This is a genomic window from Corallincola platygyrae, from assembly GCF_039544265.1.
GTDB classification, from domain to species: Bacteria; Pseudomonadota; Gammaproteobacteria; order Enterobacterales; family Neiellaceae; genus Corallincola; species Corallincola platygyrae.
Window position 1 is genome coordinate 114448 of record NZ_BAABLI010000005.1, and the last position, 57671, is coordinate 172118.

The 57671-nt window shown below is 50.7% G+C and carries 53 protein-coding genes (2 of these 53 only partly in view); 33 read left to right on the forward strand and 20 right to left on the reverse strand.

The window, feature by feature from the left end:
* Positions 1-111, reverse strand: the beginning of a protein-coding gene (locus ABEA14_RS03150) for a response regulator (protein WP_425557240.1). The gene continues 627 nt to the left of window position 1, outside the view; the window shows 111 of its 738 coding nt (coding positions 1-111); its start codon is at positions 109-111; the stop codon falls past the left edge of the window.
* Between the two features lie 73 nt (positions 112-184).
* Here ABEA14_RS03150 and ABEA14_RS03155 point away from each other — a divergent pair, with 73 nt between their 5' ends.
* From ABEA14_RS03155 to dinB, 14 genes are all read left to right on the forward strand, one after another.
* The gene (locus tag ABEA14_RS03155; RefSeq protein ID WP_345338513.1) at positions 185-787 is read left to right on the forward strand and encodes an alpha-ketoglutarate-dependent dioxygenase AlkB family protein; all 603 of its coding nucleotides are present in this window, start codon (positions 185-187) and stop codon (positions 785-787) included.
* Between the two features lie 348 nt (positions 788-1135).
* Positions 1136-1456 carry a transcriptional regulator BolA gene (gene bolA / locus ABEA14_RS03160; RefSeq protein WP_345338392.1) on the forward strand — a complete coding sequence of 107 codons (321 nt, stop codon included), beginning with the start codon at positions 1136-1138 and terminating at the stop codon, positions 1454-1456.
* A 115-nt stretch (positions 1457-1571) separates the two neighbouring features.
* Entirely contained in the window at positions 1572-2135 is a 564-nt protein-coding gene (locus ABEA14_RS03165) for a TRAP transporter small permease subunit (protein ID WP_345338393.1), read from the forward strand.
* Positions 2135-3526, forward strand: a complete 1392-nt coding sequence (locus ABEA14_RS03170) for a TRAP transporter large permease (protein WP_345338514.1) — start codon at positions 2135-2137, stop codon at positions 3524-3526. The genes ABEA14_RS03165 and ABEA14_RS03170 overlap by 1 nt, the downstream gene beginning before the upstream one ends.
* 5 nt (positions 3527-3531) lie before the next feature.
* A complete protein-coding gene (locus ABEA14_RS03175; RefSeq protein ID WP_345338394.1) occupies positions 3532-4644 on the forward strand; it encodes a TRAP transporter substrate-binding protein in 1113 nt (370 codons plus the stop codon).
* 310 nt (positions 4645-4954) lie between these two features.
* A complete protein-coding gene (locus ABEA14_RS03180; protein ID WP_345338395.1) occupies positions 4955-6298 on the forward strand; it encodes a Na(+)-translocating NADH-quinone reductase subunit A in 1344 nt (447 codons plus the stop codon).
* 4 nt (positions 6299-6302) lie between these two features.
* Entirely contained in the window at positions 6303-7523 is a 1221-nt protein-coding gene (locus tag ABEA14_RS03185; RefSeq protein ID WP_345338396.1) for an NADH:ubiquinone reductase (Na(+)-transporting) subunit B, read from the forward strand.
* Complete coding sequence (locus ABEA14_RS03190; protein WP_345338397.1) at positions 7516-8295, forward strand: Na(+)-translocating NADH-quinone reductase subunit C; 780 nt, start codon at positions 7516-7518, stop codon at positions 8293-8295. Before ABEA14_RS03185 ends, ABEA14_RS03190 begins: the two co-directional genes overlap by 8 nt.
* Positions 8288-8920 (forward strand): NADH:ubiquinone reductase (Na(+)-transporting) subunit D, encoded by a 633-nt coding sequence (locus ABEA14_RS03195; RefSeq protein ID WP_345338398.1) that lies wholly within the window; start codon positions 8288-8290, stop codon positions 8918-8920. Before ABEA14_RS03190 ends, ABEA14_RS03195 begins: the two co-directional genes overlap by 8 nt.
* 10 nt (positions 8921-8930) lie before the next feature.
* Positions 8931-9539, forward strand: coding sequence for an NADH:ubiquinone reductase (Na(+)-transporting) subunit E (gene nqrE / locus ABEA14_RS03200; protein WP_345338399.1), 609 nt, complete (start codon positions 8931-8933; stop codon positions 9537-9539).
* 34 nt (positions 9540-9573) lie between these two features.
* Complete coding sequence (gene nqrF / locus ABEA14_RS03205) at positions 9574-10797, forward strand: NADH:ubiquinone reductase (Na(+)-transporting) subunit F (RefSeq protein WP_345338400.1); 1224 nt, start codon at positions 9574-9576, stop codon at positions 10795-10797.
* Between the two features lie 6 nt (positions 10798-10803).
* A complete protein-coding gene (locus ABEA14_RS03210) occupies positions 10804-11838 on the forward strand; it encodes an FAD:protein FMN transferase (protein WP_345338401.1) in 1035 nt (344 codons plus the stop codon).
* A 4-nt stretch (positions 11839-11842) separates the two neighbouring features.
* Complete coding sequence (gene nqrM / locus ABEA14_RS03215; protein ID WP_345338402.1) at positions 11843-12067, forward strand: (Na+)-NQR maturation NqrM; 225 nt, start codon at positions 11843-11845, stop codon at positions 12065-12067.
* A gap of 118 nt (positions 12068-12185) precedes the next feature.
* Positions 12186-13277, forward strand: a complete 1092-nt coding sequence (gene dinB / locus ABEA14_RS03220) for a DNA polymerase IV (RefSeq protein WP_345338403.1) — start codon at positions 12186-12188, stop codon at positions 13275-13277.
* Positions 13278-13616: 339 nt separating this feature from the next.
* Here the strand turns inward: dinB and ABEA14_RS03225 are convergent, their stop codons facing one another.
* On the reverse strand, positions 13617-15077 hold the full coding sequence (locus ABEA14_RS03225) for an aminoacyl-histidine dipeptidase (protein ID WP_345338404.1): 1461 nt from the start codon (positions 15075-15077) through the stop codon (positions 13617-13619).
* A 373-nt stretch (positions 15078-15450) separates the two neighbouring features.
* Here ABEA14_RS03225 and ABEA14_RS03230 point away from each other — a divergent pair, with 373 nt between their 5' ends.
* From ABEA14_RS03230 to ABEA14_RS03240, 3 genes are read left to right on the forward strand one after another with little or no spacing between them, the layout of a single operon-like run.
* On the forward strand, positions 15451-16818 hold the full coding sequence (locus tag ABEA14_RS03230; protein WP_345338405.1) for an NCS2 family permease: 1368 nt from the start codon (positions 15451-15453) through the stop codon (positions 16816-16818).
* A 9-nt stretch (positions 16819-16827) separates the two neighbouring features.
* Positions 16828-17310, forward strand: a complete 483-nt coding sequence (gene gpt / locus ABEA14_RS03235) for a xanthine phosphoribosyltransferase (RefSeq protein ID WP_345338406.1) — start codon at positions 16828-16830, stop codon at positions 17308-17310.
* Positions 17311-17333: 23 nt separating this feature from the next.
* Positions 17334-18581, forward strand: coding sequence for an alpha/beta fold hydrolase (locus ABEA14_RS03240; protein WP_345338407.1), 1248 nt, complete (start codon positions 17334-17336; stop codon positions 18579-18581).
* On the opposite strand, the gene ABEA14_RS03245 is transcribed toward ABEA14_RS03240, so the two are convergent.
* Complete coding sequence (locus tag ABEA14_RS03245; protein WP_345338408.1) at positions 18562-20058, reverse strand: GGDEF domain-containing protein; 1497 nt, start codon at positions 20056-20058, stop codon at positions 18562-18564. The genes ABEA14_RS03240 and ABEA14_RS03245 overlap by 20 nt on opposite strands.
* A gap of 274 nt (positions 20059-20332) precedes the next feature.
* On the opposite strand from ABEA14_RS03245, the gene ABEA14_RS03250 reads away from it, so the two are divergent.
* The 3 genes from ABEA14_RS03250 to ABEA14_RS03260 all read left to right on the forward strand — a co-directional run bounded on the left by ABEA14_RS03250 (position 20333) and on the right by ABEA14_RS03260 (position 23473).
* On the forward strand, positions 20333-20980 hold the full coding sequence (locus ABEA14_RS03250) for a tetratricopeptide repeat protein (RefSeq protein WP_345338409.1): 648 nt from the start codon (positions 20333-20335) through the stop codon (positions 20978-20980).
* Between the two features lie 100 nt (positions 20981-21080).
* A complete protein-coding gene (proB, locus tag ABEA14_RS03255) occupies positions 21081-22199 on the forward strand; it encodes a glutamate 5-kinase (protein ID WP_345338411.1) in 1119 nt (372 codons plus the stop codon).
* Between the two features lie 14 nt (positions 22200-22213).
* Entirely contained in the window at positions 22214-23473 is a 1260-nt protein-coding gene (locus tag ABEA14_RS03260) for a glutamate-5-semialdehyde dehydrogenase (RefSeq protein WP_345338412.1), read from the forward strand.
* A 73-nt stretch (positions 23474-23546) separates the two neighbouring features.
* On the opposite strand, the gene ABEA14_RS03265 is transcribed toward ABEA14_RS03260, so the two are convergent.
* Positions 23547-24422 carry a U32 family peptidase gene (locus ABEA14_RS03265; RefSeq protein ID WP_345338413.1) on the reverse strand — a complete coding sequence of 292 codons (876 nt, stop codon included), beginning with the start codon at positions 24420-24422 and terminating at the stop codon, positions 23547-23549.
* A 13-nt stretch (positions 24423-24435) separates the two neighbouring features.
* Positions 24436-25431, reverse strand: coding sequence for a ubiquinone anaerobic biosynthesis protein UbiU (gene ubiU, locus ABEA14_RS03270; protein ID WP_345338414.1), 996 nt, complete (start codon positions 25429-25431; stop codon positions 24436-24438).
* Between the two features lie 133 nt (positions 25432-25564).
* Between ubiU and ubiT the strand changes: the two genes are divergently transcribed.
* Complete coding sequence (gene ubiT, locus ABEA14_RS03275; protein WP_345338415.1) at positions 25565-26080, forward strand: ubiquinone anaerobic biosynthesis accessory factor UbiT; 516 nt, start codon at positions 25565-25567, stop codon at positions 26078-26080.
* A gap of 194 nt (positions 26081-26274) precedes the next feature.
* The gene (locus ABEA14_RS03280; RefSeq protein WP_345338416.1) at positions 26275-28407 is read left to right on the forward strand and encodes an alpha-amylase family glycosyl hydrolase; all 2133 of its coding nucleotides are present in this window, start codon (positions 26275-26277) and stop codon (positions 28405-28407) included.
* A 100-nt stretch (positions 28408-28507) separates the two neighbouring features.
* On the opposite strand, the gene ABEA14_RS03285 is transcribed toward ABEA14_RS03280, so the two are convergent.
* Positions 28508-28765: a YfhL family 4Fe-4S dicluster ferredoxin gene (locus tag ABEA14_RS03285; RefSeq protein WP_345338417.1), complete on the reverse strand. Its 258-nt coding sequence runs from the start codon at positions 28763-28765 to the stop codon at positions 28508-28510.
* Positions 28766-28958: 193 nt separating this feature from the next.
* Here ABEA14_RS03285 and ABEA14_RS03290 point away from each other — a divergent pair, with 193 nt between their 5' ends.
* Entirely contained in the window at positions 28959-29417 is a 459-nt protein-coding gene (locus ABEA14_RS03290; protein WP_345338419.1) for a superoxide dismutase, Ni, read from the forward strand.
* A gap of 81 nt (positions 29418-29498) precedes the next feature.
* Here ABEA14_RS03290 and hypE read toward each other — a convergent pair whose 3' ends face one another.
* Genes hypE through hypF form a run of 7 tightly spaced genes read right to left on the reverse strand, consistent with a single transcriptional unit; the run spans position 29499 to position 35877 of the window.
* Positions 29499-30518 carry a hydrogenase expression/formation protein HypE gene (hypE, locus tag ABEA14_RS03295; protein ID WP_345338421.1) on the reverse strand — a complete coding sequence of 340 codons (1020 nt, stop codon included), beginning with the start codon at positions 30516-30518 and terminating at the stop codon, positions 29499-29501.
* Positions 30515-31636 carry a hydrogenase formation protein HypD gene (hypD, locus tag ABEA14_RS03300; RefSeq protein WP_345338422.1) on the reverse strand — a complete coding sequence of 374 codons (1122 nt, stop codon included), beginning with the start codon at positions 31634-31636 and terminating at the stop codon, positions 30515-30517. Before hypD ends, hypE begins: the two co-directional genes overlap by 4 nt.
* A complete protein-coding gene (locus ABEA14_RS03305) occupies positions 31633-31914 on the reverse strand; it encodes a HypC/HybG/HupF family hydrogenase formation chaperone (RefSeq protein ID WP_345338423.1) in 282 nt (93 codons plus the stop codon). Before ABEA14_RS03305 ends, hypD begins: the two co-directional genes overlap by 4 nt.
* Before the next feature lies 1 nt (position 31915).
* Positions 31916-32617: a hydrogenase nickel incorporation protein HypB gene (gene hypB, locus ABEA14_RS03310; protein WP_345338424.1), complete on the reverse strand. Its 702-nt coding sequence runs from the start codon at positions 32615-32617 to the stop codon at positions 31916-31918.
* A 16-nt stretch (positions 32618-32633) separates the two neighbouring features.
* A complete protein-coding gene (gene hypA, locus ABEA14_RS03315) occupies positions 32634-32981 on the reverse strand; it encodes a hydrogenase maturation nickel metallochaperone HypA (RefSeq protein WP_345338425.1) in 348 nt (115 codons plus the stop codon).
* Positions 32969-33496, reverse strand: a complete 528-nt coding sequence (locus ABEA14_RS03320) for a hydrogenase maturation protease (RefSeq protein WP_345338426.1) — start codon at positions 33494-33496, stop codon at positions 32969-32971. Before ABEA14_RS03320 ends, hypA begins: the two co-directional genes overlap by 13 nt.
* 2 nt (positions 33497-33498) lie before the next feature.
* Complete coding sequence (gene hypF / locus ABEA14_RS03325) at positions 33499-35877, reverse strand: carbamoyltransferase HypF (RefSeq protein ID WP_345338427.1); 2379 nt, start codon at positions 35875-35877, stop codon at positions 33499-33501.
* 94 nt (positions 35878-35971) lie between these two features.
* Here hypF and ABEA14_RS03330 point away from each other — a divergent pair, with 94 nt between their 5' ends.
* From ABEA14_RS03330 to ABEA14_RS03345, 4 genes are read left to right on the forward strand one after another with little or no spacing between them, the layout of a single operon-like run.
* Positions 35972-37132 carry a 4Fe-4S dicluster domain-containing protein gene (locus ABEA14_RS03330; protein WP_345338428.1) on the forward strand — a complete coding sequence of 387 codons (1161 nt, stop codon included), beginning with the start codon at positions 35972-35974 and terminating at the stop codon, positions 37130-37132.
* Complete coding sequence (locus tag ABEA14_RS03335; protein WP_345338429.1) at positions 37122-37955, forward strand: FAD/NAD(P)-binding protein; 834 nt, start codon at positions 37122-37124, stop codon at positions 37953-37955. The genes ABEA14_RS03330 and ABEA14_RS03335 overlap by 11 nt, the downstream gene beginning before the upstream one ends.
* A 1-nt stretch (position 37956) precedes the next feature.
* Entirely contained in the window at positions 37957-38772 is an 816-nt protein-coding gene (locus ABEA14_RS03340; RefSeq protein ID WP_345338430.1) for an NADH-quinone oxidoreductase subunit B family protein, read from the forward strand.
* A 17-nt stretch (positions 38773-38789) separates the two neighbouring features.
* Positions 38790-40106, forward strand: a complete 1317-nt coding sequence (locus tag ABEA14_RS03345) for a Ni/Fe hydrogenase subunit alpha (RefSeq protein ID WP_345338431.1) — start codon at positions 38790-38792, stop codon at positions 40104-40106.
* A gap of 18 nt (positions 40107-40124) precedes the next feature.
* Here the strand turns inward: ABEA14_RS03345 and ppsA are convergent, their stop codons facing one another.
* Positions 40125-42527, reverse strand: a complete 2403-nt coding sequence (ppsA, locus tag ABEA14_RS03350) for a phosphoenolpyruvate synthase (RefSeq protein WP_345338432.1) — start codon at positions 42525-42527, stop codon at positions 40125-40127.
* A 28-nt stretch (positions 42528-42555) separates the two neighbouring features.
* The gene (locus tag ABEA14_RS03355; protein ID WP_345338433.1) at positions 42556-45198 is read right to left on the reverse strand and encodes a cation-translocating P-type ATPase; all 2643 of its coding nucleotides are present in this window, start codon (positions 45196-45198) and stop codon (positions 42556-42558) included.
* A gap of 179 nt (positions 45199-45377) precedes the next feature.
* Between ABEA14_RS03355 and ABEA14_RS03360 the strand changes: the two genes are divergently transcribed.
* Entirely contained in the window at positions 45378-46169 is a 792-nt protein-coding gene (locus ABEA14_RS03360) for a TIGR01458 family HAD-type hydrolase (protein WP_345338434.1), read from the forward strand.
* 15 nt (positions 46170-46184) lie between these two features.
* Here ABEA14_RS03360 and trhP read toward each other — a convergent pair whose 3' ends face one another.
* Positions 46185-47606: a prephenate-dependent tRNA uridine(34) hydroxylase TrhP gene (gene trhP / locus ABEA14_RS03365; RefSeq protein WP_345338435.1), complete on the reverse strand. Its 1422-nt coding sequence runs from the start codon at positions 47604-47606 to the stop codon at positions 46185-46187.
* A 198-nt stretch (positions 47607-47804) separates the two neighbouring features.
* Here trhP and ABEA14_RS03370 point away from each other — a divergent pair, with 198 nt between their 5' ends.
* Both ABEA14_RS03370 and ABEA14_RS03375 read left to right on the forward strand, forming a co-directional pair.
* Positions 47805-48653, forward strand: a complete 849-nt coding sequence (locus tag ABEA14_RS03370; protein ID WP_345338436.1) for an HDOD domain-containing protein — start codon at positions 47805-47807, stop codon at positions 48651-48653.
* Positions 48654-48703: 50 nt separating this feature from the next.
* Positions 48704-49549 carry an HDOD domain-containing protein gene (locus ABEA14_RS03375; RefSeq protein ID WP_345338437.1) on the forward strand — a complete coding sequence of 282 codons (846 nt, stop codon included), beginning with the start codon at positions 48704-48706 and terminating at the stop codon, positions 49547-49549.
* A gap of 86 nt (positions 49550-49635) precedes the next feature.
* On the opposite strand, the gene rdgC is transcribed toward ABEA14_RS03375, so the two are convergent.
* The 3 genes from rdgC to ABEA14_RS03390 all read right to left on the reverse strand — a co-directional run bounded on the left by rdgC (position 49636) and on the right by ABEA14_RS03390 (position 51980).
* Positions 49636-50556, reverse strand: coding sequence for a recombination-associated protein RdgC (rdgC, locus tag ABEA14_RS03380; RefSeq protein WP_345338438.1), 921 nt, complete (start codon positions 50554-50556; stop codon positions 49636-49638).
* Between the two features lie 87 nt (positions 50557-50643).
* Positions 50644-51276, reverse strand: coding sequence for an MBL fold metallo-hydrolase (locus ABEA14_RS03385; protein WP_345338515.1), 633 nt, complete (start codon positions 51274-51276; stop codon positions 50644-50646).
* 59 nt (positions 51277-51335) lie between these two features.
* Entirely contained in the window at positions 51336-51980 is a 645-nt protein-coding gene (locus ABEA14_RS03390; protein ID WP_345338439.1) for an outer membrane lipoprotein, read from the reverse strand.
* A 162-nt stretch (positions 51981-52142) separates the two neighbouring features.
* Between ABEA14_RS03390 and ABEA14_RS03395 the strand changes: the two genes are divergently transcribed.
* Positions 52143-54149: a glycoside hydrolase family 31 protein gene (locus ABEA14_RS03395; RefSeq protein ID WP_345338440.1), complete on the forward strand. Its 2007-nt coding sequence runs from the start codon at positions 52143-52145 to the stop codon at positions 54147-54149.
* A 13-nt stretch (positions 54150-54162) separates the two neighbouring features.
* Here the strand turns inward: ABEA14_RS03395 and ABEA14_RS03400 are convergent, their stop codons facing one another.
* Positions 54163-55857, reverse strand: coding sequence for a sensor histidine kinase (locus tag ABEA14_RS03400; protein ID WP_345338441.1), 1695 nt, complete (start codon positions 55855-55857; stop codon positions 54163-54165).
* A gap of 542 nt (positions 55858-56399) precedes the next feature.
* On the opposite strand from ABEA14_RS03400, the gene ABEA14_RS03405 reads away from it, so the two are divergent.
* Together ABEA14_RS03405 and ABEA14_RS03410 are read left to right on the forward strand one after the other, a co-directional pair.
* Positions 56400-57401: a porin gene (locus tag ABEA14_RS03405; RefSeq protein WP_345338442.1), complete on the forward strand. Its 1002-nt coding sequence runs from the start codon at positions 56400-56402 to the stop codon at positions 57399-57401.
* Between the two features lie 239 nt (positions 57402-57640).
* On the forward strand, positions 57641-57671 hold the beginning of the coding sequence (locus ABEA14_RS03410; RefSeq protein ID WP_345338443.1) for a porin. Its footprint extends 974 nt past the window's final position; 31 of the gene's 1005 nt are visible here — the first part of the coding sequence; its start codon is at positions 57641-57643; its stop codon lies off the right edge, out of view.

A 57671-nucleotide genomic window follows, 5' to 3' on the forward strand; every position in this document is an offset into this window, starting at 1 on the left:
ACCATTTTTGTTCAGATGTGTGGCCAGTAGATCGCGGATCTCGACATCGTCATCGACGACTAGAATTTTGCCTTTGTCTGGATTGGTCATCAGTTTGTTAATATCACCCAAGTAGCGCTGGTGCTAATTTTGACCCTGCCATCGGGGCTTTTGCAACTTAACCGGAGTTTATTATTTGAAAACCATGGTTTCTGCCACAAAGGTTGGCCAGCAAATAGTGCTTCCCGGTGCATCATTGTGGTTGGTGGACCAGTGGTGTGCTGATAGCGAGTCCGTCAATATTATGAATAGACTGCAGTCAGAATTAGACTGGAATCAGCCAGAAATAACCTTGTTTGGCCGCTCAAATCCGATCCCCAGACTGCAGGCCTGGTACGGCGATGCCGGCACCCGTTATCGGTATTCAGGCATGACCATGCAGCCTGAGCCATGGCAGCCAACTCTATTGGCACTGAAACAGCAACTGGAACAGACGCTGTCATATCAGTTTAACAGTGTGCTGGCTAATCTGTATCGAGATGGTCGCGACAGTATGGGCTGGCATAGTGACAATGAGCCGGAGCTAGGATCGGCACCTGTTATTGCTTCTCTTAGTTTTGGTGCGCCACGCCGGTTTCAGATGCGACACAAATATCAGGGCTATAAGTTTGAGTTGGTATTGGGGGCCGGGAGTTTGCTGGTGATGTCGGGAGTGACGCAGCAGCACTGGCAGCATGCTGTACCCAAGCAAAGCAAGGTGCATGAACCAAGAATCAATTTAACGTTTCGCACTGTACGAGGCGTTTAATACCAATACGAGTAAAAGGATCTGATCTACCAGCGGGAATTTAAATCACTTTAGGCAAGGCAGGTGATTGCAGGCATAGTTATTCTACGCCGAGATCAGCTAACGCGGCATAAAGTGATTTACAACCCGCCCTACGGGGGAGTCTGGGCAAGCCCACTTCTACGTTGCAGACATTTACAAGGGAGCAACCATTGCTGCATGACTACGCCTTGAATTGAACTTGCTCAGACTTCCTGGTTGACCATATCTTTATTCGGATTGGTATAATTGCAGTGAAAATAGGGCACGGCACTGAAAGTGCTGTGATTGCGGCAGCCGGAGCCGTTGGCCTTTGAATAAGGAAAAGAGATGTCGGTACAAAATCAGATTGAAAATAAGTTATTAGAAGCGTTCGAGCCTTTGCACTTGGAAGTGTTGAACGAGAGTGATAACCACAATGTACCGGCTGGATCAGAATCGCACTTCAAAGTAGTCATCGTATCTTCTCGATTTGAAGGTGAGCGTTTGCTGGCCAGGCATCGCGCAGTCAACGCCACGCTGGCAGAAGAGCTCGCGGGTCCAGTACATGCGTTGGCTATGCACACATATACTGCGGGGGAATGGAAATCTAACTTCGGCGATTTTCCATCGTCGCCCCAATGTATGGGCGGCAGTAAGGCTAGAAACTGATCTCGTCTTAAATCCTTTATCCAGCGAGTTTGCCGCTCGCTGGTTAGACCTGTAATTGTTTAAAAAGTATTAAATATTTGTTATCAATGCTGCACTTTCACCATGAGATGTGGATGTGCAATTGCCAACCCTGCAAGCGAAATCCCCCCCCTGGCTCAGAGCCTTAAGTCTGGTTAGAACCGAGATTGAGCGTGTTATTCGTGCGCTAGGCCAAGCTGTAGCGTGGTTGGGTGGCGCTATGATGGCGCTGATTATGGTTATTGTCGTGCTTCGCTACCTGTTTAATTTGGGGTGGATAGCACTGCAGGAAAGCGTGATGTATCTGCATGCAGCGGCTATTACTTTTGGTGCCGCTTATACCCTGCAGAAAGACAAACACGTTCGGGTCGATATTTTTTTTCGCAACTTCAATGACAAGCAAAAAGCATGGTTGACCATTTTCGGTACCGTATTTCTGTTGATGCCAACCTGCAGCATGATCTTCAGTGTTTGTTTGCCCTACGTATTGGATAGTTGGCGCTACCAGGAAAGCTCATTGGAAACCGGTGGGTTGCCGGCCCTTTACCTGTTTAAAAGCCTGATGTTGGTATTACCCATCCTGCTTTATTTACAAGGCGTGTGTTGGATAATTACTGCTGTTGAACGCCTTTTTTCCGAAGTGCAGGAGAGCGCTGAATGATCGCTTATCTTCCTGCGTTGCTGTTTTTATTTTTATGTCTGGTATTGATGCTGGGTTTTCCTGTGGCGTTTTCGTTGGCTGGGTCCGCATTAATTTTTGCTTATATTGGCGCCTGGTTTGGCGTCATTGATGCCAGTTTCCTCTGGCTGTTCCCCAACCGACTGTTTGGGATCCTGAACAACCAGACCCTGCTCGCAGTGCCTCTCTTTGTATTAATGGGCGTGATGCTCGAGAAATCCCAGCTCGCTGAGCAGTTACTGGCTGCCATGAACCACCTTCTTAAAAGAGTGAAAGGCGGTTTGGGCATGGCCGTTGTGCTGGTGGGCATGCTATTGGCTGCCAGTACAGGCATTGTCGGGGCAACCGTAGTGACTCTCGCCGTGCTGGCTCTTCCCGGCATGTTAAAACGTGGATACTCACCCTCCCAGGCATCAGGCATTGTCGCTGCGACTGGCACGCTTGGGCAGATTTTGCCGCCCTCGATAGCACTGGTGTTGTTGGGCGATATGCTCAGTTCTGCTTATCAGCAGGCACAACTATCGCTGGGACTATTCAGTCCCAAAACCGTGTCGGTAGGTGAGCTGTTTGCGGGGGCGTTGGTGCCGGGTTTAATGCTGGTTCTGCTTTATCTTTCCTATATCTTTATCTTCAACAAACCGCAAAGCAGCGAAGTTGAAGCTAACAAGGTCGCCAGCGATCAAGCATTGGCAGATGCTGAGGGCCGAGCACTTTGGTTTATGTTGGCAAAGGCTCTGCTGCCTACCCTGTCACTCATCTTTGTTGTGCTGGGCTCGATACTGTTTGGCTATGCCACACCCACTGAAGCCGCCGCTGTGGGCGCATTTGGCGCCACGCTCCTGGCTGCGATGCAGGGGCGACTTAGCTGGAAAACGTTAAGAGAAGTCGGTGAGGCCAGTCTGCATGTGACCACCATGGTTTTCCTGATTCTGATTGGCGCAGCGATGTTTTCCCTGGTGTTTTACGGATTAGGCGGTGAATCGCTTGTTCAGCAATGGTTTGAAGCGCTGCCAGGTGGCGTCTTCGGGGCCATGGTTGTTGTCATGCTGCTGATTTTTCTACTCGGATTCATTCTCGACTTTATCGAAATCACTTTTGTGGTTGTGCCTATTGTTGGACCTGTGCTTTTGGCTATGGGAATAGACCCGATCTGGCTTGGGGTGATGATCGCCGTTAACTTGCAAACTTCGTTCTTAACCCCACCATTTGGTTTCGCGCTGTTTTATCTGCGAGGAGCGGCGCCTGCTTCGATAAAAACCGCGGAGATCTATCGTGGCGTGGTGCCGTTTATCGGATTGCAACTATTGATGTTAGTGGTATTGGCGTGTTGGCCGACCTTGGCAACCTGGTTGCCAGCCTATCTATATGGATGATTGAGATGGTAAAAGTGAGTTTGCGAATCTGGGCATTTTTAATCGCCTGCATGCTTTTGTTGAGTGGCTGCTTTCCTCCGCCCAAATCTATCGATAGCGAATATGGGCGCGAGCACTCAGAGCTACAGCAAGCCCAGTTCGAATGGAAATTGGTTACCTCATGGCCGAAGAACTTTCCTGGACTGGGAATGGCGCCAGAGAAATTTGCCGTCCTGGTGAATCAACTCAGTCAGGGCCGTTTGAAGGTAACGGTTTACGGTGCAAATCAGTTGGTGCCAGGATTTCAGGTATTTGATGCCGTCTCTTCTGGCAGTGTTGAGATGGGGCACAGCGCAGCCTATTACTGGAAGGGAAAGGTGCCTGCTGCGCAATTTTTTACCAGCATTCCTTTTGGACTGACAGCGCAGGAGATGAACGCTTATCTGCACCATGGCGGTGGGCTGGAACTTTGGCGCGAACTTTACGAGCCGTTCAACCTTATTCCCTTGGCCGGAGGAAACACGGGGGTACAGATGGGGGGCTGGTTTAAAAAAGAGATAAACAGGGTTGAAGACCTTGAAGGTTTGAAAATGCGTTTGCCGGGTATTGGTGGCGAAGTATTACAGCGCCTGGGTGGCGTTCCGGTCAGTTTACCGGGCGGCGAACTCTTTACTGCATTGCAAACCGGCGCCATTGACGCAACAGAATGGGTTGGGCCCTCTAACGACCTGGCCTTTGGCTTCAATAACGCGGCTGACTTCTACTATTACCCGGGCTGGCATGAGCCAGGCTCCAGCCTGGAGTTCTTAATCAACAAAGAAGCATATGAGACCTTGCCTGAGGACTTGCAGCAGATCGTGTTGGCGGCAGCCAGGGTGGTCAATCATGACATGCTGGATGAATATACGGTTAAAAACATTGCCGCATTGCAGGAGCTAAAGCGTCAAGGGGTCGAGATACGACGTTTTCCATCAGAGGTACTGCAGGCATTGCAGCGGGTGAGTGCTGAGGTGATGGCTGAACAAGCGGCGCAGGACCCTGCTATCGATAAGGTTTACCAACATTTTCTGGAGTTCACCTCAGGCGTTCGCGCTTATCACGAAATAAGCGAACGGGCCTACCAACAGGTTTATGAGTAGCGAAAACTCTTCCTTCTCATGGAAGAGGGTGGTTGCTGCCACCCTCGCTCTCGATGCCAAAGTACTCTTTTCTGAGTTATATCAAGGCTAATTTTTAACCAATTGTTTTCTCGTCTAAACTCTGAATTTAATCACCAAATCGCGATAGCTTGCTATGTACGAATAATGTTAAAATTCGCCGGATTTACTGTTTGCCGTGTGCAAGCCGACAGGATTCAGGAGCGCAAGCTCTATCTTGTCTGCGGTACCAACAGACAGGTGAATTATGCGCTCAGTTTTAAATCCCGTTAATTTTTAGTGTGTTAAGGCTATGATAAGTATTAAAAAAGGACTCGATGTTCCGATAGCCGGCGCTCCTTCGCAGGATATTCATGACGGCCCTAAAGTTACTAGGGTTGCCGTGCTCGGGGAGGAGTACGTCGGAATGCGTCCCACGATGCGTGTTCGCGTTGGCGATCATGTCAAGAAGGGCGACGTTCTATTTGAGGATAAAAAGAACCCTGGGGTTAAGTTTACGGCACCGGCAGCGGGTGAAGTCGTAGAGATTAATCGTGGGGCCAAGCGTGTACTGCAATCTGTAGTTGTTCGCATTGAAGGTAACGATGCCGTTTCCTTTGCGAGCTACTCGGATGCAGACATCAGCACCCTGGATCGCGAAAAGGTTGTCGAAAACCTTGTGGAATCAGGCTTGTGGACAGCGTTGCGTACGCGTCCATTCAGCAAGTCGCCCGCCATTGACAGTGCGCCCAGATCTATCTTTGTAACCGCTATTGATACCAATCCACTGTCAGCGGATCCTGCAGTCGTGATCGGTGAGGCGGCATCTGCGTTTGCTACCGGCCTTAAAGTGCTGAGCAGACTGACTGATGGCAAAGTATTCGTTTGTAAAAAATCAGGCGCTTCATTGCCAAGCGTCGAAGCAGAGCGCACGGAAACACACGAGTTTGCGGGTCCTCACCCTGCGGGATTGGTGGGCACTCATATTCATCTGCTCGACCCTGTTGGCCCAACCAAGACGGTTTGGCACATAGGTTATCAGGACGTTATTGCGTTTGGTCAACTGTTCACCACGGGTGAGCTGCCAACTGATCGTATCGTTGCTTTGGGTGGCCCTCAGGTCACTAAGCCGAGACTATTACGTACGCGTTTAGGCGCTGATTTGGCAGAGTTGACTGCAGGCGAAACCGCTGAAGGCTATAACCGTGTCATTTCTGGCTCGGTGCTGAATGGTACCCATGCTCATGGCCCTCAAGGCTTTCTTGGCCGCTTCCATTCGCAGGTGACTGTGCTATTGGAAGGCTATGAAAAAGAGTTTATTGGCTGGTTGCTACCTGGTAGTGACAAATTCTCTCTGACCCGTGCTTTCCTAGGTCATCTTTCACCGAAGAAGTTGTTTAACTTCACCACGTCTACCGGTGGTAGTGATCGTGCCATGGTGCCAATCGGTAACTATGAGAGAGTAATGCCACTGGATATCCTGCCGACGTTGTTGCTGCGCGACTTAATCGCTGGCGACACAGACAGTGCCCAGCAGTTGGGTTGTCTCGAGTTGGATGAGGAAGACCTGGCGCTTTGTACTGTGGTTTGCCCTGGTAAGTATGAGTATGGCTCTATCTTGCGTGAGTGCCTGACCACGATTGAGCGAGAGGGTTAAGAAAATGAGCCTCAATAGTTTCTTTGAAAAAATCGAGCCGCACTTTGAACAGGGCGGTAAATACGAGAAGTTTTATGCCCTTTTTGAAGCGGCATACACAATCTTCTACACCCCTGGTCTCGTAACCAAAAAGAATACACACGTTCGTGACAATATCGATTTGAAACGAATGATGATCACTGTGTATCTGGCACTATGGCCAGCGTTGTTCTACGGCATGTACAACGTGGGTCTACAGGCGACTTCTGCAGTGGCAGCTGGGTACTCACTGCCGGACGTATGGCAGGTAGGCCTGTTTGAGATGCTGGGCGGTGAGTTGACCGCTGATTCAGGTTGGGGAAGCCAAATTTGGTACGGTGCCTGTTTCTTCCTGCCCATCTATCTGACGGCATTTATTGTCGGTGGTTTCTGGGAAGTACTTTTTGCAAGTATTCGTAAGCACGAGATTAACGAGGGTTTCTTCGTTACGTCGATTCTGTTTGCGCTGATTGTTCCTCCGTCACTGCCTCTCTGGCAGGCGGCTCTGGGTATCACCTTCGGTGTGGTAATCGCTAAAGAAGTGTTTGGCGGAACCGGACGTAACTTCCTTAACCCTGCGCTTGCAGGGCGTGCATTCCTGTTCTTTGCTTATCCGGCTCAGATTTCAGGTGATGCAGTCTGGACGGCAGTAGATGGGTTCTCTGGTGCGACTGCACTCAGCCAGTGGGCTGCGGGTGGCCAGGAAGCGCTTATTCACGCCACAACCGGCGAAGCTTTGACTTGGTTGGACGCTTTCTTCGGTAATCTGCAAGGGTCTATCGGTGAAGTATCAACGCTGATGCTGTTGATCGGTGGCGCCATCATTATCTACGCACGTATTGCATCGTGGCGCATTGTTGCTGGTGTGATGGTGGGCATGGTTGCGACAGCCTACCTGTTCAATGCCATCGGCAGCGAAAGCAACCAGATGTTCAATATGCCTTGGTACTGGCACCTGGTTGTTGGTGGATTTGCTATCGGTATGTTCTTTATGGCGACAGACCCGGTATCAGCCTCGTTCACCAACCAAGGGCGTTGGGCCTACGGTATCCTCATCGGCATCATGGTTGTCATGATCCGTGTAGTGAACCCCGCCTTCCCTGAAGGAATGATGCTGGCAATCCTATTTGCCAACCTGTTCGCACCGCTATTCGACCACTTTGTGGTGCAGGCAAATATCAAACGGAGGCTTGCACGTAATGTCTAAAGGTAATGATTCGATCGGCAAAACGCTGTTTGTCGTTATCTCACTCTGCTTGGTGTGCAGCTTGGTGGTATCTACCGCCGCTGTTGGATTGAAGCCAAAGCAAGTTGAAAATCAGGCGTTGGATAAGCAGCGCAATATTTTGCGTGCAGCAGGGTTGCTGACAGCGGGTGCCAATATTGGTGATGTGTTTGCCGAATCCATTGATGCCCGTGTGATTGACCTTAATACGGGTGAGTACGTTGAAGTTGATGGCAATACCTACGATCAACGGAAAGCGGCTAAAGACCCTAAAGCCAGTCAAAAGCTTGATTCAGCTGACGATCTGGCGTCAATCCGTCGCCGTGCAGATAAGGCGAGCGTTTATCTGGCAAAAGATGCCCAGGGCAACGTGACCTCTATCATTCTGCCGGTTCACGGTTATGGCCTGTGGTCCACCATGTATGCCTTTGTTGCTATCGCACCGGATGCCAACACCGTTCAGGCATTGGTTTACTACGATCACGGCGAAACGCCGGGTCTGGGTGGTGAGATTGAAAACCCCGCCTGGGCTGGCCAGTGGCAGGGGAAAAAGCTGTTTGATGATTCTTGGCAGCCTGCCATTCAGATCGTTAAAGGTGGTGCTCAGAGAGACAGTGCGCATCAAGTTGATGGCTTGTCAGGTGCGACGCTGACAGGAAACGGTGTGCAGAACACCTTTAATTTTTGGCTCGGCAATAAAGGCTTTGGTCCATACCTGGCCAAGCTACGTCAAGGAGGCCTGAACAATGGCTAGCATCAAAGAGATGAAGCAGGTGTTGTTTGCACCTGTATTTGCCAACAACCCGATTGCACTTCAGGTACTCGGCGTATGTTCAGCGCTGGCGGTGACCAGCAAGCTGGAAACTGCATTGATCATGTCGCTGGCTCTGACTGCGGTAACAGCGTTCTCAAACCTGTTCGTATCGGTCATCCGCAACCACATTCCCTCGAGCGTTCGTATCATCGTTCAGATGACTATCATCGCGTCATTGGTAATTGTTGTTGACCAAATCCTGAAAGCGTTTGCTTACGATGTAGCCAAACAGCTGTCAGTATTTGTTGGTTTGATTATTACCAACTGTATCGTGATGGGCCGCGCTGAAGCTTATGCGATGAAGACGCCGCCTTTGATGAGCTTTATTGACGGCATCGGTAATGGCCTGGGTTACAGTTTTATCCTTATCGCTGTGGGTGGTGTTCGTGAACTGCTGGGCTCTGGGAGCCTACTGGGTTACGAAATCATGCCGCTAATCACCAACGGTGGTTGGTATCAAGCGAATGGCCTGCTGTTATTGCCTCCTTCGGCATTCTTTATCATTGGCTTGATTATCTGGGCGATCCGCGCGTTCTACCCAGAGCAAGTGGAAGCGAAGGACTGAGGTAGACAAGATGGAACATTATATTAGTTTGCTGGTTCGTGCGGTGTTCGTTGAGAACATGGCACTCGCTTTCTTCCTGGGTATGTGTACTTTCCTGGCTGTGTCCAAGAAAGTAAAAACTTCCTTAGGTTTGGGTGTCGCCGTGATTGTTGTACTGACAATTGCTGTGCCCGTGAACAACCTGATTTACAACTACGTATTGGCTGAAGGCGCGTTGGCGTGGGCTGGCTTGCCGGAAGCGGACTTGAGCTTCCTCGGCTTTATTACATACATCGGTGTGATTGCCGCGCTGGTACAGATCCTTGAGATGACTCTGGATAAGTACTTCCCGCCGCTATACAACGCACTGGGTATCTTCTTGCCACTGATTACTGTGAACTGTGCCATCTTCGGTGGCGTGATGTTCATGGTTGAGCGTGATTACAGCTTCGGAGAGTCGGTTGTGTACGGCTTCGGAAGTGGTGTTGGATGGGCGTTAGCGATTACCGCACTGGCGGGTATTCGCGAGAAGATGAAGTATTCAGATGTTCCTGACGGACTGCGTGGTTTGGGTATTACCTTTATCACCGTAGGTTTGATGGCGCTGGGCTTCATGTCTTTCTCAGGCGTTCAACTTTAATTGGCAACAGTGATAAGAGACTAAGGAAAAGACGATGGAAATTGTTCTTGGCGTAAGTATGTTCACGCTAATCGTCTTGGCGCTGGTATTTATAATCCTGTTTGCCAAGTCGAAGCTGGTGAGTAGCGGTGATGTAACCATCGCCATCAGCGAACATCCGGATAAAGATATTACCGCACCAGCCGGCGGCAAGCTGCTGAATGTGCTGGCTGATTCAGGCATCTTTATCTCCTCTGCCTGCGGTGGTGGTGGCTCTTGTGGTCAGTGCCGTGTTGATGTGTTTGAAGGCGGTGGTGATATTCTGCCTACCGAATTGGATCACATTACCAAGCGTGAAGCTAAGCATGGCTGCCGTTTGGCCTGTCAGGTTAATGTTAAGCAGGACATGAAGATTGGCCTGGAAGAGGAAGTGTTCGGCATTAAGAAGTGGGAGTGTGAGGTTATCTCCAACGATAACAAAGCTACTTTCATTAAAGAGCTGAAACTGAAGATTCCTGATGGCGAAAGCGTACCGTTCCGCGCGGGTGGTTATATCCAAATTGAAGCACCAGCACACCACGTGAAGTACAAAGACTTCGATATTGAAGAAGAGTATCGCGGTGACTGGGAGCGTTTTGGTTTCTTTAATCTAGAATCTAAAGTTGATGAAGAAACTATTCGTGCGTATTCAATGGCTAACTACCCTGAAGAGCACGGCATCATCATGCTGAACGTGCGTATCGCTACGCCGCCACCTAATAACCCAAGTGCCCCATGCGGTAAGATGTCGTCATTCATCTTTAACCTCAAGGCCGGTGACAAAGTAACTATTTCTGGTCCATTTGGTGAGTTCTTCGCTAAAGAGACAGATGCGGAAATGGTATTTGTAGGTGGTGGTGCAGGTATGGCACCTATGCGTAGCCACATCTTCGATCAGCTGCGCCGTTTGAATAGCGATCGTAAGATGAGCTTCTGGTACGGTGCTCGTTCCAAGCGTGAAATGTTCTATGTAGAAGATTTCGACATGCTGCAGGAAGAGAATGATAACTTCCAGTGGCACGTTGCGCTGTCAGATCCACAGCCAGAAGACAACTGGGATGGCTACACAGGCTTTATTCACAATGTTCTGTTCGAGAACTATCTGAGGGACCACGAAGCCCCTGAAGATTGTGAGTATTACATGTGTGGACCACCGGTGATGAACGCAGCGGTGATCAACATGCTCAAAGACTTGGGTGTTGAAGACGAAAATATCTTACTTGATGACTTCGGTGGTTAATTAAGAATGGTCTTAAGATCACTGACAAAATGGCTGGCCCTGTTCGGGCTGGCCTTTTTTATCTCTGGGTGCAACCCAGAGCCAAATGCCAAAGATGCTATCCGTCTGACGGGCAGCACCATGGGCACTTTTTATCATATTACTTTGGTATCTGAGCAGCCCGTAGATCCTGTCAGTTTGCAGGCGAAGATCGATCAGCGTTTAGAGTTGGTCAATGACCAGATGTCGACCTACCGACCAGACTCTGAAATAAGCCAGTTCAATCGCCAGGCCAGCACTGATCCTTACACTGTGTCTGTTGAAACAGCTGCAGTATTTCAGGAAGCGCTGCGATTGGGAGCGCTGACCCATGGAGCCCTGGATGTGACGGTGGGCCCATTGGTTAACCTGTGGGGGTTTGGTCCTCAGGCAAGGCCGGAAGAGATACCTACTGATAAGGAGATCGCTCAAGCCAAGTCTTTGACCGGATTTCAAAGGCTTCATGTCGTCTCTGATACTCAGGTCCAGAAAGAGCTACCAAATCTATACGTTGACCTATCTTCTATTGCCAAGGGGCATGGCGTGGATGCAGTTGCAGAGCTACTTGAGGTTGAAGGGATAAACAATTATTTGGTTGAGATTGGCGGCGAGCTCAGAACGCGAGGCGTCAATGCTCACGGTATGCCCTGGCGTATTGCTGTGGAGAAACCCGATACGCAGGAGCGAGCAGTGCAGCGTATCATTCAGCCGGGCGCCCATGCGGTGGCTACTTCGGGCGATTATCGCAACTACTTTGAAGACAACGGTGTCCGCTATTCACATACCATAGACCCGCAGACCGGTGCGCCGATAAACCACCGACTGGTATCTGTGACCGTGGTTGCTGAAAGCTGCATGACCGCTGATGGTCTGGCAACAGCATTGATGGTAATGGGCCCTGAAGAGAGCCGCGACTTTGCTGAGTTGCACAAGTTGCCTGTGCTGATGATAGTAAAGACGGATGAGGGCTTTATGGAGTACACTAGCCCGCAGTTTGAACAGTATTTAGCATCACAGGGGTGAAGCAATGCAGGTATTTCTACTCACTTTTGGCATGTTGATGCTGGTTGTTGCGGCAATGGCGATTGGCTATCTGGTGCAACGTAAGAAGATTTCAGGCAGCTGTGGCGGTATCGCATCGCTGGGCATAGACAAAGTCTGTGACTGCCCGGAGCCTTGTGAAAAACGCCGTAAACGCGAAGCCAAGGAAGCACGTCGACAAGAGATGCTGGAGAAGCATCGCATCATTTAAACGTCCACTATCTGGATTAAACAATAAAAGCACCGAAAGGTGCTTTTATTGTTTATGGGGCGCGACACTTTATGAAAATCTTTCTAGGCAAATTCATATCCTCTTAAGTATACTGTTTATGTATACAGTGTTTGGGTGGGGTATGTCGGATAAAGCGAGAAAGATTATCCATGTCGATATGGATTGCTTCTACGCAGCGGTAGAAGTCCGTGACAATCCCACCTTAGTTGGTAAACCGGTTGCTGTGGGGGGAGAATCTGATCGGCGAGGGGTGATTGCCACTTGCAACTATGAAGCGAGAAAGTTTGGTGTACGCTCAGCAATGGCCACAGCAACGGCAGTCAGGCAGTGCCCACAACTTATATTGGTAAAGCCCAGGTTTCAGGTTTACAAGGCTGTATCCAGGCAAATCCACGCCATCTTCCACCGCTATACAGAGTTGATTGAGCCGCTATCTCTGGATGAAGCCTATCTGGATGTATCTGATTGTGAGAGCTACCGTGGCAGCGCCACCTTGATTGCCGAAGCGATCCGCAGAGAGATTTTTGAAGAAACCGGTCTGACAGCGTCAGCCGGTGTTGCGCCGAATAAATTCATTGCCAAGGTCGCCAGCGACCAAAACAAACCCAATGGCATTTGTGTCGTCGCGCCCGACGATGTCCCGGCGTTTGTGGAAGCCTTGCCTCTCCGAAAAATCCCTGGTGTGGGGCCGGTCACTGAACAGAAGCTGGCAGAATTGGGACTTAAGACCACGGCTGACGTACGTATGCAAACACCCAAGGTGCTACAAAAGTGGCTGGGGCGTTACGGTGATGTGCTTTGGAAGCGAAGCTTTGGTATCGACGAACGGCCCGTTGAAACCAGCAGGCTTCGACGTTCAGTGGGCGTCGAAACTACGCTAAGCGAAGATATTGGTTCGCTGCAGCAGTGTAAGTCAGTGCTTTCAGACTTATTACCTGAGTTAATTCAACGGTTGGACAAACATGACCCAAAGCGCAGGATCCATAAACAGGGCGTAAAGCTAAAATTTGCTGATTTCCAGCAAACCACTGTCGAGCAAACAACCACTGAGCTGAGACAAAGCCTGTTTCTGGCGTTAATGGATAAGGCGTTTGAAAGAGCTGATGGTCGAAAGATACGTTTGGTTGGGCTGAATGTTGGACTGCCAGAAGAAGAGGGGGAGGCGATACAGCTTCAGTTCGAGTGGTAGTTTGCATAGGGTCTGTTGACCTTTGCTGTTTGTTTTTGCAGCAATGTGTTGGCGATTTAGGCGAGGCAGAGGCTGTGAAGTTGAGTGGCCCTCAACAAATAGCCGATAACGAAGCATAAATCGCCAACAAATGCTGCCCCTTCTTTTGAAGGAAATGGGGTTCGTTGAAACACGCTTTGAGCTGCGTCACTCACTACTTTCTTAGATCGCTAAGTTACGTAGCTCATTTCTTGCTCAAAGCGTGTTTCATTCGAACAAAATCCATACATGAAAGGTCAACAGACCCTAATAAAAATCGGAGCCCTTAGGCTCCGATTTTTTGGTTATTAAGTTTGGCGATTAAGCCGCTTTAGGGATCGCTTTTAACACGCCCTGCAGCAGTGTCCAGTAATCATCGACACTGGCGATTTCTACCTTCTCATCAGGTGAGTGTGGGAACTTAATGGTTGGCCCAATAGAGACCATGTCCCAGTCAGGGTAGGCTGCTTTGAACAAACCGCACTCCAGGCCCGCGTGGATAACCATGATGTTTGGCGTGCTGCCAAACAGAGATTGGTAAGTCTCTCTGACCGTCGTCATTGCGACGGAGTCGGTGTTTGGTGCCCAGCCTGGATATGCGCCGTCAAACGACACGGTGGCACCAGCCAAGGCTGCGATAGCGGCATGTTGGTCAGCCACTTGCTGGCGGCCTGTGTCATCCAGCGAGCGGATAAGGCACTGAATGGAGACATTCGATTCTTCAGTTGTCACAACACCCAGGTTGGTCGATGTTTCAACGACGCCCTCGATGCTGTCACTCATACGAATCACACCATGGGGCAGGGCACAGACAAGGTTAAGCAGCTGAGTTGCTGAGCTTTCAGTGAAAGGCAATGCCGTTGTTTCGGTCTGCTCGACAGTGAGCGCCATGCTTGGCTCTTGCACTGCTAACAGCTTTGAATGTTGTGCGAAAAAGCGTTGAGCCGCTTCTGACAGCTCGGTTTGCTTGTCGGCATCGATTCGCAGTGTGGCGTCGGCCTCACGGGCTATCGCGTTGCGAAGACTGCCACCAGAAACAGTCACCAACTCGATATCGAATTGCTGGGACAGATGGCGGATCAATTGGCCCATCAGTTGATTGGCGCTGCCGCGGCCCAGGTGAATGTCGCAACCAGAGTGGCCACCTTTGAGGCCGCGAATGCTGAGTGCCAATGCCGCCTCTTTGCTAGTTACGGCTTTGCGCTCAATTGGCAGGTTTAAGTTGGCATCAACTCCGCCAGCACAGCCCATATACACTTCGCCGTTTTGTTCCGAGTCTGTATTGATCAGGATCTTGCCTTCAAACCAATCGGGTTTGAGGTTAAATGCGCCCGTCATGCCGGCTTCTTCATCAATCGTCAGCAGCACTTCCAGTGGGCCGTGAGCTATATCATCGCTATCAAGAACCGCCAGTGCAGAAGCCATACCGATGCCGTTGTCTGCACCCAGTGTTGTCCCTTCGGCTGTGACCCATTCACCATCTACGTAAGGACGGATCGGGTCAGTGGTAAAGTCATGGACAGTGTCGCTATTCTTTTGTGGCACCATATCGAGGTGCGCCTGCATGATTACCCCCTGACGATTTTCCATGCCTGAAGTCGCAGGCTTGCTTATTTTAAGGTTACCCGTGGCGTCCTCTTCAATTGCGAGGCCTTTTTCGTTAGCCCAGTGCTGGATCCAGCTGGAAAGCGCCTGTTCGTGTTTTGAAGGGTGAGGAATAGCGCAGATTTGACTGAAGAAATGCCAGATTGGGCTGGCTTTGGTTGCTGCTAGTTGATTCACTGAGTTCTCCTTATCGGCATCGCTCTGCCGTTAGGGCAATACTACGAGAGTGGAAAATCCAGCACCAGAGACTTGGGTCAACTCAGCGGCGGAATAAATAGCAATAATGTAAAGCTGTGATCACATAGGTTGGCATGGGTGACGCATGTTTGGTTATTTGTTGACTGATATCAACCGTGACAGTTGCACCCTTGCGTTAGATCGCGATAATGGCGCTCCATCAGCGGTGCATGATTTAACGCTCGCGAAACATTCAATCCTCATCTATATCTAGATTGGCCTTGGATTGAAGATAAATAAGAATAATCGAGACCTGACAGCCTCTGGCTGCCAGGCTTTTTTGATAACTGCGTGAAAGAACAGGAAGCAGAAGATGCTTGAGAAGTTGTTTAAGTTAGCAGAGCACAAAACCGATGTGAGGACCGAGGTAATTGCCGGTTTGACCACGTTTTTGACCATGGCTTACATCATTTTTGTAAACCCAACCATTTTGTCTATTGCAGGCATGGACCATGGTTCGGTTTTCGTCGCTACCTGTTTGGCTGCTGCCGTTGGCTGTTTTGTCATGGGGCTAGTTGCTAACTACCCCATCGCGCTCGCGCCGGGTATGGGGTTGAATGCATTCTTCACCTTCTCTGTCGTTATCGGTATGGGCCACACGTGGAATGTTGCATTAGGCGCCGTCTTCCTGTCAGGTGTCTTGTTCGTGTTGCTGAGCCTGTTCAAAGTGCGCGAATGGATTATCAATTCCATACCCAAGACGCTAAGAATGGGCATTGGTGCTGGTATCGGTTTGTTTCTTGGCCTCATTGCGCTTAAAAACGCAGGTGTCATTGTTGCGAGTGATGCAACCCTGGTGACTTTGGTTCTGTCTTTAACGCCTGAACAATTGGTAGATATGACGGCCAAATTGCGCGAGGTGAACCCTTTCCAATCTGACCTATTGCTATCTGCGAGCCTGGCGGCGCTTGGTTTCTTTATCATCATTGGCCTTGAATCCCGCAAGATTAAAGGCGGGGTGATGATTGGTATTCTGGTTGTGACGCTACTCGGGGTTATTTTCGACGATATGATCTCTTACCAAGGGATCGTAAGTGCACCGCCAAGCATGGCACCGACTTTCTTACAGCTTGATATTACAGGCGCCTTTGAAGTTGCCATGATATCTGTGATTTTTACTCTGCTATTTGTTGACCTGTTTGACACTGCCGGTACGCTGACCGCGGTTGCTCAACGCGGTAACCTCACAGATGAAAAAGGTAATCTGCCAAGGCTGAACCGGGCGCTACTCGCTGACTCGACTGCGACAGTGGCGGGTTCATTACTGGGTACTTCCAGCACAACCAGCTACATTGAAAGTGGTGCAGGTGTGGAAGAGGGTGGTCGTACAGGTCTTACTGCGGTTGTTGTCGGTGTCTTATTCTTATTGGCGCTGTTTTTTGCGCCGTTAGCCGGCATGGTGCCTGCATATGCAACTGCCGCGGCTTTGTTCTACGTTGCTGTTCTGATGTTGTCTGGTCTGAGAGATGTTGAGTGGAAGGATATCACTGAAGCTGCTCCGGCGGCCGTCATTGCTATCATTATGCCGCTTTCATTCTCTATTGCTCACGGTATTGCCGTGGGTTTTGTTTCGTACGCAGCGATAAAAGTGCTCGCAGGCCGTTACAGAGACATTAACGTTGCTGTTTGGGTCCTAGCGGCACTATCAGCAATCAAGCTGGTTCACACTCACTTATTTTAAGAGAACTGTATGAGTTTCAAAACCAACAAAGAGTTTTTCGTCTCATGGGAAGAGTTTCACCGAGCCACTAGGGAGTTGGCACACCGCCAGCTTCCAGCTAATCAGTGGAAAGGTATTATCGCAGTGACGCGTGGTGGATTGGTGCCTGCGGGCATTTTGGCCAGAGAGTTGAATATTCGTTATATCGATACCGTGTGTATCTCCAGCTATGACCATGACTCTCAACGTGAACTGAAAGTACTGAAAGGTGCAGAGACTCCAGACGGCGAAGGCTTCTTGGTGGTGGATGATCTGGTGGATACCGGTGAAACCGCAAAAGCAATTCGTGAGATGTTCCCTAAAGCCAAATTTGTCACTGTATACGCTAAACCACAGGGACGCCCTTTGGTCGATGAGTATGTTGCAGATGTGGAGCAGGAAACCTGGATCCAGTTCCCTTGGGATATGCAGCTGAACTACATCGCTCCTATCGCAGAGTCCGAGGGCAAGTAAAAAAAGCGGAGGTAGTACCCGATATGGTCCATAGGCCGGCAATGGATATGAAAGAAGACTCGGTGGGTGCTCGCGCAGGTGTGCAGCGCAGCCGAGAAGCTGAAACATCCACGGTAAGTGGTAACCGAGATAAGGATTGGGTACCTCCAAAAGACCTGCACTGGTATAGAGAACACCGCTTTTTGCGTTGGATTCTTGCTGGTGCAGATCCCATCACCGTCCAAGAAGTTCTGGCCCGTATCGCGGCCTCAGATAACCCCAGAAGCTACGAACAGCTGCTTGATACCGTTGAAGGCTACCGCTCAGGTAACTGGGTCTATGAATGGAGCCAGGAAGCGGCCAAGTGCAGGGCTGAAGCAAAAGAACTTGAAGATGTCAGCCATCAGGATGCACGTGATGCACTGTTGCGGGCCTCGCTCTACTACACGATTGCCAGCTATCCCCACCTCCGTGATGACCACCTTGCTCTGGAAGCAAGAGTAAAAGCGAATCAAACCTACCGCTCAGCAGGCCGCTGGTTTGCATGCCCATTGCGCATACTCGAAGTGCCGTATAAAGGCCATAAAATCATAGGTAGCCTGCATCTGCCTCACGATGACTTTCCGCCGCCCGTGGTGATGGTATGTGGTGGGGGAGATGTCTTACAGAGTGGCTTCTTCCACCTGTTCGACAAAGTACTGCGACCGGCGGGTTTTGCCATGCTGACGGTCGATATGCCTGGGGTTGGTCACAGCGAGCGCTGGCCTATTAATGAAGATGTGTCCCGCTTGCACCAGGAAGTGTTGGAGTATCTGCCTAATTGCCCTTGGGTAGACGATAAACGTGTCGCCATGATCGGTATGCGTATGGGGGGCAATATTGCTACCCGGCTGGGATACCTCAGGCCTAACCTATTGCGTGCCGTCGTAAACATCGGTGGTCCCTTGCATCAGGTCTTCGTTAATGGTGACTTCACGTCAAAGATATCACCCATGCTCAAAGATCAGATTGCTTCACGGCTCTACTCTGATGCCACTGAGATGAAGAACTTTGCCGTGAAAGCGCAAACGTTTTCCTTGGTTCGGCAGGGGATTTTGTCGCGCAGGAGTCGCATCCCAATGTTAGCTGTTGGGATGGAAGGTGATGAGCAGTTTCCTGAGTCTGATATCAAACTGATGGTTCACGCTTCGCCAAATGGTGAACGCATTCGCGTCGAACGTGCCGATATGATCCATAGTATGGAGAATGCATTCTCGCAGAGCGTGGACTGGCTTAAGGCTCATATGAAGTAACGGAGACTCGATTGCCACCCTGCTTCTTGGCTTTTTGAAGGGTGGTGTTTGCCTGAGACAGCAGTTTCTCAATCACACACGGGCCCTGTGGAACTGCGGGTACGCAGCCAACGCTGATGGTTAATACCTTGTGTTCAGAATCAACATTAGCAATTTGCAGCTGGATGATCGCTTGAATCAGTTTTTCACCGACCACCTGAGCCCCAGGCTTGTCTGTATCGGTTAAAACAATGGCGAAAGTTGCACCACTGAGCCTGGCAACTAAGTCTGTCGCTCGATGCAAATTTCCTTCCAAGGTTCTTGCTACCTCTTTGAGTGCAGTATCGCCCATGGCAACACCATAGCGCTCGTTGAAACTCTTAAACATGTCTAAGTCGCACACACCAAAACAAAGGTTGGTGCCAAGCTGACTGGCTCTTGCCCACTCCTGGGCCAAAAACTCTTCTAACCTTTGTCGATTGGCCAAGCCGGTTAAGGTGTCTGTTTTGCTCAGTAACTCGACCTGGTGGGACAGCTTTAACAACTTGTTGTCTTGCAGCTGAATATGAGCCAAAAACTGGTTGCACTCCCTGACCAGCCCAAAGCTGTTGCCATTGAGTGTGACTGGGTGGTGATAGTCCGATTCCAGGTTACGCTGCTGCAGTGCCTGCTTGAGGGACTTCACTGGCGTAATAAACTGGCGGTGTACTAACACGGCCAGCAGAGTCAGGGCTAACACCCAACCAACTAGAAGCATAAGCTGAGCATTACCCAACCCCAGAGGGGGACTGGTTTCTGCTTTTACCTCCCAAAGCATAAGTGGGTTGCCATCAATATCATTAATCACCCAGCGCAACATACCAGAGGCTCGGACGGGTGAGCGTTGTTGATAAGGCTCCAGTGCCGCTGCGGCTCTGCGTAAGTTGGCTTGTGTATTTTTGTCGTGAAGCCAGATGACACGGGCGTTCTCCCCCTGCTCAGATTCCCACACGTCTATTCTTGTTGCAGTCCAGAGTTGTAGAGCAATCGCGCGGTAACCTGTCGCTGTGTGGGTATCGACGATCATCGCCGGGCCCGAAGGAGTATTAAACCAGCTTAGAGCGCTGTTTTTTTCACTATCTAAGCCATTCAGTAGCTGGCTTAGCAATAGCGTTAATCTGTCCTCTGTGATCCTGTTTCCCGAGTTTGGATCTATGCCCCAGGCCGCCACCAGCTTCTGGTCGGCATCCAATAACCAAGCAACGTTGTACCAGCGTGAGGCGTTATTATTTGGGGCTGACAAATCATCTGGGGTTAGGCGCTTGGCTTTTTCTGTAAGCAGAGAATGTTCTGCATTGAGTAATAGCCGATAGCGCTCGAGCTGGGCGCGGTCCAACTGGTCTGTTGCACTGATTTGAGCGGGCTGAAACCAGAGCACTCTCACTGACAAGAGAGTCAGTAATCCTAGTGAGAATGCCAGTACAAACAGGCCGATTAGCCTAACGGTTATCTTGGTCATGGATTAAATCCAATTAGGTTACTGCTTAACTATAGCGTCTTAATTAATTTCTTGAACTAAAACGTGCACTTAGCGACTTTCAATCGCGCTGGTTTGATGCGCATGCCTCGTTTTTGGGCGCAAACAGTGTGCGGTTCGCACAGATTCAAGTCAGGTCGTTAGGATTTTCGTTAGTGTCATACCAGTGTCATCCGGCTTTTTTAGCCTTGGCTCGTTTATTGCTGTCAGTAAATTTTACACTTCTGTTTGGAAAGGACAAATAAGCGAGGATTGCATGAAGTATTGTCTTAGTATTCGTCACGTTAGTGTTTTCTTAGTATCTCTATTTTTTCTATCAATTACGGCGGTGAATGCTGCCGATCATCAAGCCCTTGATGGGTACCAGCTGCCGGATCTATCTAACTGGTGTAGCTTGCGCCAAAAGGAGTTGAGCTGTGCTTCGATCCATGAACAGCTTGCTCTGCAGGGGATCTCGGGTTCGGCTTTTTGGATGGGTAAAGTCAGCGCCGAAGGGGCTTTTGGCGAAGGCGACTTCAAAACGGCTGCACATTGGTACAGCGTCGCAGCAGAAGATGATCACCCTAAAGCGATCGGAGAGTTGGCGCTGCTCTATTACCACGGTGCTGGGGTAGAAAAAGATTATCAGCTGGCGGCAGAGTTGCTGCGAAGAAGTGCGGATCGTGGCGAAGTAGAGGCATTGTGGCACTTGGGGCGTATGTACCATTTTGGTCGGGGTGTGCCGCAAGACCATGCTCAGGCGTTTGACTATTTTAAGCAGGCCGCTGAGAAGGGATCTGCCGCGGCAGCACATACACTTAGCTTCTATTATCAAAACGGCATCGGCATCGAAGTCGATAAAAAGTCAGCCATGTACTGGCGGTATCGCGCCATGTTTACTCAGCAAAATCCAACCTTTGGTTAAAACTTCCTCCGTTCCTGCTATTGCCAGCCAAGGGTGACTCGCAGTATCCTGCGGAGTCCCTCTTCGGTAAAGAAGGCTTTACAGTTAATAGCAGGAACGGATGGTCGAAATCTCCTCAAAATACCCTAGGGTAGTTGTCAAGCTCGGCACCAGTGTGTTAACGGGCGGCAGTCTGGCGTTAGACCGTGCGCACATGGTCGAATTAGTCAGGCAGATCGCTCACCTGCACAAATCTGGGTGTGATGTAGTGCTGGTCTCATCGGGAGCCATCGCCGCCGGGCGTGAGCACCTGGGGTTCCCAACCTTAGGCAATAACGTTGCTGCTAAACAGATGCTTGCAGCTGTGGGTCAAAGTCAGCTAATTCAGTCGTGGGAGCAGTTGTTCAACATCTATGGCTTGCATGTCGGCCAGATCCTGCTGACCCGCGCTGATCTTGAGGATCGAGAGCGATTCCTAAACGCTCAGGACACACTAAAGACCCTGCTTAAACATCGCATTGTTCCAGTTATCAATGAAAACGATGCGGTGGCGACGGCTGAAATAAAGGTTGGGGACAACGATAACCTTTCCGCTTTAGCTGCGATTCTAGCAGACGCCGACCTTTTACTCTTGCTAACGGATCAGCCAGGCCTGTTTACGGCAGATCCCAGAAGTAACCCTGATGCCAAGTTGATTCGCGAGGTCGAGACGATCGATGAGACGCTGCGAAGCATTGCGGGCGATAGTGTGTCGGGTTTAGGGACTGGAGGCATGGCCACGAAACTGCAAGCCGCGGATGTCGCCAGACGTGCCGGAATCGAAGTGGTGATCGCTGCTGGGCATCATCCAGAAGTTATTGTGGGGGCAAGCCAGGGCGAGTCAGTTGGTACGCGCTTTTTAGCTCACCCAACACCGCTTGAGGCACGTAAACAATGGCTATTTGCTGGTCCCAAGAGCAGTGGGCGTTTAACGCTGGATGCCGGTGCGGTAAAAGCGATATGTGAAAAAGGCTCTAGTTTGCTGCCAGCAGGCATTATGTCGCTGGACGGCAAATTTGCACGGGGCACCTTGGTCACCATGTGTGATGAGCAGGGGGCTGAGGTCGCTCGTGGAATTAGCCGTTACGGTGAGGGCGATCTTCGCCAGATTATCGGCTGCCACTCAGAACAAATTTGTGAACGATTACAGGTACATTACGGCCCAGTTATTGTCCATCGTGACGATCTGGTGCTGGTTTAATTGCAGAGGATGCGATGAGCGAATTGCAACAATTGGGTCAGCAGGCAAAAGTCGCCAGCTACCAACTGGCTACGGCCAAAACTGAATCTAAAAACAAGGCGCTGTTGGCTATTGCCGATGGCCTGAAGACTCGTCAGGAAGAGATCCTGGCTGCAAACAAACAAGATATTGATGCCGGCAGAGCCAATGGTCTGACCGAAGCGCTGCTGGACCGTCTGTTGTTAGACGAGTCACGTTTGGCAGCCATAGCTGCAGATGTTCGCAGTGTTGTCGAGTTGCCTGATCCAGTAGGAGAAGTTCTGGAAGGACGCTTACTGGAGAATGGTTTGCGTTTGAGCCGTCGACGCATCCCCGTAGGTGTGATGGGTGTTATTTACGAAGCGCGCCCAAATGTGACCATTGATGTCGCTGTGCTGGCATTGAAAACTGGCAATGCAGCTATCCTGCGCGGTGGTAAAGAGACCGTAAACTCGAACCTGGTTCTGACAAAGGTGATTCAGGATGCTCTGGCCGAAGTGGGTTTGCCGCAACATGCCGTGCAGTACATCGAAAATCCTGATCGCGCTTTGGTGTCTGAACTGCTGCGTCTTGACCAGTATGTCGACATGATTATTCCTCGTGGCGGCGCGGGTCTGCACCGCCTGTGCAAAGAGCAGAGTACGATTCCTGTTATCACAGGCGGGATTGGCATCTGTCACCTGTTTGTTGATGCGAGTGCAGAGTTGGATCGCGTGGTAGACGTGGTTGAAAACGCAAAAGTTCAACGTCCAAGCGTTTGTAATGCGCTTGATACCCTGTTGGTACATGAGGCGGTGGCGGCTGAACTGTTGCCGAAAGTGGCTGCACGTTTGGCTGAGTCTGGCGTTGAATTACGCGCTTGCGATAAGAGCCTGCCCGTTCTGGCAGATTGCGATGTGAATGCGGTACCGGCTGGACCTGAAGATTTTGACCAGGAATGGCTGGCGTTGATTTTGGGCGTGAAGGTGGTTTCCGGTCTTGATGAAGCTTTGATGCATATTCGTGAGCACAGCAGTGAGCACTCAGACGGTATTCTCACCAATGACATGGCGAATGCAACCGCCTTTGTAAACAGCGTGACTTCTGCCGCTGTCTATGTAAATGCGTCTACGCGCTTTACCGACGGCAGCCAGTTTGGCCTCGGTGCTGAAGTGGCTGTGAGCACGCAAAAACTGCATGCCCGAGGCCCTATGGGGCTCAAAGAATTAACCACTTATAAGTGGGTGATTGAGGGTGACTATACCGTTCGAGGCTAGTTGCTTGTTGATATAAGAAAAGGCGCCATTGAGGCGCCTTTTTTGGTTTAAAGTAATACTCCGGCCATCAGTATCAAAGCTGGTCCATACCGGCGACCTTGTGCCAGTAGCCGTTACACTCCTGCTTTGTCAGTGGTTCAAACGCTGGCGCCTCCAGCTGTTGCTTAAATGCAGTCACCACGGGAGCGATATCCAGTTGTTCAGGGCTGATGCGGGCAATGTCGACAAACTCCGCCATGGTGGGCATCTCATTCTTGAGGTTGTAGCTCAAGCCTGATTGAGTTTCCAAGCCATTGAGCGTAAACAGACGTTCACCTTCCTGACTATCGACGCCGCGGCCTTGTGGGTAGTTGATACAGCATTTCTCACACTTATCTTTAGGTCTGTCTTCAGAACGAGCGGTAAAGCAGCGCGCTGAATAAGCCAGTGGCAAGTGGCCGTGGGCCTGAACTTCCACTTCGAACTGCTCCCTGATCCCTTCCTGTTTGGCTTCATCCAGTAGGGTGCGCAGCCACTCTGATGATAACTCGACGGGCATTACCCAACGGCTCATGCCCATGCTAAGTAATCGTTTTAGTGCGGAAAGGTTGTAGCAGTTGATTTGGCTACCTACCACGAACGGCAGTTTTCGCTCGTGCATCTGTTGCACCGCCGCCATATCATTGGCTTCAACCAACAGATCGCCGTTATCACAGTATCGGCTAAGCTCTGATAACTCAGATGGCGCCGATATCAGGGCTAACGTCGACAGCACGATCTGTTTATCACTGTTATCTGCAAGTGATTTGGCCAGCTCAATCCAGTCTGGCGTTGTCAGTTCTCGGCGCTTGCTGCAGACAACTTCGCCGAGATAGATGATATCTGCATCAGAATTAATGGCATTGTCATAAAACTCAGCAATATCTTGTTTTGGCCAAAAGTAACGGACCGGTCCCAATGAAATTTTCACGTTGTTTTCCTCGTTACTGCCATGCTCTGTGATACGGCCCCAAAGTGGTTTGGTAACCCTCTGCCAACTCGCCCAGCGCTTCCATGCTGCCAGCATCTGGTTTGTAGTCTTTGCCTTTTGCTTTTGCTTCGTCGATAGCCTGGCGCCAAGCCTGCGTTACTTGAGCTACATAAGCCGGGCTGCGCTGGCGTCCTTCAATTTTTACTGCAGAGATACCAGCTTCCAGCAGGTCTGGCAATAAAGCCAAAGTATTGAGGCTGGTGGGCTCTTCCAGTACATGGTATCTCTGATTGTCGACGTCGAAGCGCCCCTTACACAGGGTCGGGTAACCCGCATGTTCATCATCACCAAAACGATCTATGAGCACGTTATTGAGGCGCACATCCAGCTGGTTTTCCTTTGGCTCCCAGCGAACAAACTTCGCGGGTGAGCAGGCTCCAACCGTGTTAGGGCTTTCACCTGTCATATAGGAGCTGAGGTAGCAGCGCCCCTCAGACATGATGCATAAACTACCAAACGCGAAGACTTCGAGTTCCAGGTCCGTAGCACTCGCCAGTTGCTTCACCTGCTTTATCGATAACACACGAGGCAATACGACCCTTGTTACTCCAAACTGCTGCTCATACATGCGAATTGCGTCAGCGCTGGTGGCTGAGGCTTGCACTGACAGGTGGAGCTCTGCATCTGGATACTTATTGCTGGCATAGTCGAGTACGCCGATATCGGCAAGTATCAGGGCGTCAACACCACTGCCAACGGCTGCATCGACGGCATACTGCCAGCGCTTCTCTGCCCCAGGATGGGCAAAGGTGTTGATGGCGATTTGTGCGCGCTTGCCATGCTGATGGGCGTATGCAATCCCTTGTTCTAATCGCTTTTCATTGAAGTTCAAGCCAGCGAAATGGCGAGCATTGGTATCATCTTTCAGCCCCAGATAAACAGCATCTGCGCCGTGATCAATTGCGGTCTTCAAAGCGGGCAGAGTGCCCGCAGGACAAAGCAGTTCCATCTTTACTTCTCTAAGCCGAACATGGAGATGGATTGTAAGGAGTGGGGGGTGACACAGGCTTGACCTGAGGCAGTTTTTGCTAGGCTAACGATGTTTATACTGCCGGACATTAATTAAAAGTAAGGGGAAATCGATGTTACCCATTCGCATCAGGCACTGGATTGTGAGCAATGGCCCGACACTCGCAAGCCGACCTTTGAACCTGACACCATTTGCACTTTATAGACCTCTCATTGATCAGCTGCTTAAGACCCTTCTGGCAGAGCCTATTACCGAGGGAGAGTTGGACTTCTTGGAAGGACGTTGGCTGCAGGTTTCGATTTCTGACTTGAACTTGTCTTTTGCCGTGTCGGTTAATCAAGGACAGTTGTGTGTTTCACGTCAACGTACCGACAGTGATGTGTGCTTTTCTGCTGAGTTTAATGATCTGCTTTTGGTTGCTGCCCGCCGACAGGACCCTGACACGCTATTTTTTCAACGAAAACTGGATATTAGCGGTGATACCGAGCTTGGATTAGAGGTAAAAAACCTTCTAGCGAGTCTGGATATGGAAGTTTTACCCGCTTGGATGCAAAAAAGCACTCAAAATGCTGCCAACTGGGTAGAACAGGCCCGCGAGCATGATAAAAAGGTAATGCAGCCTGCCTAATAAATATAAAAAACTGCACATATAATGACCGGCTACTATTGATTTTTAGGTTTGTTTTGTTCCATTGACCAAAGAAAGTGCTCTAGGTAACAGTTATTGAAGCTGGTCGATCTCTACTTTAGCTGCTTATGGTTAAATGCCTGTCAAATTTGTGACACCTGTAAAATTTTTGCGGCTAAAACAGAGGACGCAGTATGAAGTTCGAAAAGTCTTTGTTAGCGCTGGCATTGGCCGGCATTCTTACCGCTTGTGGCGGTGGCAGTAGCGGTGGCAGTGAGGATCCCGTTGACCCGCCTGTAGAGCCCCCTGTAGAGCCACCTATTGGTGAAGTTGTAGAGATATCTGTTGACCTGGCTAAGCGTCCACTGGATGAGCGCCTCTCTTGCTATAAAGCTTCTGGTGAAGAAGCCTGTAACCTGCGCATCTATCAGGTGATGGTTGAGTCTTTTATCGATGGTGACTCTAACTTTGACTACAACACTGGATATGGTAACAGTCATCACAAAGGCGACATTCAGGGCATTATTAATTCCCTTGACTACGTTCAGTCGCTGGGCATGAACGCTATCTGGTTAACGCCAGTCTTCCAATCTAATACCAGTGATGCCCGTTTGAACGCGACAGGCTACTTTGCCGGTGATTACTTCAGCATTGATAGTAACTTTGGTACTAAAGAGCAGCTACAGACACTGGTCGACGAAGCTCATGCTCGCGGCTTGTATGTATTCCTGGACGGCGTATTCGGACACCACAGCGGCAATACTGAAGGCTCACCTGAAGGTCGTTCACTAAGCACTGATGGTCCTGCTCAGGGTAGCGGTCAGGAAGCGGTTTACCCCGATGACCTGGACTTCTACATCGAGGTTGCTACCTATTGGGTTAAAGAACTGAAAATCGATGGTTGGCGTCTGGACCAAGCGTACCAGGTGCCGGTTCAGTATTGGGATAACATCCGAACTGCTGTTGAAGATGCATCTGCCACGGTAACTTACACCAATGCAGATGGTGAAGAGGTGAATCCTCTTGGCTACATGGTGGGTGAGATCTGGCGCAGTGCCAACGAGATCGCAGATCAAGGTTACGGTCCGGCTAGCTCTCCAGCGCTTTACTCTAACTTTGATTTCCCAACTCGCTACTCTATGGTTCAGACCTTTGGTGTAGAAGAGAGTGGAAATGGCGATCGCCCAGCAACTAATTTGGATTCTGGACTGCTTAACCTCTTGGCATACCCAGATCATGCTCAGCCAAACCTGATGATGGGTAACCACGACTTGGTGCGCTTTGGTGACCTGTTGGAACGTGGCGACCTTGCTTCTCCATCTGATGATGCTTATTGGGCGCGTCACAAAGCGGCCTTTGCCTTCATGGGAGCCTACTCAGGCCCAATTACTTTGTACTATAACGAAGAGATTGGTGCTGAAGTCCCAGGTTTTGCAGATCAAGTTGGCAACACTGTTTGTGCCGATCAAGGTTTGTGTGATGACCACGTTGCTCGTTCAAGTGCTCGTATTGAAGGCGTAGCCACTTTGGTTGGTGAAACACCAGTTGAGCTGAATGCACAAGAAGCGGATCTGAAAGACTTCGTTACCGATCTGATGACTGTTCGTGCGGCGAACCCAGCGCTTTATAACGGCTCTCGTACACACATCTATTCAGATGCGTATGTTTACATCGACCGTAAAGATGCTGGTGATAACAACGTGTTGGTAGTGATTAACACTAAAGACGTTGAAGCTAATATCACTCTTGCTGGCACTGCGATTGGTAGTGATGGTGACCTGATTGAACTGATCAGTGGTGGTACCGTTGCTCCGGCTGCGGGCGAATATGCGGTAACACTGCCTGCATTTGGCGTGGCGTATTATGATATTGCTTCTCCAACTGCTGAAGGTCCTCAACTGGGTACCGGTGATGATCTGACTGGTGAAGGTCCGCTGGCTGATTGTTCCGCGCCAGATGCCGGTGAAGCAGGTCCTCTGGGTGTCGATATGTTTATCCGAGGTACCTATGAAGGTGGTAACAACTTCGGTGCAACCCCAGATAGCCATAAGTTCAGCTACAAGGGTGACAGTATCTATCAGGTTGTTATCTCTGAAGAGGCCAATACAGCATTTAACTTCAAGTTCGCTTCGAGTGATTGGAGTTCAGAGTTTGCCGTTGAAAACTCTGGTGCGGTTACGATTGGTACTGAGCAGACAATGGCTGTAGCTGCTGGTGCCGGTACCGAGTCAAGCATCTTCCTCCCTGAATCAGGCGACTATGTATACAGCTTCCGTATCAATGGCGCGCTTGACGGCGGTGAGATGATGGTAAGTCTGTGTGAGTAATCACTGACGCTGACAGAAAAAAGGAGGTCATTCGACCTCCTTTTTTTATGCCTCAGCACTAGCAGATTGCATTTATTGTTAGTTTGAAGTGTTTGTTGCGCTACTTTTTGATGTCGTAGAGACGGTCGAACTTATCCCATAACTGCTCTTCGCTTTCCTTGTGTTCAGGATCAGGAATGATGCAGTTCTTAATCGGGCAAACACTGACACAGGTGGGATCATCGTAATGGCCTAGGCATTCAGTACAACGCTCGGGATCGATCTCATAAATTGATTCGCCCATCGCAATCGCGTCGTTGGGGCATTCCGGTTCGCACATGTCGCAATTGGTGCAGGTGTCGAGAATTTTCAGTGCCATGTTCTGTTAGCGCTATTAAACCAGTCGTTGGGAATTGAACTCACGCCATTATCTCAAATTAATCAATGTAAATCCTGCTCGGTTACAAAGCTCACAAATGGTGGAGTTGACAACCAGCTGCTACTTTTTAGCTCTGGAGCTAAAAATTCCAACTGACTGAAAACTACTGCATAGATATTTCAAGGAGAGAAGCATGAAAATTTTGGTTAGGAAGTGCCTAGTTATCATTGTGTTATTAACCGGCGCTATGGGTTCAAGCTATCTTTATGCACACTGCCAAATACCCTGTGGTATTTACGATGACCATGCACGGGTTAAAGCGATGTTTGAGGATGCGGCGACTGTCACCAAGGCGGTTAAATTGATGGCTGAGCTAAATACCAAAACGGACGTTCAGTCTAAAAACCAGTTAGTGCGCTGGATTAACAACAAGGAAATCCACGCTCAAAAAATCATTGAAACCATATCTGACTACTTCCTCACTCAACGTGTTAAACCAAGTCAGAAAGACTATGCGGAGCGTTTAGCAAAGCACCATGCCGTTATTCTTACCGCAATGAAAGCGAAACAAAACTCTGATGCGGCGAGTGCCGAAGCGCTGGTGAAAGCGATCGAGGGCATTAAGGCTTATTACCCGGAGCATAAACACTAATAGAGCCAGGTAAGTGTTTAAAGAAGGCGTCACTACGGCGCCTTTTTTGTTATTTTACAAAAGCAAAAATCGTCATTGGTGTTAGCAAATTCGCGGTAACAGCTCGCCATCGGCCGGGGCCAAAGCGCGTTTCACTCCCAGTGATGATTCGATAATCACGGGGGAGGGAGCCGAGGTAATGACTCTGCCAATCATGGCTGCTTGGTCTCCTGCTGGATGGTTTCGCATGGCTGCCAGGCAATCTTCGCTGTGTTGAGCCGAAACAACAGCGATAAGTCGCCCCTCACAAGCAAGATGCAGAGGATTAAAGCCCAGTAGCTCACACATTGCGTTTACCGGGGCTGAGACTGGAATGTCTTGTTCTGACAACAATATGGAAAGTCTGCTCGCGGTGGCAAATTCATGCAGTACGGCTGCGACGCCACCGCGGGTGGCATCCCGCAACGATTTAACTCCGGGAATAGCAGCCAACATGGCGCAGACAAGTTGATGCAAGGGTTGGCAGTCTGACGCTATATCTGCATCTAAGGATAAGTCTTCGCGGCAGCTGATGATGGTTGCGCCATGCTCGCCTATAGGCCCGCTGACCAAAACATGGTCGCCTTCTGCGATCCTGTGCGTGCCAAGGTCGACCCCTGAAGCAATAACGCCCAGTCCACTTGTGTTGATATAGAGTTGATCAGCTTGGCCCTTTGGCACCACCTTAGTGTCGCCTGTGACAATTTGAACGCCAGCTGCACTCGCTGCCCTGGCCATGGATTGACACAGGGTTTGCAATTGCGACTGGAGCAATCCCTCCTCAATAACCATGGCGCAGCTCAAAACCTTGGGAACAGCACCACTCATGGCAACGTCGTTGACGGTGCCGTTTACTGCCAGGGTAGCAATGTCTCCTCCGGGGAATGTCAGCGGTGAGACCACGAAGGTATCGGTGCTAAAGGCCAGTCGTTCACCCGGTTGCAGTTGCCAGTTGAGTCGCGCCTGGTCTTCCATGGTCGCCAACTGACTATTATCAAACGTGGGTAGAAACATCTCTTGAATGAGGCGCTGCATCTCGGCACTGCCACCACCGTGGGCGAGCGTTATTCTGTCCGATGTCATAGCTCTACCTCTTGCTGGCGATATTGCCAATGTGCAGCGCAGGCTCCCTCCTCGGATACCATGAGTGCGCCTGCCGGATGCGTGGGTTTGCAGGCCCGCCCAAACAAAGGGCATTCATCAGGCGTCAGCTTTCCGCACAACACATCTGCACAGTGGCAGGGTGTGTGGTCAACGGTTTCCTCCTGGTCAGGCGTAGAAATAAGTCGGGTCGCATCGAAACGTTGGTAAGCCTTCACCAGTTGGTAACCACTGTGCCGCAACTTGCCCAGCCCCCGCCATTCCGTTGTTTCTGCCAGCTCAAATACACGGTCAATGGTGGTTTGTGCAGCGCGATTGCCGAAAACCTGTACCGCTCTTGTGTACTGGTTCTCAACCTCAGCTTTTCCTCGCTGCAGTTGGCGTAGCAGCATCAGGGTCGACTGCAGTATGTCTGCTGGCTCAAACCCACTGATCACCACAGGTTTATGGTAGGTGGCAGCAACGGATAAATAGGGCAATGCGCCGGTAATAGTGCTGACATGGCCGGGTGCAATAAACGCGTCTATCGCCGTGTCCTTTTCTTCCAGCAGCGCCAATAAAGGCGGCTCGATACACACATGATGTACAAGCAGATGGAAGTTTGAAACTTGCCGTTTATCCGCAGCTAGTAGCGTTGCCGCCGTGGCCGGGATCGTGGTTTCAAAACCGATGGCGAGAAAGACCACCTGACGCTCAGGATTATTGAGTGCGACAGCGAGAGCGTCCCGTGGCGAATAGACAATGCGTACATCAGCACCCTGTTCGCGAGCCTGGATCAGGCTGCCTGATGAACCAGGAACCCGCATAACGTCGCCATAGCTACATAGGATAACGTCGGGCTTGAGCGCCAAGGCGAATGCCTGATCAATGACCTGTATGGGTAAGACACAAACAGGGCATCCTGGGCCATGGATGAACTCGATCTCTTTGGGTAGTAATTTGTCGAGACCAAAGCGGTAGATCGCTCGGGTATGGCCACCACATACTTCCATTATTTGCCAGGGGCGGCAGCGGGGGGGGATATCATCAAGCTGATGCTTGATCGCGCCAAGCAGCTGTTTGATTACCTCGCTATCACGGTATTCATCAACAAACTTCATTTATCCGTTCCAGGCAGTTCCAAGTGTGTTGAATTTGCTGGCTGGCCATCCAGTTCGGCGATAAGTGCCAGAGTCTGTTTTGCTTCCACTTCGTCTATCAGTGCGAGGGCGAAGCCCACATGAAATAGCACCCAACGCCCCTCTAAAGGTGTATTCGGGTGTTCCAGTAGTAAGCAGCTGATATCCACTTCTCGCCTGACACCGCCGCAGTCCGCCAGGGCCAGGCCATTTTCGGCATCGGTTATATGCAGCAGCTTGCCAGGGAGCGCCAGACACATATCAGTCACCCTGAAGCTGACAAAGCCAGTTCAGCCAATCTTCAATACCAGCGCCCGTTTTTGCTGAAAGCTGAATCACGGCAATGTCAGGGTTTAACCTCCTCGCATAGGTGACACATCCGTCGACATTAAAGTCTACATAGGGCAGCAGATCCGTTTTGGTGATGACCAGCAGGTCCGCCTGATGGAAAATGTGTGGATACTTGAGGGGCTTGTCATCTCCCTCAGTGACAGAAAGTAAAGCGACTACTGCAGTCTCTCCCAGTTCAAAGTGGGCGGGGCAGATCAGGTTGCCTACATTTTCGATAAACAGCAGGCCGCCATCCTCTAACGGCAGTTGGTGTAAGGCATTGTGCACCATTTGTGCATCAAGGTGGCAGGCGCTGCCTGTTTGGATCTGTACTGCCGGCACGCCGACTGCTCGGATACGGTTGGCGTCTCGCTCTGTGTGTTGATCGCCTTCTACGACTGACGTTGGGAACCGGCCCTGGAGCTGCTTTAGGGTTTCGACCAGCAGTGTTGTTTTTCCTGCCCCGGGACTGGATATTAGGTTGATCGCTGACACGCCAGCCCGCTCGAGCATATTGCGATTGTGCTGCGCAGCGGTGCGATTCGCCTGCATTAAATCATGGTTAAGATCTTCGGTTTTTGAGCTGTTGTCTGTGACTGCCTCAGCTTGTTCACAGCCGCAATGGTCGCACATATCTGCCTCCTAGCGGTTACGGCCCATCTGTTTGCACGGATTTAATTATCAACTCTTCGGTTTCACTTAGGTCTCTAAGCTCACTCTCACATTGGGGACAAAAATCCATCCAGTTAGTTACAGTGTAGTTGTTACCGCAATTGCGGCAGTGCGCCTGTGCTGGGGCTCTTTCTATCGCGAGTTTCGCCCCCTGCAGCAGAGGCGAATGTGCGACTGCCTCAAAACAAAACTCTAATGCATCGGGCTCGACGCAGGTCAGGCAGCCAATACGCAGATTTATCTGTCTGATCTTCACAACTGAGCTCGATTTCGCCCAGGCTTCAAGGGTTTCGCATAGTTGGCGACACAGGGTTAACTCATGCATAAAATCGCTCGGTCGCCTCTATTATCCGTTGGTGAATCGAGCAGCTGAAGAAGCTGGTCAATGGCCTCGGGCAACAACGCTTGTACCTCAGGGGAAAGCGTTGAGCCGAGGGATGTGTCTACCACCGAGGCGCCCAGTAGCGTGATGCGGGTAGGGCACTGCCCCAGTGGTTCAAGCAGTTGCAATAGGGGCAATAGCTGAAACTGGTGCGTTGAAAAGCTACACGGGTGGTTTTGCATGAAGGGCTGTTGCAGCTCTGCGAGTACTATTTGCCCCGGATTTCCCGGGTCATTGACTGCGTCGACGATAATCAGCCAGTCAGCTTGCGCGATTCGCTCGCTATGGGCCAGCAGGGATAGCCCAGCATTAACAAAGCTGGCGTATTGTTCGACTTTAGCCAGTAGTGAAGGATGTTGTGACATTAGCTCATACAGTGCCGGTCCAAATCCATCGTCTCCCTGTTCGCGATTTCCCAAGGCAAGTATCAGTATGTTTGGCGGAACGGACTTATTCATGCTTAGCCTGCACTGGCAGCCCGTGCTGCCCAGCCAATGGCTATTTGGCCCAACGCCAATCCGCCGTCATTGCATGGATACTGATGTGGCGACATGACCTGCATTTTGTGCTGCTGTAACTGGTCTACCACCAGATCCAACAGCAGTCGGTTCTGCCAACATCCGCCACTCAGCGCTATGGTGGTGACTTGGTGTTTTTTGGCCAGTTGCAGCAGTTGTTGGCTGAGCATGGCTGAGAACTGAAGATGGAAATAGAGGGCGGTTCGGTTTGGATCCTGATGCTGGACCATGTCGGTGATCAGATTGTGCCAAAGTGTTTTAAAGTCCCACTCCGGCGAGTTATCCATGGTTATCTGGCAACCGCTATTGAGGGCTTTTTCAGCACTGTTCTGCAGTCCCATGGCCGCCTGCCCTTCGTAGCTTTGCACTGTGGGAGCGCAACCAGTCAATGCAGCCACAGCATCGAAAAGACGCCCGCAGGAACTGGCTTTGGGGCTGTTAATCTCTTGTCTAATAGCGGCGCATAGCGGCTCTATCGGGTGCTGTTTGAGCGCTGTAAATGCTGGCAGAGAAAACTCTCGCCAGTGGGGTGAAAAGCTTTCCAGATGAGCCAGCAGATTGCGCCAGGGGTGTTTGGTTGCTTTTTCTGCGCCGGGCAAAGGTACCGCGGGTAACCCCCCAAGATGTTCAAACTCACGATAGTTTCCCAAAAGAAACTCACCCCCCCAGATTGGATGAGGACTGTTTGCAGGCGCGGCTCCAGTGCCATCCAAAATAAGGCCCAGGACCTTGTTTTCATCGAGTGGAATCTGATGCTCGGCCAAGCAGGCAGCCAAATGCGCATGATGGTGTTGTACCTCGGTAATCTCGCAACCGGTTGCTCCGGCCAGTTCACAAGCCAGCTCCCTGCTGATATATCCGGGGTGGGTATCGCAGCAGATATGGCTGAGATCAGAGGTAAACAGCTGACGAAGGTCATCAATTGAGGCTCGGCACTGGCGCTGAACTGACAGCGGTTCCAGATCACCGAGATAGGCACTGATGTAGACAAATCCATGACGACTGATGGCTGCCGCATTTTTGAGGTCGCCTCCCAGAGCAAGTACACCATGGCATTGGTCAAAGCCACGGGGTAGCTTGATTGGGGCAGGGGCGTAGCCTCTGGCCCGCCTTAATATCTGAACTCCTGAACCTGTACATTGCACCACCGAATCGTCGACACGGCGGACGATATGGCGGTTGTGTGTGTGGATGGCGTCGATACCACCAAACAAGCCGCTAGTCTGGTCTCTGTCTATCTCAGTTAGCTCAATTAGTTTTGTCAGTTCATTCAGCGATGTTGCCGGTGGCTCGCCAGAAAGGTTGGCTGAGGTCATCACCAAAGGGCCTTCGATATTTGCCATCAGCAGGTGTTGAATGGGGTTGGAAGGCAGCATCACGCCGGTACGATCTAGGCCGGGGGCTATGTTGTGGGGCAGGGCACTTATTCGCGACTGCAGCAACACTATTGGGGCGGCTGGAGAAGTTAACTGTTCAGCTTCAGACCTATTGATTTGGCAATAAGCCCCAACCTCATTGAGATCGTGCATCATCAATGCCAGTGGCTTCTCCGGCCGTTTTTTGGCCTTTCTAAGCCTGTTTACCGCGTCAACATTCAGGGCATCACAGGCCAGATGAAAGCCTCCTACGCCCTTAATGGCAATGACCCCGCCTTGTTTCAGACAGGCAGCGGTGTCAGCCAATGGCGTTGTTACATTGCTGGTCCCATTTGTTGTGTTAATAAGTGCTAACTGCGGACCACACGTTGGACAGGCCGTGGGCTGAGCGTGAAATCGACGATTGTCGGGTGAGGCGTACTCTGCTTGGCACGCTTTGCACATCACAAAGTCGGCCATTGAGGTATGGCCTCTGTCATAGGGCATGGCCTGGATGATGCTGTAGCGAGGACCACAGTGACAGCAGTTCAGCAGTGGGTATTGATAAAAGCGACTGTTACTGGAAAACAGCTCATCTAAGCAGTGGCTGCAGGTTGCTAAGTCAGGCAGAACATGGGTGTCGGCGCAGCTCGCCACTGAAGGCGCAATGGTAAAATCTTCCGGCGGTTTAGCAACAACTGTCTGTTCACAGGTAATGCTATCTATTTGTGCTTGTGGCGGCAGGTTGTTTCTCAGCTTAGCGACAAATTCATCCCGTCTGTCAGCTGGGAACAGAGAGACGATAACTCCTTCGCCACTGTTCATTACCTCACCGTTTAATCCCAGAGCTCGCGCCAGCTGCCAGACACACGGACGAAAGCCAACGCCTTGCACCTGGCCTCGAATATGAAGCTCTGCCATAGAAGTGCTCAAAATGACCAAACCCTTCTCTGGAATCAATAACATAAGTTTAGTTGGTCCAAGCAGTCCTGGTACCAAAATTAGTGCGCTATTGGACTAAACTTAAGCTATCACTCCAGCCTGCAGGGATGGCGTACCGGTGACTGAAAAAACACGGCAGTTACCTCTGTTTTTACCCCGAGAATTATTTCCCGAGTTGTTTGCCTGTCTGCAGAAAAATTTTGATCGGGTTGTTGGACCCATCGTCCACCAACATGCCGTGGTCTATCAGGAACTCGAGTCGTTAGCTCAACTGCCACAAGGTTTTAGAGACACCACAGAAGCGGGTCAGTATCGGTTGTATACGACCGGGTCGTTTCGCTTGTTTGATTGTGTCAGCAGTGCCCAGGGCATTAAACCCTGGTTGTTCCTGCCGGAAGAGCCGCTGTGGCAACTTAGCACCGGGGTGGATGCCAGCTTCGAATCCATACCGGTAGATGCGCTATCGACGGCATGGGTAGGTGCCAGGGCGTGTGATTTGGCAGGACTTAATCTACTCGATAAACACTTTCTGCATAACGGCTGCGTCGATGAGCGCTATCAGAAGCGCCGTGAAAAACTGTTTGTCGTCGCAGTGAACTGTCACCGTTCATTGGCAACCTGCTTTTGTGCCTCTACGGCCGATGGTCCCGAGGTGAGTGCGGGTTTTGATCTGTTGCTTGATGAGCTGAACCAAGGGTTTGTGCTGGTCGCCGCCACGGATAAAGCTAGGTCAGCGATTGCCGCTCTTGAATTGTCACCGGCGACTGCCGCTCAGATAGCAGCGGCAGACGTCGGCAGGGAGCAGGCCAGAAAGCAGCAACGGGTGATGCCTTCACCACATAAGTTAGCTGAACTTCAATCAGCCAACCTGAGTGTCGAGCATTGGCAAGAGGTGGCGGAACGTTGTTTGACATGCGGAAACTGCACGGCAGTTTGTCCCTCCTGTTTTTGTTTCAGAGCCACCGACGATACCCCGATAACCGGTGAGCAGCATCAACATGGCAGGCAGTGGGACAGCTGTTTTTCTGACAGTCACAGTTACATTGTTGGCAGCCAGGTGCACAAAACCGCTGAGCATAAATACCGACAGTGGTTGTTGCACAAACTCAGTTACTGGTTTGGTCAATATGGCCGCAGTGGTTGCAGTGGCTGTGGTCGCTGTATCAGCTGGTGTCCGGCGGGCATCGATCTGGTCGCAGAAGCCAATCGGTTATGTTCTGATGCTGGCGGCGATGCGGAGAGTGTGCGAGGTGATAACGGAGGGCCATATGATGGCTGATCCCTGGTTACCGATGCTGGCGGAGGTGATAGAAAACCAGCCCGAGGTTCCGGGCGTGGCGACACTGGCATTGCGACTGGTGGATGACCAGCAGCGGCAGGAGTATCGCTTCCAGTGGGGTCAATTCAATATGCTGTACCTGAAGGGGGTTGGCGAGATCCCTATCTCGATCATGGACTGTGAAGGTGACCATATCCTGCACACGATCCGAGCGGTGGGGCGAGTCAGCAATCGCATGGTCGAATTACAATCAGGTGACCATATGGGCTTACGAGGACCCTTTGGCAATCATTGGCCCTTGGAAGGGACTGAACAGCGAGACCTTGTGTTTATTACCGCAGGCTTGGGGTGTGCACCCGTTTTGGCGGCGATCCGTCAGGCAATTCTGCAACGCCAGCGCTTCAATCGCATCGTCATTTTACAGGGGGTTAAACACCGTCACGATCTGCTTTGGGAAACCCAGTATCAGGCCTGGCGGGATGTCCCCGATTGCCAGGTGTTACTGGCGGCCAGTGAGGAGCATGCCCATATTCCGCATTGGTCGATGGGCATGGTGACCGTGCTGTTGGAGCAAGCTGAGTTTGATATCAACCATTGCACGGTAATGATGTGTGGCCCAGAGCCTATGCTGCGGGCATCGATGCAAAAATTACTGGAGATGGGCGTTGATCCCCAACATTGCTTTTTAAGCCTTGAACGCAATATGCAGTGTGGTTTCGGCCACTGCGGACATTGCCAGATGGGCGACCAGTTCTTGTGTCGGCAAGGCCCCATCTTTCCTTACTCTCGGATACAGCGTTGGCTGGAAACACGGGGGATCTGATATGACAAACTCAGTTTCCCAAGGCAATAGAAAAGCTACGCTGGCGATCCATAAACTGACGTCCTGTTCTGGTTGTCAGGCGGTGATACTGAACCTGGGCGAAGATCTGCTGACATTACTGGAGCAGGTGGAGATTCTGCATTTCGTCGAAGGGGGGATCTACCAACCAGATGCCAAAGTTGATATCGCTTTGGTTGAAGGCAGTGTGTCGACGCCCGATGACCAGATTCGTCTGAACGCCATTCGAGAACACTGTCAGTTGCTGATTGCTGTCGGCGCGTGTGCCTGCTCTGGTGGAGTGCAGGCGCTGCGCAATGTAAAGCAGAGTGATGATTGGGCGGCCAGCGTTTATGCCGACAAACGTTATATAGATTCTTTGAGTCGTTCCCATGCCATTGCTGACTGTACCAAAGTTGATTTTGAGTTGTGGGGGTGTCCCATCAGTGGCAGACAGATACTGGCTGCGTTGTCGATGTTACTTCGAGGCGTATCGCCGATATCACCTACAGAAAAGCTCTGTCAGGAGTGTAAGCGCCGCCAGCAGGTTTGTGTTGTTGTTACTCAGGGAGAGCCTTGTATGGGGCCCGTCACCCGCGCTGGGTGTGGTGCTTTGTGTCCGCAATTTGGCGCTCCCTGTTATACCTGCTTTGGTCCCAGTGAGCAGCCAAACATGCAGGGATTGGCTCGTCGGTTTCAAGCGCTGGGGCTGCCACCACAGCGTGTGGCAGAGCGTTTCGTCTCCATCAGTGCAGGTGCGCCTGCGTTCGCTGATGCATATCGGGATTTGATGATTGATATCGCCAAGACAAAGGATTAACAGGGAGTTTTGATGACATGAGTTCAGAGCAGCAAGGCGATCGAGTCATTGAGTTAAACGTACCAATGATCACACGTCTGGAGGGGGAAGGCGCGTTGGTGCTCAAGGCGAAAGAGGGCAAGCTCGAATCTGTGCACCTCAAGATCTATGAACCTCCGCGTTATTTTGAAAAGCTATTGGAGGGGAAACACTTCACGGAACTCCCCCATATCGTGGCGCGTATCTGCGGGATCTGTCCGATCGCCTATCAGATGACTGCAGTACGCGCTGTAGAGACCCTGTTTGAAGTTGTACTGCCTGATTCGATTGCCGCACTGCGGCGTGTCACCCAGTGTGGAGAGTGGCTGCAGAGCCATGCACTGCACATTCACTTTCTGGCGGCGCCGGATTATCTCGGTTTTGACAATGTGATGGGATTGGCAAAGCGTTATCCCGAAGAAGTTAAGCGGGGTATGCGTTTACAGGCGTTAGGCAATGATCTGCTGCGGTTGCAGGGAGGGCGCTCGGTACATCCGATTGGACTGAAGGTGGGCGGCTACAGCGCGTTGCCCGATCCGAAAGTCATCGCTGAACTAGTCGAGCGTTTAAGCCAGGCAGAGGTTGATTGTCAGCAGTTGGCGCGTTGGATCGCGTCGTTACCTATCCCCGACGATAACCAAACGTTCCTGAGCGTGGCGTGCAGCGGCGACGGCAGTTACCCGATGAATGAGGGCAAGATCCGTGTTTCCGATGGGGCTGAAATCAGTGCGGATGAATACCCAACCCACTTTATCGAACATCAGGAACCACATTCCACCGCGCTGTTCTCTCTGTATCGAGGGAAAGAGCCTTACTTGGTTGGGCCATTGGCGCGGATCAATCTGAGCTTTGATCGCCTGCATCCAGCCGTGCAAACACTGGCCAATGACTTGGGGTGGCGTTTTCCCTCTCACAATATGTACCACAGCATCGCAGCTCGGGTATTGGAGTGCTACTACGCTGTGCTCGAAGCAAAATCTATTCTTGAGGGCATAGGTACCCTAACAATGATTGATGCTGCTGTTGAAGTGACACCAAAAGCGGGCCAAGCCAGCTGGGTGACAGAAGCCCCCCGTGGTTTGATTTATCACCGTTATGAGTTGGATAAAGAGGGTTATATCAAAGCCTGCAGCATTATTCCTCCCACCAGTCAGAACCAAGCCCGTATTGAGCAGGACCTGATCACCTCGGTTAACCGTTTTGGTCTTGACCACAGCGAGGAGGAGCTGAAGTTTTATTGCGAGCGGCTGATACGTAACTACGACCCATGTATCAGCTGCTCTGTTCATTTTTTAAAACTGCAGCTGCTCTCCTAAATCTTGCTGTGCGTTAGCTTACTGATTCTGGGCTTGGTCATTCTCCAGTGCCAGCACCACCTCTGTCATCTCCAACATGCTGTCAGGATTCAGGGAGATTGAGCCAATCCCCTGTTCCACCAGCCAGCGGGTGATTTGCGGAAAGTCTGACGGTGCCTGGCCGCAGATACCGATATATTTTCCTCGCTCGTTACAGGCCTTGATCGCCATCTCTATCATCCGCAGTACGGCTTCATCACGCTCATCGTATTGCGTCAGCAGACCTGAATCTCGATCAACGCCCAGAGTGAGCTGCGTTAAGTCGTTAGAGCCAATACTGTAACCGTCGCAACGTTCCAGGAACTTGTCGGCAAGAATGACATTGGCTGGGATCTCGCACATGGTGTAGACCTTAAGGCCGTTTTCTCCGCGTTTTAGTCCGTGACTTTCCATCAGTGCCATTACCTGGTCGAGGTCGCCAATGGTACGAGTGAAGGGGATCATCACGGTAAGGTTCGTGAGTCCCATACGTTCACGTACCTTCTTCACTGCCTGGCACTCCAGTGCAAAACAGGCTGCAAACTGGTCGCTGGGGTAACGACCCGCGCCACGGAAGCCAATCATTGGGTTCTCCTCTTTCGGTTCGTAACGCTCTCCGCCGATCAGGGCGCAATATTCGTTACTCTTGAAATCAGAAAAACGCAGGATCACTTTCTTCGGATAGAAGGCCGCCGCGATGGCGCCTATGCCCTCAGCCATTCGCTCGACGTAATAGCTTACCGGGTCAGGATAACCTCTCACTTTTTCATCGATGGCCGCTTTCACCTCTTCCGTCTGCTGTGCATATTCAAGCAGCGCCTGAGGGTGGATGCCGATGAGGTGGTTGATGATGAACTCGAGCCTTGCCAGGCCAACGCCATCGTTGGGCAGGGCGGCAAATTCAAGTGCCCGGTGCGGATCGGCGACATTCATCATGATCTGAGTTTTTGGCCGCTGTTTGAACTCGGCATCATGGGTTGTTACCTCGAAGGGCAGTGCTCCCTGGTAGACCCTGCCGGTATCGCCTTCGGCACAGCAGATGGTTACCATTTCCCCTTCGCGAAGTCGATCAACGGCATCGCCACAGCCAACAATGGCTGGAATACCCAGCTCTCTGGCAATGATCGCGGCGTGGCATACCCGTCCACCACGGTTGGTGACGATCGCTGAGGCAATTTTCATCACGGGCTCCCAATCGGGATCGGTGATATCCGTCACCAACACCTCTCCGGCTTCCAGTTCGTGCATATGGCTGGCTTCGAGCACAATACGCACTTTGCCTGTGGCAATCTTTTTACCGACACTCTTGCCGGTTACCAGCACATCGCTGTGTTCTTTCAGAGCATAAGTTTCAACCTGCGTCATGCCATTGCTGGCGTGCACGGTTTCAGGACGGGCCTGCAGAATAAACAGCTCACCACTGAGGCCATCTTTGGCCCATTCAATATCCATCGGTCTGGCTTTGCCGGCCCGAGCTGAATAGTGCTTTTCAATCAGAACTGCAGCTTTCGCCAGTCTAAGGACATCATCATCCTGCAGGGCGAAGCGCTGCTGCTCGGCGGGCGATACAAGGACATTTCGGGTGCTGACACCGTCATTCACCTTGTCGCTGTAAACCATCTTGATCGCTTTTTCACCCAGGTGACGGCGAACAATGGGGCGATTGCTGTCGTTGAGTGTGGGTTTGAAAACCAGGTACTCATCCGGATTGACCGCACCCTGTACGACATTTTCTCCCAGTCCGTAAGCTGCCGTTATCAGCACCACATCGCGGAAGCCTGACTCGGTATCCAAAGTGAACATCACGCCAGAGCAGTCTAAGTCAGAACGCACCATCTTTTGGATCCCGATTGAAAGGGCCACTTCCATATGGTCAAACCCTTTGTCATCGCGATAATTGATGGCGCGATCAGTGAACAGTGAGGCAAATACCTTACGCACGCATAACAGCAGTTGCTCGGCACCATGAACATTGAGGAAGGTTTCCTGTTGGCCAGCAAAGGATGCATCTGGCAAATCTTCTGCCGTTGCGGAGCTGCGTACTGCGACGTCTACATCGCTACCATATTCCTGCTCCAGCGCTGCATATGCCGCCAGCAGTTGCTGCTCCAGACCGGGGGGAAACTTCGCAGTTTTCAGGCTGTGCCGGATATGGCTGCCTGCTCTTTGCAGAGACTGGGTATCTCCCGGTGTTATGGTCGCCAGTTCGCGCTCAATCTCCGGCCGCAAATCATTGTGGTCCAGCAGGGCTCGATAGGCATCGGCAGTAATTGCAAAGCCATTGGGAAGGCGGGTCTCAGCATCGCTCAGCAGATCGTACATCTCGCCCAGCGATGCATTTTTGCCGCCAACCAAGGGGATGTCTTCAATGGTCAGATCTTTAAACCAGCGTATGTAAGTCATAAGAGAGTCCCTCTTCTTGTATGGTTTATTAATCCCTGCCTGAATTGTAGTTTGCGTCTCTGTTTCGGGCTGGGTGTCGGTAGCGATGCCAAAGTTTGTGTAGTTCATCCATTACGATCAGTGAAGTTGCCCATAACAGCAGGGTGCCCCACAGTTCCAGTGATACAGGTTGTAGCTGCAAAATGCTGGCTAAGCCCTCCGAATGCATGGCCCAGATATGGACACCCTGCGCACAGAGCATGCCGACCAGCAGGTAGGGGTTGCCAAAGAAGGGTTGACGGAAAACAGAGATGGTTTCTGAGCGGCTGTTAAAGACATGAATATTCTCAAACAGCACCATCAGCAGCAGTGTCGTGTTGCGCGCAGTTTCCACGTCCTGCCCCTGTTCTAGCGCGGTGATGAAGATAAAAAACGCCACGCCACCCATTACCACCGCGTTGACGATGACACGTTCAATCATCAACCGGTTGAACATAGCTTCCTGAGGAGGGCGAGGGGGCTTGTGCAGTTCGTTGCCTTCGGCGGGCTCAAATGCCAACGCTTTATCTTGAAGGCCGTTAGTGACCAAGTTTAACCAGAGCAACTGGATTGGCAGCAGTGGCAAAGGCAATCCCATCAATACCGACAGAATAAACAGCACGATTTCGGCGGCGCCGGTACTGATAAGCAGGAACACAACCTTACGGATGTTGCCGTATACGATGCGCCCCTGGCGAACACCCTCGACAATGCTGGAAAAGTTATCATCGGTAATGATCAGGTCTGCGCTTTCGCGCGCCACGTCAGTACCACGTTTACCCATAGCGACACCGACATGGGCGCGCCGTAGTGCCGGCGCGTCATTCACGCCATCACCGGTAACTGCAATAAAGTCTCCCTGTTGTTCAAGTGACTCAACCAGCATCTGCTTTTGCTTGGGCTCTACCCGGGCAAAAACGCTCTGGCCAGATACCAGCGCAGCAAGCGCTTTATCGTTTTTCTCGCAGTGTCCGAGCTCGGGGCCCGTCACTGCCCTTGTAGGTGGAGGGGAGAGTTCCAGCTGTTCGGCAATTGCCAGGGCGGTATCTGGATGATCTCCCGTTACCATGCTGACCTGAATACTGGCGCTTTGACAACTTTCTACCGCGGCCTTTACACCGGGCCGCAGAGGATCCTGCATACCGACAATGCCAAGGAAAGTCAGGTCTTGAAGCGAGTGTGCAATATCTGCGGGCGAGTTATCAAGCGTTCGGCTCGCTAATGCCAGGACTCTGTATCCTTTGCGGGCAAGCTCACTGGTCTGGCGCATGATGTGCTGTGGGTCTAAAGCAGTGCCATCAATGACACTGCTGCACAGGGAAAGCAGGCGCTCAACACTGCCTTTGACAAACAGTGTTGGGTGCTGGTCTAACTGGCAGATAGTTGCTGAGTAGGCATTCTCTGACTCGTAAGGGCAGAGCGCCAGTTGCGGATACTGTTTACTCAATATCGTCTGCTCAAACCCTAACTTGGCTGCCAGCACCAGAAAGGCGATATCAACGTTGTCACCTTCTGCTCGCCAGTTTTGATCTACTTTTTGCAGCACCGCCTCGTTGGCCAATGCACCACACAATACCAGCTGCTTCAGATATGCCTTGGTTTCACGATCTGCATTGGTTGGCAATATCTCACCATGCAGATCCATGCCTTCGCCCGTCGCCTGACAGTGGCGGTCATCGGGAAAGCGAATGTGTTGAATGGTCATCTCATTTAAGGTGAGGGTACCGGTTTTGTCTGACGCGATATGGGTGCAGGAGCCCAGCGCCTCGACCGCCAGTAGTTTACGTACGATAACGCCGACTTTGGCCATACGCCGCATACCAATGGCCAGCGCCACCGTAATTGCAGCCGGTAATCCCTCGGGGATCGCTGACACCGCCAATGCCACCCCCATCAGAAAAACCTGAGTGAGATCGTCACCACGGGCAATGGTGATCATAAACAACAGGGCAATGATAATGATGACGGCAATAGACACTCTGCGAGTAAAGCGCTCTATCCGCAGTAGTAACGGTGGCTTAGTGGCGCTATCACCGCCTACCTCGTGGGCTATTTGGCCAATTTCTGTGGTTGCGCCTGTCTTTTCAACTTCGCCAAGGGCACGGCCATGGCTTACCAGTGTTCCCGCAAACAACATGTTATGGCGCTCTGTGATCGGTGCATCGTCCATCACCTGGCCATCGACCCTTTTAGCCTGGGGTAAGGATTCACCGGTGAGCATCGATTCGTCACAACTCAATCCGGTTGAATCCGTGATGCGAATGTCGGCGGGAATTTTGTCTCCGGCAACCAGTTGTACAACATCTCCCGGTACCAGCTGTTGAGCGTCAAGTTTTTGCAGACATTCATCCCGGTACACCGACGCATTGCTGGGCACCATATTGCGCAGGGCTTTGGCAGCTCTTGCCGCGGAGTACTCCTGTACTGTGCCGATCACGGCATTCAGCAGTAGGACTACACCAATGAAGAAGCTGTTGATCTGCTGGTTGAGAAGCCAGGAAACAACCGCAGCAACAAACAGGACGTAAATAAAGGGGCTTTTGAACTGGCGAACAAAAATCAACACCGGGCCTACCTCCCGAGCCTCGGGAAGTTGGTTTAAGCCGTATTGCGCTAAGCGTTTTTCTGCTTCGGACGCGCTTAAGCCAGGCATGTTTGCCTCAGTGTTGTTATGGCGATTGGAGACGCGTTAGAGCGTTCGGTGCTTCACTTATCATTATAGTTTGTAGGGTTTATTGGCGCGTGTTTCGAAGGAGAGTTTTTGCTCCAATTCGGTTTAGATCAAAGAGAAGATCTAAACTCTGATCATGGTGCTAACCCCAGAGGCATACCATGCAACATCGAGTGGAAGGTGTACTGTTTGACCTAGATGGTGTTATCTACGATGCGGGCGGTGTGATTGCCGGTGCCGTTGAGACGATAACCTATTGTCGCGAACAGGAGATCGCCCACCTTTTTCTCACTAACACCTCCTCAAAACCGCGCAGTGCCATTGCCACACGATTGAATTCTTTGGGGATCAAGGTGGATGAGCGTCAGATTCTGACTCCTCCGATTGCGGCGGCAGCCTGGTTGTCACAAAGGCAATGGAAAGCTGACTTGTATGTCCCTGAATCGACTCTGGCTGATTTTACTGCGGTAGCCTGCTCGCCAGATCAGATCCCGAATGCCGTCGTTGTGGGAGATTTAGCGGAGCAGTGGAACTTTGCTTTACTCAATCAAGCATTTCGGCAGTTACAGCTAACACCGGAGATGGAACTGTTGGCCCTGGGTATGACACGTTACTGGAAAGCGGAAAATGGTCTTCAGTTGGATGCCGGGCCATTTGTTAAAGCGCTGGAATACGCCTCAGGTAAGACGGCAACCGTTATGGGCAAACCCGCCAGGTCCTTCTTTGAAGCTGGCTGCAGTGCGCTTGGCTTGCTGCCAGCGCAGTGTGTGATGATTGGTGATGACATCGCATCAGACGTAGATGCTGCACAGCAGGCGGGATTGGTCGGCGTATTGATTAAAACCGGTAAGTTTCAACCGGACGATCTGCGTTCACATCTGAAGCCTGATGCTGTTTTGAATTCCGTGGCGGAACTGCCTGACTGGCTATCAGAAACTTGCTCTGGAACATGAAAATGAAAAGGCGTCTTATGACGCCTTTTCATTTTCATCCTTGTCAGTTTTCGCAAAGGGCTGACGAGTGTCCTGGTCCTGTTCCAGGTTGCGCATCAGAATGCCAAATTCGACATCAATATCCTCAGGAATTGGCATCAGCACGGTATACCCCGAGCCTGGAGCCACCTCCATTGCTTCGCCTTTAGCATTCTGCATCTGTTCCAAAGTGAAAGTAATGTTGCCACTCGGAGTCATCAGCTCCAGGCTGTGGCCCACTTTAAATCGGTTTTTCACTTCTACCACGGCCAAGCCTGTTTCTTCATCACGGCCGGTGATTTCGCCTACAAATTGCTGTGACGTACTGACCGAGTGACCATATTCGTAGTTCTGCGTCGCACCGTGACGGTGGCGCTGCAAAAAACCTGTGGTGTAACCGCGATGGGCCAGGTGTTCCAAGCTTTGCATCAGAGTCGGGTCAAACGGCTTGCCGGCGACTGCATCGTCAATGGCACGACGATAGAGCTGTGCAGTACGCGCAACGTAATAGAAGCTTTTGGTACGTCCTTCGATTTTAAGTGAATGGACACCCATCTTGGTCAGGCGATCAACGTGCTCGATGGCTCGCAGATCTTTTGAGTTCATGATGTAAGTGCCATGCTCATCCTCAAATGCTGGCATGTATTCGCCCGGACGCATCTCTTCCTGAAGCAGGAACATCTGGCTGGTGGCGGGACCTTCGCCAAGTGTTGGCTCAACTTGTTGAACTTCAATTTCCTGGGCCTGACGGGCTGCTTCTTTAGGATCTACGGCTACCACATCACCGGTTTCGGTCTCTTTGGCTTCGTGGGCATCATATTTCCAGCGGCAAGCGTTGGTGCATGTGCCTTGATTAGGATCACGCTTGTTGATGTAACCAGAGAGCAGGCAGCGACCGGAATAGGCCATGCATAGGGCACCGTGAACAAACACTTCAAGTTCCATTTCTGGCACATGTTGGCGGATCTCTTCGATCTCATCCAGGGATAGCTCACGAGACAAAATAACCCGTTCAATCCCCTGTGTTTGCCAGAATTTCACCGTGGCATAGTTAATAGCATTGGCTTGAACTGACAGGTGAATGGCCATCTCTGGGAAGTGCTCCCGTACCAACATAATCAGGCCAGGATCGGACATGATCAGCGCATCGGGCCCAAGAGCCACCACTTCACCGACATCTTTGACAAACGTTTTGAGTTTGCTGTTGTGGGGGGAAATGTTGCACACCACGTACAGCTTTTTGCCAAGAGCATGGGCTTCATCGATGCCCTGCTTTAGTGTCGCCAGGTCAAATTCATTGTTTCGTACCCGCAGACTGTATCTGGGTTGGCCTGCATAAACTGCGTCTGCACCGTAGGCAAATGCGTAGCGCATGTTCTTTAAACTTCCGGCAGGTGAAAGCAGTTCAGGTACAAACATGGTGGAACCTTGATGTGTTGGTGTCTTCAGGGCGGCGAATTCTACATGTGACCACTTACTTCATCAATATTCTAGGCTAATTATCGAGCATGATGCAGTGGTGTGAATTAGCTCCGGTACCGGGGTGTAATCGCTGTGTTAAGATGCAGCGCAATCGCAATGATTTACAGGCGCTTGGCGCGAGAACGAGAACCATTAATGTCTGCTGAAGAAGCCCTTTTTCATATTCTTGAAGCACAACTCGATAATGATGAATTAGTACTGCCTTCTCTACCTGAGGTGGCTATACAGGTCCGCGATGCGGTAGACGACCCTGACAGTACGTTGGCTCAAATTGTTGATGTTGTAAGCAAAGATCCGGCATTGAGCTTAAGACTGATTCGAATAGCTAATACGGCTCACTATGCCAGAGCTGCTAATGTCACCACGTTGAATGCTGCTATTCACCGTATCGGTATGCGTGCGATTAAAAACATCGCAATCGCTATGGCACTCGAACAGCTTTTTGTGTGTAAAAATGACATTGTTCGCATCTATATTGAACGTGCTTGGAGCCAAGCGGTAGATGTTGCCGCTGCATCATCAGCGGTCTATGCAAACTACCGAGAAGAGCACCGTAGCCGTGAGATCTCTCCGGATACGCTGACGTTAATGGGATTGATCCACAATATCGGAGTATTGCCGATATTGCAGGAAGCACAGCGCCACGATGATGTGTTTGCGAACCCGACCTTTCTGGATCGTGCTATAGCAAGGTTTGGTGCGCGAATTGGCGGTGCCATTATGAAAGCCTGGGGATTCGGAACTGATTTTGAGCAGCTGGTGCGTGATTGGCGAGATATGTCGATTCAGCCTGCTGCGTTGAACTATCTGGATTTTGTTCGTCTTGGCACCATCTACGCCAAGGTAACCAAGGATGAAGGTATAATCGATAACGTGATGCATGTGGCTACAGAAAAAGGCTTGTGCGAAGACAGTGCGTCGCCGTTTGAGCACGAGATGTTTATGACACGTTTTCGCGAAGTAAAAGCTGCGTTTGAACAATAATCTAAAGAGGCTGTTGATCAGCCCAATGTTACCGTAATTGAGATATTTCTATGCCATCAGAAAACGCATTATTAGACAACCTTCTGGAGCAGATTAAGAGCGATGCATTGGTATTGCCGACCTTACCCGAGATCGCATTGCGTGTGCGGGATGCGGTAGATAATCCAGAGGCGAGCCTTCACAGTATCTCAGATGAGATCGCCAAAGATCCCGCGTTAACGGCGAGCATGATCCGGATCGCCAATAGTGCTTTTTATGCCCGAGCAGTGAAGGTGACGAACCTGAATGCAGCGGTAAATCGAATCGGTCTGGAGCAGGTTAAAAACACTGCCACTTCGATGGCGATGAAGCAGATGTTTATTTGTCAGAACGAAGTGGTTTTTGACTATTTTGACCGGTCTTGGTGTGATTCTGTTGACGTTGCCAGTGCTGCTGGTGCTGTTTTCGCAGCTTTCAAACAGAAGCGTCCAGGTACTGAGCTGGAGTCAGACACCTTATGTTTGATGGGGCTGGTACATAACATCGGTATCTTGCCTATCCTGGCCGAAGCTGAAAAGAACGTGGCTGAGTTCGCGAACCGTGCTTTCCTCGACCAGGCGATTAGAAAGCTGACCAAACATATCGGTGTGGCCATTATTAGAACATGGGACTTCGATAAGTCTTTCGCGGTCGCTATTGCGAAATGGGATAGCCTGGATTATCAGCCCGCGGCGGTCGACTATCTCGACTTTATCCGTATCGGCGCTATTTATGCGGGTCTGCTAGGGCAAGGGAGAGCGCAGGCAGATCTACTTCAGCCTTATCTGGAGAAAGGTGTGATTGACGACTTGGGTATCTTCGAGAGTGAAGATTTCCTTGAGAAGTATAACGAAACCAAGTCAGCGTTTGACGATTGATACCCTCCCACCGTTCTGAATTTAATTAAAAAAGGCGCCGCTCTTGATTAAGGAGCGGCGCCTTTTTACTGAAGAACTAAACTCAATCAGCCATTCAGTTCGCTGATCTCTTCACCACCCAGTGATTCCATCAGTTCAGGAATGAAGTTGGCTAACTCGCCACACATTAGCATGAAGTCAGCGTCGAACTTAGCGACAGCGTCGATATCGTCAGCGTTACCGCTCTCTTCACGGAGAATATCGTTAAACTTCAGGCGTTTGATCACCAACTCCTGTTCAAGCAGACAGGTCAAGCGTTCACGCCAATCTAGGGCCAGTTTGGTAACCATTTTGCCAGCTTCGAGGTGTGCATAGATTTCGTCGCTGGTGAGATCCTGTTGCTTACAACGAATCAAACCGCCATCTTCGCTTGCGTCACGCAGCTCGGCTTCTTCCAGCAGACCAAACCCGTCTGGAAGAGGGCCATTTTTAACCCACTCAGTCATACAGGCCGCAGGGTTGGTTTTGCTGGTCAGTGGAACGACAGGCAGGGAGCCCACGGTTTTGCGAAGCAGAGAAACGAGCTCGTCAGCTTTACCGGCGCTGGAGGCGTCTACCACCAGCAGATTGTTTGCTGGTGATATATAGGCAAATGTCATCTGGCTACGAGTAAAGGCGCGAGGTAGCAGCTGCATTTCTATCTCTTCTTTCAGCGTCTGCTGCTCTTTGCGCGGTACAGGGCGGCCCTGAGCTTCTTCGATTTCTGCAACTTTTGCATCCAGCGCTTCTTTAACGACCGCCGATGGCAATACACGCTCTTCACGGCGCATACAAACCAATAGATTATTGTTGGCGACGTGCAGTAGTGTTTGGCCATGTTTGCCCAGAGGGGTTACCCAACCAAGCTGCTGGCGGTCTTGGCTGCCACAAGGTTTGAATGAGAATTCGGTCAGTGCTGTTTCAAGCGAGTCTGCGGTGATGTCACAAGGACGACTAAAGCGATAAACGCGCAGATTTTTAAACCACATAATTAGTCCAGTTGATGTTCTTTATAGAGAAGGTACGGGAAGAAATTCGAGCGCTATTGAGCCACACTCAACGCGCTCGAGCAAGGATTAGCCTCGCACAAACGGATTTGAACGACGCTCTTCACCAAAGGTTGATTCGGGACCATGTCCAGGGACAAAACGTATCTCATCGCCCAGTGGGAACAACTTCTCTTTAATCGAAGCAATGAGGGTAGGGTGGTCACCTTTTGGAAAGTCGGTGCGACCGATACTGCCGCGGAAGAGCACATCACCTACCCATGCTATGGCGCTGTCCGCATGGTAGAAGACTACATGTCCTGGGGTATGTCCCGGGCAGTGGAGAACGTCCAGTGTTTCATTACCCACTTGCACCTGGTCGCCATCATTTAACCAGCGATTAGGTGTAAAAGTGCCCACTTGCGGAAAACCAAACATCTGGCTCTGTTGTGGTAGTGCGTCGATCCAGAACTCATCTTCCTTATGTGGCCCCTCGACGGGGAGTCCGCTGCTTTCGGTAAGCGTGGCTGTGCCACCGGCATGATCAATGTGAGCGTGAGTCAGCAGAATCTTGCTGAGAGTTACTCCCTCTTGTTTGATGGCTCCAAGTAAGCGATCGATATCGCCTCCTGGATCAACCAATGCAGCTTGCTGAGTTTCTGTACACCAGACAAGGCTGCAGTTTTGCGCAAAGGGGGTAACCGGGATCGTTTTGTACTTCAGAGCCATGGAAGAGTCTCATGCGACAGTTGGAAACTGCCGCATGATAGCAAAAATTTTGGTTAGCCGTTGCTGGAAACTGTATCTACGGTGCTTGAGTTTGCGTCTTGATTTGGTTCATCTCCAGAGCCACCTGCAGCGTCACCCGTGCCGCCATCATCAGCCATACCACCGCCACCCGAGCCGCCAGCGCCACTGCCGCCGCCAGCGGAATCATCCTTGAATGCGCTGTAGTTCTGCAGTTTGTTAACACGTGTAGAACTGCCTTGCTGCAGAATCTTGACCCAGTCACCGGCCAGGATTTCGTCTGGAAGTTCAGGATCAAAAGCCTGAACGACAGAGATGATGTCACCGCTTTCCAGTCGGATGGTGTACTCATGGCCCTGTTTTTCGGTCAGTGACTCTTCAGCCATGGCACCGATGGCTGCACCAATGACGGCGCCCGCGACTGCAGCAAGATCGCTGCCTTTACCATCACCAACGGCTGAACCCGCGATACCCCCGGCAACTGCACCAGCAGCGCCACCTGCACCTGTTTTTGTACCTTCGATATTCACGACCTGCACATCAATGACCTGGCCGACGCGTACCTGTTGAACACGACGCGCTTCTTCACGGTTGTAACTGCTGCCCGTTTGTGAACTTGGTGCGCAACCCGCCAGCAATGTTGCCGTGGCCACAATACTAACAATGAGGATCTTACGCATTGTGATCTCCTGAAAAGAACCCTTGTCCTAGTGTCTTTAAATTAGCGAGCTAACACCAGCGACTTTCTGTTACATAGCATGTCTATTTATATCCTTTGACATGACGCCATTGAGAATAACGTGACCTTGCCTAAACTAGGCGAAAACCATTGAGACCCGGTTATGTTGCAAATAACAAAGCAAGGCATTCAGTTATTACATCAGGGTGAAACGACTGAAATTCAAAGCTGGGGCAATTTAGGGATAAGAATTATCTGTTATAGGGGACGCTTTAACGACTCGATTCCCCAAGCGCTAATCCCTGAGCCAGATCGTACACCTGTTAATGCTGAGCTTAGCTCAGATCATGCGGTGCTGTATCACGCCAACCTAAAAGTAACACTAAGTGACACCGGCTACATCCGTGTCTTTGACCTTGAACGCAACTTTTGGGTGATTGAACAACAGGCTCCCCGGCAGTATCGAACGGCTGTCAGTGGATTGAATCATCTGACATTAGATCTGGTTGCTCATGAAGATGAATGTTTTTACGGCATGGGGCAGCGCAGACATGGCTACTTTAATCAAAAAGGTTGTGTGTTAGATCTGCAACAGCGCAATAGTGAGGTCAATGTTCCCTTTCTGATCTCCTCCCGTGGCTATGGTTTGTTATGGAATATGCCGGGTACAGGTCGAGTTGAGCTGGCTTCGAACCGCACAAGATTTGTCGCCGACGGCGCACGTCAATTTGATATCTGGTTTGCTGCCAGTGGCGATTTCTCCAAGTTAATGACTGCTTACTATCAAGTCACTGGACTTGTGCCAACTTTTCCCGCTTGGGCCAGTGGTTTTTGGCAATGCAAGCTCAGGTACGCCAGTCAGGAACATCTGCTGAATGTGGCGCGGTCGTACCAGCAGCGAGGTTTACCTCTGTCAGTTATTGTTATCGATTACTTTCACTGGCCAAAAATGGGAGACCTTTGCTTTGATCCTAAGTACTGGCCTGATCCGCAAGCCATGGTTGATGAACTCACATCGATGGGGATAGAGCTGATGGTCTCCATATGGCCCAGTATTAATCCAGAGAGCAAGGCAGCCAAAGAGTTAGCGGAAAACAGGTATCTGTTATCGACTTTTGATAACGAACTAGCCCTCAATTGTTTTGTTGATAGTGCCTCAGATGAGGCGGTTAACTTCTATTACTACGACCCCTCTTATCCAGAAGCACGCAAAGATTTCTGGCAGCGAGTGCAGGCTGGTTACCGCAAGTACGGTATCAAACTGTTTTGGTTAGATGCATGCGAGCCTGAAATGAACCTTGCAGATGCCCAACAATTAGTCTTTCACCAAGGGATTGGGAGCGAAGTTGCTTGTCTCTATCCAAAGTGGCATCAACAGGCATTTTACGAAGGCTTGTCGAATGACGGAGAGAATGAAATCTTAACGCTGTGTCGCTCAGCTTGGGCGGGAAGCCAAAAGTATGGTGCTGCGGTCTGGTCAGGGGATATCCCCTCCAGCTTCGAGAGTCTGCGGATACAAGTGGCTGCAGGTTTAAACATGGCGCTAAGCGGAATCCCATGGTGGACCACGGATATTGGCGGATTTTATGGGGGTAACCCTGAGAGTGATTATTTCAGAGAGTTAATCGTACGTTGGTTCCAATATGGCGTGTTCTGTCCGATCTTCAGGCTGCATGGGAAGAGAGACCCAGGTAGCGACAAAATGGGGGCAGACAATGAGTTGTGGAGTTTTGGTGAGCCTGCCTACGAGATTTTGAGCCACCTGCTGAGACTGCGGGAGCAATTGCGGCCCCATATTCATCATCACCTGTCGCAGATTAATGAAACTGGACGGCCATTGATGCGACCTCTGTTATTCGACTTTCCCCATGACGGTAACTGCTATGCCTTGGGTGATCAGTTTTTGTTTGGTGATTGTTTGCTGGTGGCACCTGTCATGACACAAGGAGCAGATCACCGAGCGGTGTATTTGCCTGAGGGCACGCGCTGGCGAGCCTGCGCTATTCATCCCGAAATGGATTCCGGTATACATTCTAAAGCGAGTATGCAAAACGGCGAAGACGTCACCTGGCTGGAGGGTGGACAGTGGCGGGATGTATTTGCGCCGTTAGATACTATCCCAGTATTTGTGGCTGAGGGCTCAGCGTTGGACTGTAACCCTCATTTTTAGGTGGGGACAATAGCTACTCGAAATGCTGTGGTAACACCATGGTATAACTCAACCCTTCACCGGCAGGGCTTGTGGCGGTTATTGTGCCGCCAAGTGACTGGGTAACCAGGTTATACAAAATATGGGTGCCAAGGCCGCTGCCACCGTGCCCACGCCTGGTAGTAAAGAAGGGATCAAATAGCTTTCTCAAGTTTTCAGGGCTCACGCCTTTACCTGAATCCTTGTAACCAATAACAACATGTTGGTTATTGATGCTGACATCGATAAAGATGTCACCACTTTCGGTCTCTTCAAACCCGTGGATCAAAGTGTTCATTATCAGGTTGGTAAACACTTGGGACAGAGCGCCAGCCCGGCAATGAAGTACAAGATCGCTTGGACAATGAATATGGAAGTTGGGCTCTTGGCGTTTGAGCTTGGGTTGTAGCGAGCGGATCACTTCTTCTATATACGACTTCAGATTTAAGTCGCGGATAATCTCGCTGGTTTGGTCTACGGCGACCTGTTTAAAACTGGCGATCAGCTCTGCAGCTCGGTGCAGGTTGGTATTTAATAGTTGGGTACTGTGCTGAGCATCGGCCAGGAACTCCTGCAGATGTCTCTGTGTCAGTGACTTCTCATTAAATTTTTGTTCCAGCTGTTTTATCCGGTCTTCCAAATAAGAAGAGGCGGTTACTCCTACACCAATAGGAGTGTTAATCTCATGAGCTACGCCGGCAACCAGATTACCGAGCGACGCCATCTTTTCTGATTCGACCAATTGTGCCTGAGTTGTTTTTAACTCATCTAATGACTCTGCTAACTCTTCACGCTGCTTTTTTAATGCCGACTGGTGCTGTTCCAACTCGCTTTTTTGACGGTCCACTTCTACCAAGGTGCGACTAAGGGTTGAAGTTTTTCGCGCAACATCCTGCTCAAGCCTGAGATTCTGATCATCAAGCTGTCTGTTGGCCTCGATGAGATTGTTTTGTGCAGTGTCTAATCCTTGTTTGTAGGCATCTAGTTGATCAACCATTTCATTGAACGCACGCTCCAGCATGGTTAACTCATTGCGTTCATCACTGGTTAGCTTGACCTTCACCGCACCAATATCTTCCCACTCAAGATCGCTGATCTGTTGTGTCAGGTCGGCCAAAGGGCGAGTCAGAATCCGGTTAAACACCAGCATCACAAGGAATATCAGAAAGAGTGTTTTAATCAGGGCGTTGCCAACCAGGAAAATCAGGTTGACCTTAATCCGGTCTATCACGACATCTCGGCTAGAGTAGATGGTGACATCGCCGAGTAGCGTTGCTCTGCCAGAAAACTCGAAAACTAATGGAAAAGTGAAGCCGAACAAACCGTGCTCTCCCTCTCTGAGGAGAGGCTCTGTGAGGTCTTCGATGGCGGGAAGATTTTGGCTGTTTGCCTGACGGCCGATTTCTATCATCTCCTCACCCGCTTCATCACGGATCGAAACACCCTCAATCATCGGCATGGCGACCAAGCCTTGGGCAATGGTCTTGGCCTGTTGAATATTGAGCTCCCAAATGGCGCGGGTCAGGCTGGCACTGAACGTCTTTTGAATGGTTTCTAGCTCACCAGTGATATAGGACTTGGTGTTGAAATACTCGACGGCCACTTGTCCACAGGTAACAAGAAAGGTCAGAACAAAATAGATGGAGAGGACCTGGTGAAGAAGTTTGCGAGAAAGACTGTTTATCTGCATGGCTACATCCGTCGCCCTATCAGTAGCAAGTTCCAATGCCAATTCATTAGTTCAGTTTGGTAAATAAACGATAAGAAGCCAAGTGTGCATAGTGAAAAATTACTAGTTGATCAAAGTGTTGCTGTTCTGACAGAGCGGTGTGGTGTGTTACTCATGGCACTAACATCCTGAAAAAGGAGGGAAGACACAAGGCAAAACGTTACTTCTGGTTTTCTGTTCACCTTAGTGCAACATTGGTTCAGTATCTTTGCACCATAGCAGCCACTTTTTCGTTAGTTTTTTGTATCCGACGCGAAAGCCCAAACAAGTTTAGCTCATATTTTGGTGTCTAGTGGGCTGTATTAACATTTTGATTCCCATCAAGAAAACGCGAAATCTTACTTGCTTCCAACAAGACCTTGCTAGTTTTAACAAAATGGTGACTACTGACATTAAACTGTCACAATTGCCTGACAAACTCTGTCGCATCCGAAGCCAAGGCTTTTTAAAAAGTTTTTCGGAATTTGAGAAACCAACAATATTTTGAATAAGGGATAGTCACAATGAAGCACTTCGCGAAAACTGCTGTTGCCGCTGCTCTCACTATGGCGTTTGCCGCTCCGGCATTCGCGGTTGCTCCGGTAACTGTTTACGGCAAAATCAACGCATCCGTAGGTTCTGAAGATTCACTGGACACTGACGGTTCTGAAACTGTTGTTAGCTCTAACGCCTCACGTTTCGGTATCAAAGGTGGCGTTGAGCTGACTGATAGCTTGCAAGCTGTCTACAAGCTGGAGTGGGAAGTTAACGTTTCTGACCAGGACAAAGGCAACGGTTCAGACGACAATATCAAGTCTCGTAACCAGTACGTTGGCTTGAAAGGCGGCTGGGGTGAGTTCCAAATCGGTCGTAACGACACCATGCTGAAAAAGTCTCAGGGTAAAGTTGACCTGTTCGGCGACCTTGATGGCGATATCAAGCACCTGTTCAAAGGCGAAAACCGTCTGGGTGATAGCGTAGTCTACATGACGCCTAAGTTTAACGGCTTCTACGGCGGTGTAAGTGTCATCACTGAAGACAACAGCAAGCAGAAAGACGAAGACGGTGATGAAACTACCGGTTTCTCACTGGCTGGTATGTACGGCGATGCTAAGTTCAAGAAATCAGACCTGTTCGCATCTCTTGCATATGACAGCGAAGTTGCTGGCTATGACATCCTGCGTGCAACTGCTCAGTACAAGTGGAATGACTTGAAAGTTGGCGGTATGTACCAGAACCAAGAGAAGGTTGAGCACGACAGCGAAGACTACTCTGGTTACATGTTCAGCGTAGCTTACAAGATCAACGCTATTACTTTGGAAGCTCAGTACCAGATGATGGAAATGAGTGACGACGTTGATATGACTGCCATGAGCGTTGGTGCTGAGTACAAGCTTGGCAAGCCAACTAAAGTGTTCGCTTACTACACTCTGCGTGACTTGGACGAAGACGTTCTGAACGAAGATAGCGGTGAAGTGATGGACGACGAGACTTTCTTCGGCGTTGGTCTTGAGCACAAGTTCTAATTAAAACTTACCTGGGTTTTAAGAGTAAGGGGCGCCATTTGGCGCCCCTTTTGCGTTTCTCTGAAACAGTGGCTATATGTGCGCTGATCGGCCAACGTTCTCTATCTTGATTAGTGTTTTCTCGCCTGTTCCAGTCGTTTTAAAGCTTTGTTATCAACCTGTAGCAGGTCAAAATCATATATGACAGTTTTGTTACTATCCCGCCTAATCTAATCAGCTTGATTCAAAAGGGATATCTAATGAAACGCCATGCACTCTCTTTAGCATGTC

Coding starts and splice junctions, on each gene's coding strand:
- hypB (WP_345338424.1), bottom strand. CDS start 32,617: ATGTGCGACCATTGCGGCTGTGAACAAGCTGAGGCAGTCACAGACAAC.
- rdgC (WP_345338438.1), bottom strand. CDS start 50,556: ATGTGGTTTAAAAATCTGCGCGTTTATCGCTTTAGTCGTCCTTGTGAC.
- ABEA14_RS03340 (WP_345338430.1), top strand. CDS start 37,957: ATGACAAACTCAGTTTCCCAAGGCAATAGAAAAGCTACGCTGGCGATC.
- bolA (WP_345338392.1), top strand. CDS start 1,136: ATGTCGGTACAAAATCAGATTGAAAATAAGTTATTAGAAGCGTTCGAG.
- gpt (WP_345338406.1), top strand. CDS start 16,828: ATGAGTTTCAAAACCAACAAAGAGTTTTTCGTCTCATGGGAAGAGTTT.
- hypD (WP_345338422.1), bottom strand. CDS start 31,636: ATGAAGTTTGTTGATGAATACCGTGATAGCGAGGTAATCAAACAGCTG.
- ABEA14_RS03395 (WP_345338440.1), top strand. CDS start 52,143: ATGTTGCAAATAACAAAGCAAGGCATTCAGTTATTACATCAGGGTGAA.
- ABEA14_RS03355 (WP_345338433.1), bottom strand. CDS start 45,198: ATGCCTGGCTTAAGCGCGTCCGAAGCAGAAAAACGCTTAGCGCAATAC.
- ABEA14_RS03195 (WP_345338398.1), top strand. CDS start 8,288: ATGGCTAGCATCAAAGAGATGAAGCAGGTGTTGTTTGCACCTGTATTT.
- ppsA (WP_345338432.1), bottom strand. CDS start 42,527: ATGACTTACATACGCTGGTTTAAAGATCTGACCATTGAAGACATCCCC.
- ABEA14_RS03405 (WP_345338442.1), top strand. CDS start 56,400: ATGAAGCACTTCGCGAAAACTGCTGTTGCCGCTGCTCTCACTATGGCG.
- ABEA14_RS03175 (WP_345338394.1), top strand. CDS start 3,532: ATGGTAAAAGTGAGTTTGCGAATCTGGGCATTTTTAATCGCCTGCATG.
- ABEA14_RS03280 (WP_345338416.1), top strand. CDS start 26,275: ATGAAGTTCGAAAAGTCTTTGTTAGCGCTGGCATTGGCCGGCATTCTT.
- ABEA14_RS03290 (WP_345338419.1), top strand. CDS start 28,959: ATGAAAATTTTGGTTAGGAAGTGCCTAGTTATCATTGTGTTATTAACC.
- ABEA14_RS03360 (WP_345338434.1), top strand. CDS start 45,378: ATGCAACATCGAGTGGAAGGTGTACTGTTTGACCTAGATGGTGTTATC.
- ABEA14_RS03240 (WP_345338407.1), top strand. CDS start 17,334: ATGGTCCATAGGCCGGCAATGGATATGAAAGAAGACTCGGTGGGTGCT.
- ABEA14_RS03285 (WP_345338417.1), bottom strand. CDS start 28,765: ATGGCACTGAAAATTCTCGACACCTGCACCAATTGCGACATGTGCGAA.
- ABEA14_RS03155 (WP_345338513.1), top strand. CDS start 185: ATGGTTTCTGCCACAAAGGTTGGCCAGCAAATAGTGCTTCCCGGTGCA.
- ABEA14_RS03375 (WP_345338437.1), top strand. CDS start 48,704: ATGCCATCAGAAAACGCATTATTAGACAACCTTCTGGAGCAGATTAAG.
- ABEA14_RS03185 (WP_345338396.1), top strand. CDS start 6,303: ATGAGCCTCAATAGTTTCTTTGAAAAAATCGAGCCGCACTTTGAACAG.
- ABEA14_RS03260 (WP_345338412.1), top strand. CDS start 22,214: ATGAGCGAATTGCAACAATTGGGTCAGCAGGCAAAAGTCGCCAGCTAC.
- trhP (WP_345338435.1), bottom strand. CDS start 47,606: ATGTTTGTACCTGAACTGCTTTCACCTGCCGGAAGTTTAAAGAACATG.
- nqrF (WP_345338400.1), top strand. CDS start 9,574: ATGGAAATTGTTCTTGGCGTAAGTATGTTCACGCTAATCGTCTTGGCG.
- ubiT (WP_345338415.1), top strand. CDS start 25,565: ATGTTACCCATTCGCATCAGGCACTGGATTGTGAGCAATGGCCCGACA.
- hypE (WP_345338421.1), bottom strand. CDS start 30,518: ATGACATCGGACAGAATAACGCTCGCCCACGGTGGTGGCAGTGCCGAG.
- proB (WP_345338411.1), top strand. CDS start 21,081: ATGGTCGAAATCTCCTCAAAATACCCTAGGGTAGTTGTCAAGCTCGGC.
- ABEA14_RS03250 (WP_345338409.1), top strand. CDS start 20,333: ATGAAGTATTGTCTTAGTATTCGTCACGTTAGTGTTTTCTTAGTATCT.
- hypF (WP_345338427.1), bottom strand. CDS start 35,877: ATGTTATTGATTCCAGAGAAGGGTTTGGTCATTTTGAGCACTTCTATG.
- ABEA14_RS03210 (WP_345338401.1), top strand. CDS start 10,804: ATGGTCTTAAGATCACTGACAAAATGGCTGGCCCTGTTCGGGCTGGCC.
- ABEA14_RS03305 (WP_345338423.1), bottom strand. CDS start 31,914: ATGTGTCTGGCGCTCCCTGGCAAGCTGCTGCATATAACCGATGCCGAA.
- ABEA14_RS03390 (WP_345338439.1), bottom strand. CDS start 51,980: ATGCGTAAGATCCTCATTGTTAGTATTGTGGCCACGGCAACATTGCTG.
- ubiU (WP_345338414.1), bottom strand. CDS start 25,431: ATGGAACTGCTTTGTCCTGCGGGCACTCTGCCCGCTTTGAAGACCGCA.
- nqrE (WP_345338399.1), top strand. CDS start 8,931: ATGGAACATTATATTAGTTTGCTGGTTCGTGCGGTGTTCGTTGAGAAC.
- ABEA14_RS03400 (WP_345338441.1), bottom strand. CDS start 55,857: ATGCAGATAAACAGTCTTTCTCGCAAACTTCTTCACCAGGTCCTCTCC.
- hypA (WP_345338425.1), bottom strand. CDS start 32,981: ATGCATGAGTTAACCCTGTGTCGCCAACTATGCGAAACCCTTGAAGCC.
- ABEA14_RS03370 (WP_345338436.1), top strand. CDS start 47,805: ATGTCTGCTGAAGAAGCCCTTTTTCATATTCTTGAAGCACAACTCGAT.
- ABEA14_RS03230 (WP_345338405.1), top strand. CDS start 15,451: ATGCTTGAGAAGTTGTTTAAGTTAGCAGAGCACAAAACCGATGTGAGG.
- ABEA14_RS03180 (WP_345338395.1), top strand. CDS start 4,955: ATGATAAGTATTAAAAAAGGACTCGATGTTCCGATAGCCGGCGCTCCT.
- ABEA14_RS03320 (WP_345338426.1), bottom strand. CDS start 33,496: ATGAATAAGTCCGTTCCGCCAAACATACTGATACTTGCCTTGGGAAAT.
- dinB (WP_345338403.1), top strand. CDS start 12,186: ATGTATACAGTGTTTGGGTGGGGTATGTCGGATAAAGCGAGAAAGATT.
- ABEA14_RS03190 (WP_345338397.1), top strand. CDS start 7,516: ATGTCTAAAGGTAATGATTCGATCGGCAAAACGCTGTTTGTCGTTATC.
- nqrM (WP_345338402.1), top strand. CDS start 11,843: ATGCAGGTATTTCTACTCACTTTTGGCATGTTGATGCTGGTTGTTGCG.
- ABEA14_RS03335 (WP_345338429.1), top strand. CDS start 37,122: ATGATGGCTGATCCCTGGTTACCGATGCTGGCGGAGGTGATAGAAAAC.
- ABEA14_RS03245 (WP_345338408.1), bottom strand. CDS start 20,058: ATGACCAAGATAACCGTTAGGCTAATCGGCCTGTTTGTACTGGCATTC.
- ABEA14_RS03345 (WP_345338431.1), top strand. CDS start 38,790: ATGAGTTCAGAGCAGCAAGGCGATCGAGTCATTGAGTTAAACGTACCA.